Genomic DNA, 56857 nt, shown 5'->3' with positions numbered 1-56857 from the left:
CAGAACGAGTCCCCCGAAAACGGCCAATCCGCCCGCGACGAAAACGGCAAGCGCCGCTATGCCCAACCCGAGCCCAGGAATCTTGACGGGTTTGATTTCTTCTTTTTTGCTCATGGAGAACTCCTTGCGAAAAGTTGCGCCGGAGTCTATCACCCCTGAGCGTCCGCCGCAAGACCTGCACGCGTTTAAAACCCTTCGGCGCGGCTCAGAGCAGAGCCAAAAAACGAAAAGATTAAAATCAGACAAAAACCTGTTATTGCTGGCATTTCTGTATTTTTTTGTTGCTCGGACAGGCAACTTTTGGCATACTCGCGCCTGTTTTATGCAATTGTTTACGGCATCTGCCGTCCTGTATTTAGAAAGATTGGGGGGGAATCCGCCATGCCTATGCTTTCCGGGCATTCCCGGGGCTTTACCCTGTGGGAATCGCTCATTGTTCTGCTAATCCTCTCAGTGATCGCCGCTCTCTCCTTCCCCAATCTGCGCCACTGGCAGATCCGCATGCAGGAAAACGCCGAGGCGCGCGCCCTGCTGGCCGCCTTTCAACAGGCGCGCTCCGAGGCAGCGCGCAGCAACGGGCGCGCCTTCCTCGAATTTACCCCGGCCGAGGAGCCCCCGGCTCAAACGCGCGGCGGCTACCGTATTCTGGCCACGGACAGCGCCGGGCAGTTGCGCGAAATCCAGGCATTTACGCCCCTTCGAGCCTTGCACCTCGAAGGGGTCGGCTTTGCCCAGGGATCGGCGCGCGCCGGGTTTGACTTCCGTGGGATGCCGACTCACGGCAGCGGCACCCTGTCCTTGCGCAGCCCCCATAATGGCTCGGTTCACAGATTGACCATGACTCTCTATGGCGCCGTGCGTCTGAATCCATGAACAGCCCAAAACGAAGGAGCAGATTCCGGTTTCGTCCGCGCGGCTTTACCCTCATCGAAGTGATGTTGGCCCTGGCCCTGACGGGGTTGGCGGCAAGCGCGATCTTCGCGCTGTATCGCAGTCACCAGGACGCTTACTCGGCCAACGTGCGACTCATGGAGGACCAGAGCAGGTTGCGCGCAGCCATGGCCGTTCTCACCAGCCATCTGCGCAGCGCCGGTTTTGACCCTACCGAACGGGCCGGTGCCGGCATTGTCAGTGCCCGCACCGATTACCTCTACATCACCCGCGACCTGGGCGGCGTAGGCTCTGGACCCCATGCCGGCACGCCGGACGGACAACTGACGGCTCCAGGTGAGCATATCGCCTTCTGCCTATACGGCGGCGACACCCTGGGCATGCACAGCGGCAGAAGTGGCGGCGGCAGTTGCTCGGGCAGTGGGCAGAGGGCCGTCGACCGGCCCGGAATGGGTTATCACCAGCCCCTCGCCGACAACCTTGCCGGGATCAGCTTTCGCTACTTTGTCAGCGATGAGGACGGCAATCTGGAGGAACGCGCGCCTGATCCCATCAGCGGCGAGGTTGCATCTCCCGGAGAAATCCGGCGCATCGACGTCAGCCTGACAACGGTCTTCATCTTGCGCGGCCAGGAGCGCCGCCGTTTGCTGAGCGAAACCGTATATTTGCGCAATATGGGACCATGATACCCATCAAATCTCGACAAGGATTTACCTTACTCGAAGTACTCATCGCCCTGAGTCTGTTTGCCGTTGGGCTGCTGGCCGTCGCCACTTTGCAAGGCACGGGGCTTCGTGCCGCCGGCGCGGCGGAGCTGCGCACCCAGGGACGGGCCGCGGCCAAAAGCCTTGCCGAACACCTGCTGGCGTTGCCCTACGACCATGACGATTTACAGGACGTCAACGGCAACGGCCGCGCCGGACTCGATGACCGCGACGACGAAGATGCACCGGCCGATCACGTTTGGGAACCACCCGGCATCGCAAGAATCCGGGTGTTCTGGAATATCGCCGAAGACGATCCGGTTCCCGGTCTCAAGACGGTGCGGATCCTGGCCCTCTGGCAGGCACAGGGCGGCAAGCAGAGCACCACCCTGGAATTCATTCGCGCAGCGGGGTTCTGATAGAACGGGCTTCCCGCAGAGGTGCGATGAACGCAAAGCAGAGAATTACCTCGGTTATTGCAGGAGGAGAACATGCACCTGAAAACCAACCTTCGCAAGCAGAACGGCGCGGCCCTGCTGATCACTCTCATGGTCTTGGCCCTACTCACCCTGCTGGGCATGGCGGTCACCTCGGCAGCCCTGGTCGAGACCTGCATCACGCGCAATGAAACGGTTCGCGACCTGGCCTTTTATCAAGCCGAGAGCGGCTGGCAGTACGGGCTGTTCTGGCTGGAAAGCCAGCCCGGGGCGATCAGGGAAGACCTGGGCAGCCTGAGCGCGCCGAGCGGCTGGGCAGAGGCTTTTTCCAGCGCCGCGGCCGGTGCGCCCCAAAACCTGGACGCCGCCGACGGGCAGAGCAGCTTCGCCGTGTCCATCCACTATCTCGGTACCAGTCAGCCGCCCCTGTACAGCACCGACTTCCGGCGCATCGACTACAGCATCCACGCGCGCGGTTACGGACCCTTGCAGGCGCAGTCGCTCATCGAAGTCAGCGCCGGTCGCATCATCCACGGCGATGGGTACTGAGATGGCGCGCCCACTGCCGACCTTGGCGCTCCTGCTTCAGTTCCTGATGTGCGCCCCATTCCCGGCGTCCGGAGTGGAATTGTTCGGGGTCCCGCAATTTCCGCCCTCGGCCAAACGCGCCTTGCAGCAAGACTGCGAGCACCAGGTTACTGCCGTTGACGAACTATCCACGGACTTTCCGCCATCCTGGATCGCGGGCGCCGGCCCGACTGCTATCAGCAACGCACCTGACGGACCCGACTTGCTGCTGCGCACGCGCTTTGCTCCCGCGCAGGCACGCGGCGATCTCGAAGCCTTCCGTCTGCCCGTTCCCGACCCCCTGCCCCCCGACCACAGCCCTCTGTGGTCGGCCGCAGCCCTGCTGGACGCCAGGGTGCCCGCGACGCGCCACATTCTTACCCCCGGCGACGACACCGCCCACCGCCTGCTGCCCCTGCGCGCGGCAGGGCAAACCCTGAGTTATTTTGAGCAACTCTGGGGCCTGGACGCGACCGCAACGGCGAACACCATCAATGCAATTCGCGCGCTGCCCCTGGGCACCATCATCCATTCCGCCCCCCTGGTCGTGGGCGCGCCTCAAGCCCATCATCGCGCAGAGGATTATGCGGCCTTTCGCCACCGGCACCAGAGACGTCCGACCCTGATCTATGCCGGAGCCAACAACGGCATGCTGCATGCCTTCTACGCCTTCGGCGGCCCGAACACCCCTGCCGGCAGCGAGGCCTGGGCCTATCTTCCCGCCAGTGTTCAGCAGCGCCTGGGAAATACCCCGGAGAGCGGCCACCGCTATCTGGTCGATCTGGCGCCCATGGCCGCCGATGCCCGGGACAGCGCCTGGGGCTTCGGGGAAAACGCCTGGAAAACCGTGCTCATCGGCGGCAGCGGCCTGGGCGGTCCCGGCTATTTTGCTCTGGATATTACCAAACCCACGCCCCAGGGTGTCGCTCTGCTGTGGGAAGCCCACCCTTTCTCCGGCGCTCGGGCTTCGACGCGCCCGGTCATCGGCCCGATTCTCCCGACCAAACGCTGGGCCGCCCTGTTCACCAGCGGCGTGCGTGAAGATGACCAGCGCGGCGGCCTGCGCGCCCTGGCCCTGAGCGACGCCACGGCCCTGCCCCTGGGTCCCGGCGGCGCGCGCACCCTGCATGCCGGCGTCAAAGGCGAAGCGAACCCCTACTACACCCTGTCCGATCCGGTGGCCATCGACAGCAGCGGCGACGGCTATCTCGACCTGATCTATGCCGGTGACAGCGAAGGCCTTCTCTGGAAGTTTTTCTACGACGCGCAAATTCGTGCCTGGCGCGCCACGGCCCGTTTCGACACCGGCGGCCGGGCCATCAGCGGGCGTCCGACCCTGGCCTTTGATGGCCGCGGCGATCTGCGCGTCTATTTCGGCACCGGCCGCTATCTCATCGACGCGGAGCATGACGACAGCCACCGCAACGCTTTCTACGGGCTCATCGAGCGTCGCCGCAAGGATCATCCCGCGCACCCCTTCGGCCAGACGCCGTTTGCTCCTCAGACCCCGGCCGAGTTGACCGATGTCACCGGCCTGGCCCATGAGAACGCCGTGCACTGGCTGAAGGCAGAGGAAAAAGAAAAACTCAGGGAACAGGGCTGGTACTTTTTGCTGGATCCTCCGGCGGGAAATCCGGCCGAGCGCATCACGGCCACGCCGCTGGTGGTGGCGGGGGTGGTCTTTTTCACTTCCTTCACGCCCACCGCGGGCCCCTGTGGGTTCGGCGCCGAAGAGGCGCGACTCTACGCCGTCTCTCACGACAGCGGCATACAGGCGCGCCATGGCAGACGGACCGTACTGAGGCATGGCAAGAGCGGAGACTTGCCCGCGGGGCGACGCTACGAACGACTCGGCTCCGGCACGCCAGGCGGGCTGCTATGGCGTTTCGGCAGTCATGGACAGCCCGGCACCCTGCTGTCATCCAGCGGAGATACGTCCCTGCGCGCACTCAGCCCGACCCTCCCCGCCAGACCCACCTCGCTGCGCGCCTGGCGGGAGCTGCTGCCCTGAAAAGCCCGACCGGCAACGATTTCCGCCGAACCTGGCTCGGATATTGCTCTGCTGTTGCGGAGACTCACTTCTCCGGAGCGCAAAATGTTTCGTCCGCTTTTCAACCAAAAGGGGATAACCGTCCGCAATCTGCTTGTGCTTCTGTCCCTGATCGGCGCACTGGTCGGGAGCGCCCTGCTGTTTTCCTCGCCGGATTCCGCACCCCGTCCTGACACGCCGCAGCGGGAAGAGAGCTTCTCAACCCAGCGCCAGGCCTTGCAGCAGCTAGCCGGCGACTTGCGCACGCTGTCCACAAGTCTTGCCCATGCCCCCGCGACAAGCGGACTCATCAGTGCCGACGCGACCCATCTAACCTTTCGGGTCAATCCCCCCGGCGAAATGGCGGAAACCCTTGACCCCAGGCTGACCTACATCTTCTCCGCCGGCAACCTGGTGCGCAACGACGGCTCTTTTGCCCGGATTCTGGCCGCGGACATCGATTTTCTGGAATTCTCCTATATTCTCGCGGACGGACGCCGCTCTGCCGCTCCCCACGCCCGGGAATTCAAAGACATACGTGCTGTCGAAGTGACCCTCATCGCTCCCACGCACCAAGCGACCCCGGCTCCAGCCAGGCGCGTCTTTCGCCTGCCGTCGGGGGCAACCTTCACGGCACCGGCGAAGGGCCCGCCGCGCCGCATGCTTTCCACCACCGTTAATCTGCGCGTCGCACACCCCTGACTTCTCCAGCTTATCGGCTATAATTTTCCTGTGGCTGAAGTCGAAAAGAAATCCGTAACGATTCAGTTGCAATCCCCAGGCGCGCCGCAGCCCGTGGCGGTTGAGTGCTGAACAGGTACAAAAATCGGTTGCTATTCAGAATAGGGGCTCGCGGCATCCATGGCGCCGGACAAGCCCCAGGGAAGGGTTCATGCGGCCTTCGGCAGGGATGTCGCGAGCCCCTCCCCGGCCAGGGTGAACAGTTACAAAAATCCAGGGGAAAGGGTGTTACTCATGCAAGACAAAGTCAGCTTCAACATCAATGCGGAACTTTATGAGAACAACCTGGGCGAGTTGGCGGTCAAACTACCCGATGAGCGGGTCTACATCGACGTCGACGGCAGCGGGTCGACGGATTTCGCCGGGGATGCCGCGGCGGCCCTGTCCGGTCGGCGGCCCGAGAGCTGGCGCGAACTTCCCGGCCACGAGCTGCTTTACGGCAAGAACTGGCGCTGCATCAGCCGCTTCGGCTTCATCAACGGCGAGGAGAGCCAACCGGCCGTGGAATTTGAGGGCAGCCCCAGCGATTTCGGCGAACGCGCCCGCGCTTATCTTGGCCCGGCACTGAGTTGAAGTCTTTGGGTGTCGCCAAACCCGACCACGCAGCGATCTGAAAAATTCAATGGAAATGTCTTGCCCGGCGCCCACCAAGTGAGATAAAATGCCTTTAATTTTTCAACGGTTCAGCTACAACGCTAATCCCTCCGCAGGATCTGGCGGTTGAGTGCCGCGGCAAGCGTCTGAGCCGCAGGCGAGTTTTCACCGCAAGCGATGCCGCCGCGGCCTGGGATGCAGGCTGAATCAGTTGTAATCAGAATTTTCCTATCTCACCTACTGTCGGGAGCTGTTCATGGACGAGTTTTTTGACACCTGTGCCGAAATTGAAAGCACCATGAGCCTTATCTACCGCCGCATGGCCAATGCGGTTAAAGCGAATGAACGGCTCAAGGAAATGCTCTTGAAAATGGCCAAGGACGAAGCTGATCATGTCAACCAGATCCGTTTCGCAAGGTTACTGCCTTTCGAGGAAAATTTCTCAGGGGTCAGGATCCCCAAAGCCAAGCTCGACCTGATGCTGCTCAAAGCCCAGAGCCTGCTGCAGGACATCGAAACCTCGCCTCCGTCGGAAAAAGAGGCGCTGCTGCGCGCCATCGAATTGGAGGAGGACTTCATGCAGGTACATGTCGGATCGGCCCTGGAATTCAGCGACCCCAAGCTCAAAGAGCGTTTCCAGCGACTGGCCCGCGAGGATGAGAAGCACGTGGGCACCTTGCGTGATTATTTTCAGGAAGCTTATCAGCGTTCGGCCTGAGCGAACCTCGGAGTGAAATTCCATAAAAAATGCAGACGGCCCATACAGCCTGTCTGCATTTTTTATGGGGCTTAATGATTCTACGTCGCGATCGGCACTGCCGCACGCGGCCAACTGCGTCTATAATGAAAAATCATCGTGCATTGTCCCTTGCCTGCCATGGCGCAACTAGGGTAAAAGAACGTCAATCCTGGTTGGCCCCTTTGAACGAAGAGGCAATGCCGTAACCTTCCCTTCGGACTGGATCCCTATGAAAGCCATCGCGGCGGAGTTGGCCTACTTTTTTCGCGGCCAGGCGCGCAAGAACATCAAACTTCTCACTCTCTACTGCTCGTTCCTGGCGGGTCTGGTGATAATGTACGCCTGGCTGTTCCGGGTTCTCATGTGGGAATTGGAGGGACGTGAATATTCTTTCATCACGGGCATATACTGGACGATAACCGCCATGTCCACCTTGGGCTACGGCGACATCACCTTCAGCAGCGATCCGGGATTTCTGTTTTCCGCCATCGTGACGCTATCGGGGGTGGTTTTCATGCTGATTCTGCTGCCATTCGGCATGATCAGTCTGTTTCTCGCTCCCTGGATCGAACAGCGCCTGCGCTACCGCGCCACCTTGGAATTGCCGGAAGACACCGCGGGCCATGTTCTCATTTTCGGGTTTGATTCTGTCACACGCGCCCTGTCGCGCAACCTGCAAAACCGACACATCCCCTTCGTGATCGTTTCCCCCAGCCATGACCAGGCCGTGCGCCTTGAGGAAGAGGGCTTCCGGGTCGTCTTCGGCACGCCCACCGACGCGAAGTCCCTGCGCGGCGCGCGGGTGGAAAATGCCAGACACATCATCGCGAATCTCAGCGACCCCGAAAACACCAACCTGTGCCTAACCGCCCACGCGATGTGCACCACACCCATCGCCACGTTGGTAAGCGAGCCGGACAACAGGGATCTTTTGCGCCTGGCCGGTGCCGATCAGGCCATTCCCCTCAAACGCATCCTCGGTCATTACTTGGCCAGCCGCGCAACGACCCGCGGCGCTCAGGCCCATATCATCGATTCCTTCGGCGCCCTGCAAATCGCCGAAATCCCCGTGCAGGCCACACCCTTTTCCGGGCAGTCCCTGTCCGATGCAAAAATCCGCCAGAGTACCGGTTTGGCGGTAATCGGCCTCTGGGAGCGGGGGCATTTCACCACACCGCACGCCGACACGCATCTGTCCCCCAAGGCCCTCATGGTACTGGCCGGCACGCGCGAGCAGTTGCAGGCCCTGGAGCAGATCACCGGCGAAGAGGAAGCCGAGGACAGGATCCTGATTCTCGGGCATGGCCGCATCGGTTGCGCAGCGGCCGGTTTTCTCGAACAGCGCGCAGTGCCCTTTATCCTCATCGACCGCGAGGCCAATGTCGACTGCCTGGACCATGTGGCGGTGATCGGCGACGCCACCAGTTCCAAAGTGCTGAACGATTCGGGCATCGAGTCCGCCAAGGGCCTTATTGTCACCACCAATGACGACAGCACCAACATCTTTCTCACCCTGGCCAGCCGCCACATCAACCCCGACATTCGCATCGTCGCACGCGCCAATCAAGAGGAGAACGTCGATCAACTCTACGCCGCGGGCGCGGACTTCGTGGTCTCCAACGCCTCGGTGGGCGCCAACATTCTGAGCAATATCCTGGAAGGCAAGGAATCGATTTTTCTCACCGAGGGCATCAACGTTTTTCGCCGAAGCCTGCCGCCCACGCTGGTCGGCAAGAGCATCAACGACTCACGCATCCGCCCCCTCAGCGGTTGCTCCATCGTCGCTCTGGAACGCGCCGACGGTCAACCGCCCCTGGTGGTACCGCCGCCGGAGACGATCCTTGAGCAGGGCATGGGGCTGATTCTCATCGGCAACCCCGAACAGGAAAAGACCTTCAGCCGCACCTTCCGCGACCGACGGCACTAAGGCGACATAGTTTGGGGGGAACAGAGGGGGTTCCTTCGGCTCTTCCCGAGCCCTAATTCTTCAGCAGATCCTGCTTAAGCTTGTCGTACTCTTCCTGGGTAATCAGTTCCCTTTCCAGCATCAGCACCAGCCGCGCCAGTTCGCGCCGGCGCATGGCTTCGGGGTCTTCCAGACGTGGCGCCTCTTCGACGAGCCTGCTTTCGATGGCGCGGGGCTGGTCGCCTTCGCTGAATTGTCCCGGTCGACCGAAACGCACCGAAGCCAACCCGCCGAGAAAGCTGATCTCCAGGGGCCGATCACGCAGAGAGGGATCGTTGAGCGCACCACCGATATTGAGAGCACCTTTTTTTATGCGGCGGTAAAACAAATAGGCTGACAGACCGATGAGCGCCACCCCGCCGAGAAAAATCCACAGCATGTACTCCACCACGCCGCGCAGAAACACCACCAGCAGGGCCACCACCAGCATCAGCAGAGCATGCAGAACCAATATGAGATAGCCGGCGAAAATCCCCTTGAGAATTCCGCCGTCCTCTTTTTTTTCACGCGCCATAAAACCTCCACGAGCAGAAATCCGAACACCAGGCAGCTATTGTAGCAGCAGCCCCCCCCTTTCCCGCCAGCATTTTCGCCGCCGTCGGCTTGTCGCCCCACGCAAGTGCGCTAAAATATTAAAAAAGAACGGCAACTGTTACGCTGCGGCGCTGTCGGACGCCGCAGCGTAACAGTGACAAAGAGTAAAGGAGCGAACCATGTCGCGATCCGTGGTTATCCTGGGCGCAGCGGGACGGGATTTTCACAATTTCAACGTCGTCTTTCGCAACGACCCGAACTACCGGGTGCTGGCCTTCACGGCCGCCCAGATTCCCGACATCGCCGGGCGCCGCTACCCGTCGGCCCTGGCCGGACCTCTGTACCCCGACGGCATTGCCATTCTTGAAGAGCGCGCCCTCGACGCCCTGCTGCAAAAACAGCCCGTCGACGAAGTGGTGTTCGCCTACAGTGACGTGCCCCACATGGAGGTCATGCACCTGGCGTCCCTGGTTCTGGCGCGCGGCGCCGATTTTGTGCTGCTCGGTCCGCGCCGCACTCAGCTTGTGGCAACGCGGCCGGTCATTTCGGTGGGCGCGGTCCGCACCGGCTGCGGCAAATCATCGGTTACGCGCAAGCTCTGTGAGTTGGCCGGAGAACTCAACCTGCACCCTGTGGTGGTGCGCCACCCCATGCCCTACGGTGATCTTGCCCGCCAGGCCGTACAGCGCTTCGCCTCTTACGAGGACCTGGATCGCCATCAATGCACCATCGAAGAACGCGAGGAATACGAGCCGCTGCTCGATGAAAAACAGATCGTCTATGCGGGCGTCGACTATCAGGAAATTCTGCGGCAGGCGCAGGCCGAGGCCGATATACTCATCTGGGACGGCGGCAACAACGATCTGCCTTTCTTTCATCCGGATGTACACATCGTGCTTCTCGACCCTCACCGCCCAGGCCATGAACGCCTGTATTTTCCCGGAGAAAGCAATCTGCTGAGCGCCGACATCGCGATCATCGCCAAAAGCGATTCCGCAATGCCCGAGGACATTGCCGCTGTGCGGCGCAGCATCGCTCAGCTGCGCCCCCACGCCGAGGTGATTCTCGGCCGCTCAGAGCTGCTCATGGAACAACCCGAGGCTATTCGCGGCAAACGGGTACTGGTGGTAGAGGACGGCCCCAGCCTCACCCACGGGGGCATGGCCTTCGGCGCCGCGACCCTGGCCGCCCGACGCGAAGGCGCGGCACAGATTCTCGACCCGCGTCCCTATGCGCAGGGCGCGTCGGCACAGGTTTATCAGGATTATCCTCATCTCGAAAACGTACTGCCGGCCATGGGCTACGGAGCCGAACAAATGGCCGATCTGCAGGCCAGCATCAATGCCGTGCCCTGTGATCTGGTGCTGTTTGCCACGCCCAGTGACCTGTCGCGCCTTCTCACTATCAAGCATCCCAGCCTGCGCGTGCGTTATGGCTATGCCGACGGGGGCAGTCCCACCCTGGCGCAAGTGCTGCGGCCGCGACTGCAGGCGCTGTGCGAGGAACGCGGGAGAAGCCTATGAACGCCAGAGCCGATTTACCCCTGCTGCTCGTCGCTCTGGGCGGCAACGCCTTGGTACGCGCCAATGAAGAAGGCACAATTACCCAGCAGTTCGCCAATCTGGAGCGGCCGGCGCGCCAACTGGCAAGGCTGACAACCAGCCATCGCCTTGTCATCACCCACGGCAACGGCCCGCAGGTGGGCAATCTGCTCCTGCAGCAGGAAAGCTGCCGCGAAGTACCGCAACTGCCCCTGGAAATCCTCGTCGCCCAGACCCAGGGCCAGATCGGCTACATGATCGAATCGTCCCTTGATGCTGCTTTCGCCGCGGAGGGCGTGAATGATCCGCCACCGATGTTGAGTCTCATCAGTTATGTGGTCGTTGACGCCGAAGATCCGGCTTTTCAGCATCCCACCAAACCCATCGGCCCTTTTTATAAAAAGCGCCCCCAGGCCGAATTCCCGCTGGTGGAAACGCCCCAGGGCTGGCGGCGGGTGGTGGCCTCGCCCGAGCCCCGGAGCGTCGTCGAGAAACGCGAAATCCGCCTGCTCACGAAGCAGGGCTTTGTCGTCATCTGCTGCGGGGGCGGCGGGATACCGGTGGTGCGCGAAGGACGGGGGTTTCACGGAGTGGAGGCGGTCATCGACAAGGATTTGGCCAGCGCGCGGCTGGCGCGGGAGGTGGGGGTCGAGTTGTTCATTATTGCCAGCGACGTCCCCGGCGTGGCGCTGAATTTCGGTACGCCGCAACAACGCTTCGTGCGCCACCTGAGCGTGACTGAGGCAGGCAGGCACCAGGAAGACGGACAGTTCGCCCCAGGTTCAATGGCCCCGAAGGTTCAGGCATGCCTGCGCTTTCTCGCAGACGGAGGACGCCGCGCCCTGATCTGCGCCGTCGAGGACATTGAAGCCGCGGTGGCAGGCGAGGCCGGCACCGAATTTTTCCCGGAATGAGTCTTTAACGTCCCTTAGGACCCCGGCCCCTGATCCCGCGCCTTGAGTCCCCGCTCCAGTGTCACGACAAAATCCTGAACATTGGTCAGAATCGCGCGGGTGGTGAGCGAGCCGCGATTGATGAGTTTCTGCGCGGCGAATTCCGACATATCGACGCTGTAAAAAAACACCGGACGCACCGCCCCATCCGCCAGGACCTTATAGCTCGGCGCCATGTTGCCCGTCGCGATGGTGTGCAGCTGCGTCGCCAGGCAGATGACGGTGGTGGCGCGGCGTGCCAGGGCGCGCATGGTATCCTGGGCGGCATAGGCGTCGGCGACGACTTCGGGCAGCGGCCCGTCGTCGCGGATGGAGCCGGCGAAAACATAGGGGATCTCTTTCTCAACCAGGGCGTGAACGATGCCCTCGCCGACCAGGCCCCGCTTCACGGCGGCCTCGATGGAGCCCAACTCGCGCAGGGTGTTGAGGGCATCGAGATGCTTGTAATGGCCTCCCGCCACCGGGCGCTTGCGGTAGATCTCCCGGCCCAGGGCGGTGCCATAGAGGGCCGCTTCGAGATCGTGGGTGGGCAGGGCGTTGCCGGCCAGCAAACCCTGAACGTAGCCGTTGCGCACCAGGCGCACAAAGGCCGCGCGGGCATCGCGATCAAAGGCCAGGGCCGGCCCCAGCACCCAGAGAACAAAACCCGCCTCCCGCTCATGTTCGAGCAGCGTGGAAAGCTCATCGTAATCAAAGGAAAAGGAGGATTCACGGGTGGTCAGGGTACGAAAGGCGAATTTTTCGGGGCGCTGCTCGGCAAAGCGAAAACCGCTGGTATGCACATAGATGCCGTCGCTGCCATCCTCGTGCCGCCCGAGGGCGACCCGGTCACCGCACCGCAAGCGGCGAAATTCAACCACCTCCAGGGCACCCTTTTCTCCCCGGCGCACCACGCAGTCCATGCGCGAATCGGTCAGCAGGCGCCAGTCACCGGGAGCCAGATGCAGGTATTCGGGGAAAATCGAAGTGGCGTGATAATCCGGCGGCGCCACGCCGTCGCGTTGAACCCGCGCGAAGCGCGTCAGGGGCGCGGCGGCCAGTTTTGCCGTGGTGAAATCCGGGGGATGATAGGTCGGCAGGGAAAAGGACATGGGAAAATCTCCGGCGATGCAGGATTCTCCTATAATTTATCATGTCTTTTGCGCGCGCCAAGCACGGTGAAATCAATAAAGGGCACAGCGGCGATGAATGTGTCGGCCTGCACCTCGGGCGATCCCCAGACCTTCTCGGCAAAGCGCCGGTAAAGATGCGCTTCTTCCCTGAAGACCGTGCGAAAATCCGCGCGCAGCTCCAGGATTTCCAGCGCGTCTTCCCCTGGGAAATTATGGCTGCAACTCTGCGCCTGAAAAACCTCTCCGCCTTCATCGATATTGGGCAGCCCATGCAGCCGGCAGGTGGCCGGGCGATATGCGTAAACCAGACAGCGCCCCTGTGCGTCGAGCAGCGGGCAGGGCGTGTCGTCCTCCTCGGGCACCTCCCACTGGTCTTCAGGAAGATGATTGAGAGTGAAGGGATGGTCGAACCCCGGCCAGCGCTGTTGGAGACGAGCGATGATCGCCCAGGCGCGCTCAGCAACCTGTGTCTGCACCTTCGCCGGCAAGCGCCGCAACCCCTCCTGCAGCAGGGCGGCATCGAGCAGACTGATATCGAACAGCGCCCGGCAGCAGGCCGAACAACCAGCCGCGCAGCGGATGCGCTGGGAAAAGCGCTGCAAGCAGCGCTCAAACCAGCGGTCATAGTGTGCCAGGTGGCGGCCGTAGGCCGCCACCTCTTCACGCAGTTCGCTCACGGGCCGTCCGGGTCCAGGCAGGCGCGTAAATTCTCGCCCAAGGCTGTCATGAGTGCGAAATAGGCATCAGGCCCTTGCACCAATTCGGCCCCCAGCGGATCGAGCACGCCCAGGCGTGCGCCGCTGCCCTGCATCACCGTGTCCACCAGACGCGGGGTGAACTGGGGCTCGGCAAACACGCAGCGCGCGCCGCGCTCCCGGATCAGGCGCTGCACCTCGCGCACCCGCTGTGCGCCGGGCGTGCGCTCGGGGTTGAGGCTGATGGAGCCGACCGAGTTGAGTCCATAGCGCTGCTCCAGATACTGGTAGGCATCGTGAAACACGACAAAAGGCATTTCGCGCACCGGCGCCAGCTGCCGCCCGAGTTCGGCATCCAGGACCGCAAGGCGCTCCGTCAATTGCGCGGCATTGGCGGCCAAGCGTTCGCGCTGCTCGGGAAACAGCTTCTGCAACTCGGCCAGGGCAATCGCCACAATGGCTTGGGCATTGCCTGGATCAAGCCACAGGTGAGGATCAGAGCCGCCCTCCTGCTGATGTTTTTTCGCATGGCCATGACTGTCAGAGGCATGTTCGTGTCCATGGCCGTGCCCGTGCCCGTGGTCGTGGTCATGCGCGTCCCATACTCCGCCACTGCGCATCGGCAGAAGTTCGAGCCCCGGGGCCTCAGACAGACGTACAACGCGCGCATCGGCGCTCAAGGAACGCAGGGCCCGCGTCAGAAAAGTCTCCAGGTCGGGGCCGACCCAGAACACCAGATCCGCCGCGGCCAAAGCACGCGCCTGGGAAGGGCGCAACGCATAGCTGTGCGGCGACTCGCCGCCGGACAGCAACAGTTCAGCCTCGCCGATGCCGTCCAGCACCCCCGCCACCAGAGAATGCACCGGCTTGACGCTCACGACCACCTTGGGCTGCGCCCAGGCCGTTGAGGACAACAAAAGGGCGAATACAGAAAAAATCACTTTGAAGAACATAAAAAAACCTCCAACCGGCACGGACAAATTTGGACAACCAAGGACAAAGGACAAAAGCCCTTGCCCCGCAGAATATGTTAGGTTATAACATTTTCAAATCAAAAAACAGGAGAAAACCGCTTTGCGACCTGCCCCGGATCATCTGTTTCCCAGCCAGGACCATGACCATGCAACCTGCGTGGCCACCGCCCTCGATACCGCCGAAACCATCTGCCGCGCCCGCGGGGTGCGCCTGACCGAATTGCGGCGCCGGGTTCTCGAACTGGTCTGGAGCAACCACAAGCCGGTGGGCGCCTACGCTTTGCTGGCGCGCTTGCAGGAGAATGGCTCCGCGGCCCCGCCGACGGTCTACCGCGCCCTGGACTTTCTTCTGGAGCAGGGCCTTATCCACCGCGTTTCCTCCCTCAACGCCTTCGTCGGCTGCGCACGCCCCGGAGAAGATCACAGCGGCCAGTTTCTGATCTGTGAACAGTGCCAGAATCTGGTCGAACTCGATGACGCCGACATCAGCGCCGCCATCGCCCGCGGCAGCAGCGCTTCGGGTTTCGCCCCGCGTCTGCAGACAGTGGAAATCCTCGGCCTCTGTCCCCAGTGCCGGGACTAAACGATGACAAGCGCTGAAAGCCAAACGTTGCTGCGTGTGTCTGCCGTCAGCGTGCGTCTCGGGGATCGTGAAATCCTCAAAGCGGTCGATCTCAACGTTACCGCCGATGAAATCATTACCATCGTCGGCCCCAACGGTGCGGGCAAAACCACCCTGCTGCGCATCGCCCTGAACCTGCTTAAGCCGGACAGCGGCGAGGTCTGGCGCCAGCCCGGCCTGCGTCTGGGCTATGTGCCGCAGCGCCTGCACCTGGACGAAACCTTTCCCCTGAGCGTGCTCCGCTTTCTCAACCTGGCACCCACGGCCGGCCTTAAACCTCTGCGAGAGCTTGCCAACGCCGGACTCGGGCATCTTGCCGAGCGCCCTTTGCAGAAACTCTCCGGCGGCGAGTTACAGCGCGTGCTGCTGGTGCGGGCACAGCTCAACCGGCCGCAATTGCTGGTGCTCGATGAACCGACCCAGGGCATCGATGTGCATGGCCAGCAGGATTTCTATGAGTACCTCGGCACCCTGCGGCGGCGCCTCGGGTGCGCCATCCTCCTCGTCTCCCACGACCTGCATCTGGTTATGGGCGCCACCGACCGGGTGGTATGCCTCAACCGCCATATCTGCTGTAGCGGCACTCCCGAAGCCATCGCGCGCAACAGCGCTTTCATCGAGCTTTTCGGGGCGCGCGCCGACAGCCTCGCCATCTACAGCCATGACCGCAAGCACCGTCATCATCAGGAGAAAGCACAATGATTTTCGACGACTTTCTTCTGCGCGCCCTGTTCGGCGGCCTCGGCGTCGCTGCGGTATCCGGGCCCTTCGGTGTCTTCATGGTGTGGCGGCGCCTGGCCTATTTCGGTGACACCCTGGCGCACAGCGCCCTGCTCGGCATCGCCCTGGGACTTCTGCTGAACCTGGATCCGACCCTGGCGGTGATCGCCGTCTGTCAGTTGCTGGCCCTGCTGCTGTTTGCATTGCAACGCCAGCGCGAGCTGGCGAGCGACACCCTGCTCGGCATCCTCTCCCACGGCTCTCTGGCTCTGGGGCTTGTCGCCCTGGCCTTTATGCAGGATGTGCGGGTGGATCTCATGGCCTATCTGTTCGGCGATATCCTGGCCGTCAACCGCACCGATCTGGCCTGGATTTTCAGCGGCGGACTCCTCGCCATTACGGCGCTGGCCGCTATCTGGAGACCGCTGCTGGCCCTCACCGTGCATGAAGATCTGGCTCGGGTGGATGGGGTCCGGGTGGGTTTCGTGCAGTGGCTCTACACCGCACTGCTGGCTCTGGTGGTGGCGGTGATGATGAAAATCGTCGGCGTCATTCTGGTCACTGCCCTGCTCATCATTCCAGCCGCCACGGCACGTCGCCTGACCCGCACCCCCGAAACCATGGCCGCGGCGGCAAGCCTGGTCGGCTGCCTGGCGGTCGGCGGCGGGCTGGCCGCATCCCTGCAGTGGGACACCCCGGCAGGGCCGTCCATTGTCGTTGCCGCCGCCCTTCTGTTCATCCTGAGCCGTGCCGTGCCACGGCGTTTTTCTCGCGCCTGATTGCCGCGCTCCTTGGGTTTTTTCCAAACATCGGTTAGAGTAAAAACATCCTGTTGCGTTGCTATTCAGCCGCAACGTCCGACAGTGCCGCACCCTGCGGTGCATGCTGAACCCTTACGTTGCCTTTCAGCGGAGATCGCCATGACTCAACCTGACACACAGCGCGCCTGGGTGCAGGACATCCTGCACGATTTCTGGCAGAAATCCCCCGCCAACAGCCTGCACCTTGCAAGCTCTGAAAAAGCCTGGGCCGCGCCCCACTTTGCGGTGGCGCGCGGCGACGATCCCTGGTTTGCGCGCCTCAAGGACATGATCGGCCCCTTTTACTGGACACCCGAAGAAGCCTTTGCGCAAGCCTTTCCCGAGACACCCGCTGCGGCCTCCGAGTTGCGCGTGATCAGCTATGTGCTGCCGCAGACCGCCGCAACCCGCCACGACCAGCAGCGGGAAGATAAACTTCCCGCCGAGCGCTGGGCGCGCTCACGTTTTTTCGGTGAGCAGTTCAACTGCGACCTGCGTCTGCATCTGGCCGCGACCCTTACTGACGCCGGCTTCGCGTCTGTCGCACCCGAGCGCTTGCCAGGCTTTGACTACCGCACTTCAGAAAATTTCGGCATTGCCTCCAACTGGTCTGAACGCCACACCGCCTTCATTGCCGGGATGGGCACCTTCGGACTCTCCGACGGTCTCATTACCCCCTACGGCAAGGCGGTGCGTTTCGGTTCGGTGGTCACGCGCCTCGCACTGCCGGTCAGTGAACGACCCTACGGGGATGATCATCAGGCCTGGTGTTTGTGGCATGCACGCGGCACCTGCGGGGCCTGCGTGCGGCGCTGCCCGGTGAACGCCATCACCACCGTTCACGGCCACGACAAGGAGCGCTGCCGCACCTACATCCGTGAAGTGACGACGCCCTACACCACGGAAAAATTCGGCACCGGCGCCACCCCCTGCGGGCTGTGCCAGGTGAAGATCCCCTGCGAATCGCGGGTGCCCGTGTGAATCCCTTTTCCAGGCTCGGCAGGGCGTAAGTACGGATTTTCAATTTCCTTGTCCTTGCACGACCACTATGGTAGCGTTACATGTAACGCTGCCAAGAGAGGTGCCTACTGTGCAATCCCAAGCCAAATCGCCCAAGGATCGAGTAAAAAGTTACCGCAGCCGCATGCGCGCCGCAGGCCTCAAACCCGTCCAAATATGGGTGCCGGACGCGAATTCATGCGACTTTGCCGAGGAATGCCGCAGACAATCGCGCATTATTCGCAATGATCCCCTGGAAACCCGCGATCTTGAACTTCTGGCCGATCTCGCTGACTGGGGCCATGAATGAAACGAGGCGATCTCGTTCTGGTGGCGGTACCTGGGGCTTTCGGGAAACCCCGCCCCGCCTTGATCGTACAATCCGACTTGTTTGCGGAACATCCGAGCGTTACGATCTGCCTTCTGAGTAGCCATCTGCAACCGACACCGCTCTTTCGCTACACTGTTGAGCCCTTGCCGGAAAACGGACTGACTGTAAAATCCCAAGTCCAAGTCGACAAGCTGATGACTCTCCCCAGATCGAAAGCAGGACAAAAGATCGGCATTTTGACCGACCAGCAGATGCAGGAAATGACACGACTGCTCGCGTTATGGATCGGCATCGCCGGTTAGTCCGTTGAATTTCCCCACAAAAAAAGGGCGGCATCCCTTACCGGAATGCCGCCCTTTTTTTCTCTTCAGCCTTGCTTTTACAAATTGTTCTTGCGGCTGCGGTACTCGATCACCGGCCCCTTGCGCTCGGGACGGGGACGGCGCTCGCCACGCTCCCGAACCTCACTGTTGCGGTTGCCGCCGAAGCGGCCGGGGGCCGCGCCTTCGCGACGATTGCCGGGACGGCCCGCTGCGGGACGTGCGCTTCGCAAGGGACGGCTAGGCTCCAGCCCAGCAATGACCGATTGGTCCAAACGCTGGCCGATGTAGCGTTCAATACGCTGCAGGCGCAGGGCGTCATCACCGGCGGCAAAGGAAATCGCGATGCCGGAGGCGCCGGCGCGCCCGGTGCGACCGATACGATGTACGTAGTCTTCGGCCGACTGGGGCAGATCGAAATTGATTACGTGGCTGATGCCCGACACATCGAGGCCGCGTGCCGCTACATCGGTAGCCACCAGCAGGCGGATTTTACCGCGGCGCAGATCACCGACGGTGCGGTTGCGTGCGCCCTGATTCATGTCGCCGTGCAAGGCGGCGGCGCGATGTCCACCAGCGGTCAGTTCACGGGCCAGGCTGTCGGCATCGCGTTTGGTTGCGGAAAAGATGATGGCCCGTGTCACGGCCTGGTCGCCGGCCAGATGCTGGAGCAACTGCTTTTTGTGGTGAAGATTGTCGGCCACATGCAGATGCTGAACGATATGCTCGTGGGTCACCTTTTTGCCGGCGATGTCGATACGTACCGGGTCGCGCAGCAGACGCCGGGCGAGATCGGCCATGGTGCGGTCGAGGGTCGCGGTAAACAGAAGAGTCTGGCGGTTTGCCGGAGCAGCCGCGGTGATTTTCTCCACATCCTCTTTAAAACCCATGTCGAGCATGCGGTCGGCTTCATCGAGAATCAGAACTTCCAGGCGCGACAGATCGAGACTTCCGCGCTCCAGATGATCGATGAGCCGCCCCGGGGTTCCGACGACAAAATCGATGGGTGCGCCCAGACTCTTGAACTGAGGGCCGTAAGGTACGCCGCCGAGGATCACGGCGCTGCGCAGGTGCAGGTTGCGGCCGTAAGTGCGGGTCGCCTCGGTCACCTGCGCGGCCAGCTCGCGGGTGGGAGTCAGCACGAGTACGCGCGGAGCGCCCTTGGGGCCTTTTACGATAGTGGACAAGCGTTGCAAAGCCGGCAGCATAAACGCGGCAGTTTTGCCGGTGCCGGTCTGAGCCGAAGCGAGAACATCGCGGCCGGCGAGAATTTCGGGTATGGCTTTGGCCTGAATCGGGGTGGGTTCGGTGTAGCCACAGGATTTAATAGCTTGCAGAAGCGGGGCGGCCAGTTGCAGTTGGTCAAACGACATAGAGATTCCTTTCCCTTCAGCCGTTAGGGGCTTAAAGGGCGATACGAGGTGGCGTGCGGGCCGTCGGGACAAACAGATCTCCCGAACAATAGCGGCCGCAACACATCAGGACTGGCACTTGGGCCCCACGCGGTGAATCATCGCAGGGGGCGCTAACATCCTCGCCAACCTTAAGTGTTGCCACGGGCTCGAAGAAAAAGGAACCGGGTGCAGGAGGGTCAGTGAGCGATGGGACAGGGGGCAATGCAAAAGTTCGCACCGTCCTCCCATGGGACAGTCGATCGGCATAATACAGGAATCTGTCGCAAAGACAAGGACTTTTTTCGTATCGAAGGTTTTTGACTTTGGTCAAGGACTGTCGCAGCGGGTTCGGCTAAGGTTTTCTCCAGCCATTTTGCCGTGCCGATCTTTTTTCCTGGAGTTGTCAAGATGCCGAATGTTCTCTCTTTGCCGAAAGCCTTGCGCTTTTTACCGGTTTTTCTTTTCCTGATGCCTGCGGCCGTCACGAGTGTCCACGCAATGACCTCCACCATCACCTGTCATTGCTTTCAAGACCGCTCCTACGACCCGAACAGCCCGGCGGCCGCCGATGCCTATTTTCTCGCCAGCGCCCAGAACACCCTGCTGGCGACGGTCTTCGAACGCTCCAAGCGGGAAGTGGTGATGGCCAAGCAGACCGGCACCAGCAACGAGGATCTGTGGATCGCCTATCGCGCCGCCGCCCTCTCGTCCCTGGAGCCGCGCGCCCTTATGCAGGAAAGGCGACGTGCCGCTCACTGGGGCGAGGTTCTGGAAAAGCACCGTATCGACCTGGCAGTTCCCGGTGTCGAAATCCGCGATGGATGGGACGAAGTGCTGGCGCGCGCCGTTATCGACCAGGTGCTGCTGGAGCAGGGATTCGCCGATGCCGCAACCCTCAAGGGTTTGCGCGACGCCGGCTGTGATCCGCAACAGGCGATCCTGGCCGTATTGCTCGCGCACACCACCGGCCGTCCGGCCACTGCCATCTTCAGCCAGGTGCAGGAACAGAACCAGCCTTGGGGACAACTGCTTGCCGCCGCCGGCCTGGCCGACAATCTCGGCGCCGCCGTGCAACAAAGGGTGCATTCGGCAGGGCAATAAAGACAGGGGGCAAAGCCTTACATGGATAAACACGGATTTCAAATCCAGGCTCCAGCGCTATCCGCCTTGATCCAGCCTTTTCCGCGTTCATCTGCGTCCGAGGGTTAGGCGCGTCTCACTCCAGGGCAAAAGAGCGCACGTCGCTTTCCCTCAGGCTGCCGCGGGCGTTTTCCGCCGTCACTTTCCAATAGTAGGTAGCGCCGCCCGCCAATCCGGTCAGAGTCAGAGTGCGCTGCTCCGGATCCTCGCCCTCGATGATTTCCGGATCGACATCCTCATCAACCACAAAAATCAAGCCATTATCGCTCTCCACAAGGAAATCTCCGCTGTTGCCGTCGCCGCCTCCGCCGCTGCAAGAGAGTAACAGCCCAAGCACCAGCACCGCCGGCAGCAGACGCAGGCGTCGCCGGCAGGCAATCCCGGCCATGGCCAGCCCCACCATGGCCGGAAGCACGCCACCACCGCCTCCCGGCAGGCCAGGCTGCAGGGCATCCGCGGCCGCCACCACTTCCAGTGGGTGAGAAAACTCTGCGTCCAACGCCACCATCACCCGATTGGCCACCGGTTCTCCAAAACTGTCGGGCGGCTGCCGCCAGGCCAAAGTCACTTCGCTGCCCGCAATCACCGCGCTATTGGCCGGCGCCAGAAGTTCGGGCACCGGCGTGAAATCGAGATACTCATAGGCGACCGATGCACTGATCAGCCCATGGCCAAAGCTGTTATCCGGTCCCGCCGGCCCCCGATCAATGGCCGAAGCCCGCAGTGCTTCCTCGATCTCGGCCACTGTTGCGTCGGCAAAGGCTTCCATGAGCAACAGCATAACCCCGGCGACATGGGGCGCGGCGAAAGACGTTCCCGAAGCAGAAACAAATTCGCCGCCGATGTCGGTGGTGACGATACTGACCCCCGGCGCCGTCACATCGGGATAGATGCCGCCGTCGCACGCCGAGGGACCGCGCGCGCTGAAAGGGGCAATGCGATTGAGGCTGTCGGTAGCTCCAACGGCATAGCTTTCGGAATAGTTGGCCGGGCTTTCGCTGGTCGCCTCGTCCGGCCCCGCGTTGCCGGCCGCGAACACCACGGCGATGCCTGCCGCCTTGAGTGCCTGAACGGCGGGACGATAAACGGTGTTGCAGGAATCCTGCGTGGTGAGACCCCAGGAGTTGTTGACCGCCTGGGGCGCATCGTCGGTGGTCGGGTCGCCGTCGGGATCAAGCGCCCACTGCAGGGCCGCAATGATGTGCGAAGTGCGGGTCTGACGTTCGGGATGAAAAATACGCGCAGCGATCCATTGCGCCCCTGGAGCCACACCCAAACCATCGCCAGCCGCCACCACCCCGGCAACCGCCGTGCCGTGGGCGAGACCTTGCCCTTCGACAAAATCGCTCGGCTCCACAGTGCCGTCAAAGGGATCGAACCAGCTATTGGCTCCCCCGCGCCAGCGCGAACCCAGCAGAGGATGGCTCAAATCAACGCCCGTGTCGATGATGGCGACCACTTGCCCGGCACCCGTGAAACCCTGCTCCCAGAGTTGCGGCGCGCCCACCCGGGCAATGTTCCAGCCTGGTGAATTGTGCGCAAAGCTCGGCTCCACGGGCGGCGGCTCGGCAAACTCATCAAGATGCAAGGCTCTGACTTCGACCAGGGTTTGCAGTTCCGCAATTTGCGCGGGAGTGGCGCGAAAAGCCAAGCCGTCGATGAGCCACAGGGATTGGAGATCAGTGATGCCGCGACGCTGCAGAAAGGCAACCAGGGGCGCCTCATTCCCACGGGCCCGTGCGCGCAGGTCGCGCGCCAGGGACGCCCGCGTCTTAACACTGCGCTGCCGGACGAAATCCGGCACCTCCTGCGCCGCGTCAAGGATGAGGATGATATCCACCCTCTGCTCCGCAGAGGTATGTTGCAAAGCGGTACGCAGGCCGGGTGCGATTTCTGCTGCCGAGGAGTGCGAGACGGGAAGGATGGTCAGCAGGAGAGTCGCCAACAGGGCAGGCAGAATCGAGTCAAGAACGCGAAAAATTGACATATGCGATCCTCGCCGTATGGTTTTACCATTATAAAGCAAGAATCACGCCGCGCGACCACACGCATCAGCAGATCCGTGTGGTCGTCAAACCAGCTCTTGTTACAGGGATGGGTCGTTTGCCTTTCAAGCGGTGTCGATGAGCGCCAGCAGTTCTTCGGTCCTGGCGTGCATCAGCCCTGCGTCACCGCGGCTCTCCACGTTGAGACGCAGCACCGGTTCGGTGTTGGACAGGCGCAGATTGAAGCGCCAATCGGCAAATTCCATGCTCAATCCATCGGTGCGGTCGAGGGCCAGGGCCGCGTCTAGGTAGCGGGTTTCCACCGCCGCTACTGCCGCTTGTGGATTGTCGAGCCTGCGATTGATTTCGCCGCTTGCCGGAAAACGCGCCTGACGCTCACCCACCAGGGCCGACAGGGGCTTGCCGCCTTGTCCCATGATTTCCAGCACCAGCAGCCAGGGGATCATGCCGCTGTCGCAATAGGCGAAGTCGCGAAAATAATGATGCGCACTCATCTCGCCGCCGTACACTGCGTCTTCGGCGCGCATGCGCTCCTTGATAAAGGCGTGCCCGGTTTTGCTCTGGATGGGAACCCCGCCCGCCGCTTCCACCATTTCGATGGTGTTCCAGGTCAGGCGCGGATCATGGATGATGGGCGCGCCGGGATGTTTCTGCAGAATGCTTTCGGCGAGCAGCCCGACGATGTAATAACCTTCGATAAAATCGCCCGCCTCGTCAAAGAAAAAGCAGCGATCGAAATCCCCGTCCCAGGCCAGGCCCAGATCGGCGCCGTGGGCGCGCACCGCAGCGGCGGTGGCGTCGCGGTTTTCGGGCAGCAGCGGATTGGGAATGCCGTTGGGGAAGTTTCCGTCCGGCTCATGATGCACGCGGATAAATTCAAAAGGCAGCTGCTGCTCAAGCAGATCAAGCACCGGGCCGGCACAGCCGTTTCCGGCATTGACCACCACCTTGAGAGGTTTGAGCTGCGCGACGTCGACATAAGTCAGCAGATGGCGCACGTAAGCCGCCTTGAAATCTTGTGCAACCACCCGCCCCACAATCGCCGCCGGAGCAAAGTCGGCCGCCGCCGCCAGCGCGGCGATCTCATGCAGGCCGCTGTCGCCGCTGATGGGACGCGCCCCGGCGCGCACCAGCTTCATCCCGTTGTAATCCATGGGGTTGTGGCTGGCAGTCACCATGATGCCGCCATCCATCGCGCCATGAAAGGTGGCAAAGTAAATCTCCTCGGTCCCGCACAACCCGATATCCACCACATCGGCGCCGCCATCCGTCAGCCCGCGCGCCAATGCCGCGCACAACGAAGCACTGGACAAACGCACGTCGCGCCCCACCACAACCTTTTGCGGCTGAAGAAACTGCGCATAAGCCCGCCCGATGCGGTAGACGACGTCCTCGTTGAGCTCGTCAGGCAAACGCCCGCGAATGTCGTAGGCTTTAAAGCAGGGAAGTGACGTCCGTTGTCCGTTGTCCGTTGTCCGTGGTTGATTCATGAGTTATTGCTTCCTATGGATTTGAGATAGGCATTGATCTTCGGCACAAGCTCGTCGATGAGGCCGCGCTAGCGGCCATACCGATCCTCAAAGCGCACGATATCGTCTTCGCCGAGATAGCTGCCGCTTTGCACTTCGATCATTTCCAGGGGAATCTTTCCGGGGTTTTCCAGGCGGTGCTCGACACCCAGGGGAATGAAGGTCGATTCGTTTTCGGCGAGGATGAAAGTCTCTTCGCCGCGCGTGACGCGAGCGGTGCCGCGCACCACCACCCAGTGCTCGGCGCGGTGGTGATGGAGCTGGCGCGAGAGGCTGGCGCCGGGGTTGACGCTGATGCGCTTGACCTGAAAGCGGCCGTCCTGCACCAGCCCTTCGTAGCTGCCCCAGGGGCGGTTGACACGCCGATGCAGCAGTGCTTCTTCGCGGTCCTGGGCCTTGAGTTGCGCGACGATATCCTTGACCTCCTGAACCCGGTCGCGGCGCGCCACCAGCACCGCGTCGGCGGTTTCCACCACGATCATATCTTCCAGCCCCACCGCCGCGATCAGGCGGCGCTCGGCATGCAGGTAGCAGTTGCGGCTGTCGCTCACCAGGACGTCGCCGCGCCGCACGTTGCCGTCGGCATCACGCGCGCCGATCTCCCACAACGCCGACCAGGAGCCCACATCGTTCCATCCCGCCGCCAGAGGAATCACCACTGCCGCGTCGGTCTTCTCCATCACCGCATAGTCGATGGAATTACCCGGACAGGCGGCAAAGGCATCGGCGTTCAGACGTATGAAATCCAGATCCCGCTCCGCCTCATCCAGCGCCGCGCGACACCAGCGCAGAATCTCCGGCGCCAGCCGCTCCAATTCCTCCAGAAAACGCGAGGCCTTGAACAGAAACATCCCGCTGTTCCAGAAATACTCCCCCGAGGCCAGATAAGCCCGCGCCGTCGCCAAGTCGGGCTTTTCGACGAATTGGGCGACGGCAAAGGCTGCGTCCGTTGTCCGTGGCCCGTTGTCCGTGGCTTCAGAAATCCCCAACTGACAACGGACAACGGACGACTGACGGCTACATTCGAGCGGTTGACCCGCTCGAATGTAGCCATACCCCGTCTCCGGCGCCGTTGGCACGATGCCGAAGGTGATCAGACGACCCTCCTGCGCCAGAGGCGCGCCCATCTCCACCGCCGCGCGCAGGGCTTCGGGACGCTCGATCACATGATCGGCGGGCAATACCAGCAGCAGCGGGTCTTCGCCGTCCGCCATGGCCTGCAGCGCCGCCACCGCCACCGCCGGGGCGGTATTGCGCCCCAGGGGCTCGAGGATGATCGCCGCCGGGGTACGCTGCGCCTGGCGCATTTGCTCAGCCACCATGAAACGGTGCGCCTCGTTGCACACCACCAGGGGCGCGCTCAATTGCGCCACACCCTCCAGACGCAGGGCGGTGTCCTGCAGCATGGTGCGTTCGCCCGCCAGGGGCAGCAGCTGCTTGGGATAGAGTTCGCGCGACAGCGGCCACAGTCGCGTGCCGGCGCCGCCGGACAGGATGACGGGGACAATCATGGGAAACCTCGTGGCGATGGGATAATAAAACAACAAAACCGGCCTCTACCTTAAGGCAGATAAAGCCGGTTTTCAACTTTTGCGACACACCACGCCGGGACAATGCGCGCGTCTCTTCTCTATCTAGCCCGCCTTCTCGCCGGCGACCCGACCTCTGCGGTGGCGCCGGTCGGCAAGCCTGATCACCACGCCCTCCTGATTCTGGCGCCGGTCGGGTTCGACGAAAAGCTGCTCATATGCGGGGTTGCCGGGTTCCGGCGGCTGATATTCGGGAACGATGGTACGCAGCAGCGCGCGCACCCGTTCCATATCCATAGCCCGTTCGGCCTGATACAGCTCCTCGATCTGCCGCGCAAGAATCTGCGGTTCGCAAAAGGCCGCGCGCGCCACGCGGATTTTTTCATGGGCGGTCGGCATGATGCCTTCACCCGCCAGCAAGAGTTCCTCGTAGAGTTTTTCGCCGGGGCGCAGCCCGGTGAATACAATTTCTACATCCTCGTAGGGACGCATCCCCGAGAGGCGGATCAGCTGTTCGGCCAGATTCAGAATTTTGACCGGTTCTCCCATATCCAGCAGGAAGATTTCACCGCCCTTGCCCATGCTGCCGGCCTGCAGAACCAACTGCGTGGCTTCGGGAATGGTCATGAAAAAGCGCGTGACTTCCGGATGGGTCACCTTAATCGGGCCCCCGGCCGCAATCTGCGACTTGAAGATGGGCACGACGCTGCCCGCGCTGCCCAACACGTTGCCAAAGCGAACCGTCACATACTGCGTCTTGCTGCGCCTGCTGAGATCCTGCACATAGAGTTCGGCGGCGCGCTTGGTCGCGCCCATGATGTTGGTGGGGTTAACCGCCTTGTCCGTCGAAATCATGACAAAGCTCTCGGCCTTGAAAACATGGGCCGCATCGGCGATGATCTTGGTGCCGCGCACGTTGTTGTTGGCGGCCTCCGCCGGATTGTGCTCCATCATGGGCACATGCTTGTAGGCGGCGGCGTGAAACACCACCTGCGGCTGAAATTCGTCGAAAATCGCCTCAACCCGCGCCCGGTAGCGCACATCGCCGATGATGGCGGCGACGGGGATATCGGGAAAGGCCTCGCCGAGCTCCTTCTCCACATAAAACAGGGGCGACTCGGCATTGTCGAACAGCACCAGCTTGGCCGGCCCAAAACGCGCCACCTGACGGCAAATCTCGCTGCCGATGCTGCCGGCCGCACCCGTCACCAGCACCCGCTTGCCGCCGAGGAAGGCTTTGATGCGATCGACCTCGATGCGCACCATGTCACGGCCGAGCAGATCCTCGACATCCACCGGGCGCACCTGTTGAATGGTCACCCGGCCCTCGATGAGATCACCCACTCCCGGCAGGGTTTTGAAGGCAACGCCCGCACCCTGGCAGCGCTCGACGATTTTACGCAACTGCTTGCCCGTGGCCGAGGGGATGGCGATGATGACCTCGTCGATCTTTTCCCTGGCGCAGAGTTCGGCCAGGCGCTCCTGGCCACCGAGCACTTTGAATCCCTGAAAGCGCCGCCCCTGTTTCTCCGCGTCATCATCGACAAAACCGGCCACGGTCTTGTCGATGTCGGGATTGGAGCGGATTTCGCGCACCAGCATCTGCCCGGCCTGACCGGCACCGACGATCAAAACCCGCTTCTGATTGAGAGATCTGGCGCGCAGCCGGGGGAAATAATTTTCTCGAAAGGCCCGGGTGAGAAACCGGACACCACAGGAAAAAAGAAAGCAAAAGACCCCGTCAAGAATCAGCACCGAACGCGGCACCCCCGCCACCCCGTGGACGAACACCACGTAGAGCACCACCGCCAACGAGGCCGCCAGATTGGCCTTGAACACATCGAAAACATCGGCCAGCGATACATAGCGCCACCAGCCGTGACTCAGTCCGAAACCCCAGAAAATCGCATGCTTGATCAGCAGAACGGGCAGCACCATCTCGAGAAAGATGCGCCACTGCGCCCCGGGAATCTGGAAATCGAAACGCAGCAGAAAGGCGAGGAAAAAAGCAGAGGCAATAATGACGGTCTTAAGACCAAAAATGATCCAGGATCTTTTGCTGAGAACTAAAGAAGACTTCATAAACCTGTATAAACCCCTCAAGGTTTTGCGTCCCATGCCATATCAGACCGCGCAGCACGGGCCAACCCATCCGTAGACGATAAAAACAGCACAAAATTGAGCCATTAGCATAGAACAAAATTTCCCGACTTGTCTATCAGGAAAAACCTGAAAAAGGGGTTCGCAAAACCTGAAAGCACTCCAAGGCCCCTCAAAAACTACAAAGATTGACAATCTTTGTATAGCGCCCTATTCTTTGATTAAAGTCCCTCGATACGGAGAAAGTTATGCACATCTCACTGACACCGGAATTGGTAGCCCGCGTCAAAGCCAAGGTTGAAAGCGGCCTCTACAGCAACGCCAGCGAGGTCATCCGAGAAGCCTTGCGCTTTATGGATGCCCACGAAGAGTGGATCTATGAGATCAAGCTCGCTCGTTTGCGCGAACAGATCCAAATGGGCGTTGACCAACTTAAGCAGGGGCAAGGGATCAGGATTGAATCCAGAAAAGAGCTTGATAAATTGTTTGATGATCTCCGGGGCGAGCCTCGTTCATGAGCCATCATCATCTGGTCATCTCACCCGCTGCACGAGATGACCTCAGAGACATTTATCTATTTAGTCTGCGAAACTGGGGGCAGAACCAGTCATCCAAGTATATCGAGAATCTCAAAGAATGTCTTTGGTCGCTGACTGAACGGCCTCATATCGGCATGGAGCGCCCCGAACTTCTCCCTGAGATCCGAAGTTTTCCGATTGAAAGTCACATCGTATTTTATCAGGTGCAATCCAAGCACATCACGATTGTCCGCGTGTTACACAGCAGACAGGATCCAAATCGGCTCGTCTAAATAGCGACCCAGCGGTTACAGGTATTTCGTTTTCCCTCAAGAGCCCCCCCTGCTGGTTGTGCGAACCACGCCATTCAGACGCGCACCGCCACGCCCAGCGCCTCCAACTCTCCCCTGAGCGCGGCCTTGGCTTGCGCCTCGCCATGGACCAGATGCACCAACTTTGGACGGCGGCGCATGCGTTTGATGAAATTGAGCAGATTGCGCTGATCGGCGTGGGCACTGTAGCCCGAGAGAGTATGCACCTGGGCGCGAATGTCGTAGCGCTTGCCGTCGAGCGTCACATAACCGCCGCGCGGGCCGTACTGCTGGATCGCCCGCCCCGGCGTGCCCGCCGCCTGATAGCCGACGAACAGCACATCGGTGGCGGGCTCCGCGAGAAGCGCCTTAAGATAGTTGACGATGCGCCCGCCCGCGCACATGCCGCTGCCGGCGATCACCACGCAGGGACGGCGGGTGCGGTGCAGATAGTCGACAGTGTGCAGATGATCGGCGTGGCTGTCGATAGTGGTGAGTTGTTCGAAGGCCAGGGGATGGCGCCCGGCGCGCAGGCGTTGCTGCGCTTCGGCGTCCCAGAAGGGCTTGAGGCGTCGATAGGCCTCGGTGAACCGGCTCGCCAGGGGCGAATCGACGATGATCTCCAGATCCGCCCAGGGCACGCCGGGCGCGGCCTCGCGCCGTCCTTGACGATGAATGATACCTTCTATCTCGTAAAGCAGCTCCTGGGTGCGGCCGATGCTGAAGGCCGGCACCAGCACCACGCCGCGATCAACCAACGCATGTTCAAGGAGCGTTTGCAGGCGTGAACGGCGGGAGCGGCGATCCGCATGCACGCGATCGCCGTAAGTGCTCTCCAGCACCACCACATCCGCCCCATAAGGCGACTTCGGCGCCGGTAAAAGCGGCGCAAAAGGCGCGCCGAGATCGCCGGAAAAGAGCACCCGCGACGCATCACCGCAGGCACTTTTCACCCGGCACTCCACGTAGGCCGAGCCCAGAATGTGACCCGCGCGCCGCAGCTTGATGTCGAGGCGGGCAGAGCCGCTCAGGGGCACCTCACGCCATTGGCCGTAAGGCAGAGCCACCAGTCGTTGTTCGAGCAGGGCGACAAATTTCTCGATAAGACGTTGATCGCGGGTGAAGCCGATTTTTATCGCATCTTCCAGCATCAGCGGCAGAAGCAGCGCCGTCGGTTCGCTGCAATAGATGGGACCGGCAAAACCGGCGGCCAGCAGATAGGGAATCCTGCCCACGTGGTCGATATGGGCATGGGTGACCACCAGAGCCTTGATGTGCGTCAGGGTAAAATCGATTTCAAGAGATGAAGCCTCCTGCGAACCGCTGAGCCGTTCGGCATCCTCGCCCTGGAACAGGCCGCAGTCGACGAGCAGGCCGTTTTCATCATCAACCCGCAATTCATGGCAGGACCCGGTCACGCCGTCCTTTCCGCCATGATGGACAATCTCGGGGAACACCTCCACAACCACCTCCTATAAATGCAAAAATCTAAATAAACTGCGAATCCCTTATCGGTAACCCGTGACCCTGAGACAAACGTGGTCCCAACCAGGAAGTCAACTGTTCAACAACGTCCCCAAATTGATTGCCCTTATCGCTTTTATCCGCCTTGATCGGCGTTCGGAATAGAGTCTTCAGCCTTGCCCTGGCCACAAGCGGCCCCGCGCACCAGGGTTCCGCAAGAAAATCAAAACATCGACAACGTCCCCGCCAGGCTCCGGTAAACACCGTCCCACCCCTCTATTCCCCCCGCACCCGATCCCCCGATCCTTTGCCGGTGACCGTTTGCAGGATGTAAGAAAAGTACTTGCCGATGGTCAACTCCTTGATCATTTTCGCGTCGGTTTCCGCCAGCAGTTGCGGGGTCGACATATCGATTGCGTTGATCTGCGCAAGACCGGTGACGCCGGGGCGCACGGAATAGACGCCTCGCTTGTCACGCTCAGCGATCAGCTCGGCCTGATTGAACAAATTGGGGCGCGGACCCACCAGACTCATCTCGCCCTTAAGCACGTTCCACAGCTGCGGCAGCTCATCGAGCTTGGTTTTACGTAAAAAGCTACCGATCCTGGTGATGGAAGAGGTCGATGCCAGATGACTTGCCACAGATGCCGTATCCAGCTTCATCGTACGAAACTTCACCAGAATGAATGACTTTTTGTGCTTTCCGACCCGCTCCTGACGAAAGATGGGGGAACCTGTGTCAAAGTATCCCAGAACAGTGATGATGATAAAAACCGGGGCGCCAAGAATTAAGCCGGTAAGGGAAAGGACAATGTCAAAAATCCGGAGCATGGGGTGTTCCTATGTAAAGGTGTTAGAAAGTGAGATAGCAGGAAAGGAAAATCAGTAAGGTAGCGAGATTGCGAGATTGCGAGATTGCGAGATTGCGAGAGAGGATTTGACCTTACTACCTCGCTACCTCGCTACCTCGCTGCCCTATCAACTCACTAATTTCCTGACTGACTTCATGTATCCGTAAAGTAGACGATCTACATCGGTCATCAAAGATGAGACTAGTTGAGCATCTGTGCCAGACACGAATTTGATCCTTAAGGCTATTTCCAGATGGGTGTCAAGTTCGCTTAATAATGCTCTGGCGATATTCAGAAAGTGCAGCTGATCTTTCGGCCCTGTCCTCGCTGCCCCTTCTGCAATATTTGCAGACACACTTACCGCGGCACGGCGCATTTGACTGACGAGTCCAAATAGCTCAGATTTGGGAAAAGATTCTGTAATACGATACGTATCTACCGACAGATCAACCGCTTTCTGCCAGACATTTAGTTTTTTATGTGGCTTTTCCATTTTCACTTCCTCGCTACTTGCTATCTCGCTCTCTCACTGCCTCTACCTTCTCGCTACTTGCTCTCTCGCTCCCTCGCTGCCTTCCCCAGTCCCTCCCCCACCCTCACCGGCGGTTCCCATCCCAGCACCTCTCTGGCCTTGGAAATATCTACCTGCAGATTGCCGCACAAGCGCTGAGCCATGGCCTGTTTGCCGAGCAATCGCGCACCGAACTTGAGTACCGACATGGGCACCGGAATCAGGCGCGCGGGTTTGCCCATGGCCTGCCCGACGCGACGCAGCAGTTCGGTGGTGGAGAGGTCTTCGCCGTCGGCGACGAGAAAGGTCTGGTTGGCGGCGGCGGGGTGATCGATGCAGGTGATGATGAAATCGACGAGGTTGTCGAGGGCGACCAGGCTGCGTTGGTTGCGGATGGCGCCGAGGGGCAGGGGGATGCCTTTGCCGATCCAGCGCATCATGCCGGAAAAATTGCCTTTGACGCCGGGGCCGTAGACCAGGGGCGGGCGGATGATGACGATTTCCAGACCGGTTTCGGTGGACAAGCGGTGCAGACCCTCTTCAGCTTCGTGCTTGGAGATACCGTAGGGATCTTGAGGGGCGGGGGAATCTTGTTCGGTGAATGGCCGGCCGGGGGCAGTCTGTTCGCCGTTGACCTTGACGGAACTGAGGAAAATGAAGCGCTTGACACCGGCGGCAGCGGCGTGTTGTGCGAAGTTGAGGGTGCCGGCGACATTGACGCGGCGGAATTCGGCCAGGGGATCGCTGGAGCTATCGTTCATGACATGGGCACGGGCCGCCAGATGGATAACGGTATCAACCCCGCTTAGCGCCTGCTCCCAATCAGTTTCAGGACCGATGTCGCCGACGACCACTGCGTTTGCCAAAGATGACGGATGGCGAAGGGCACAGCGCAAATCACGCCCTTCGGACCCGAGTCGCGAACAGAGCCCACGACCGACAAAGCCTGTAGCGCCGGTGATTAAAATTCTAGACACAAACTCCCCCTCAGTACTCAGATACGGCTAATTGAATGCAGATAAAAACGGATGGACGCAGATAAAATTCCATTGACGATTTAACTGAATTCATGACGCCCTTCATTTGTGTTCATCCCATTCATCAGGGTTCGAAAAATTCTTGGTGCCTTAGCTTGGGTGAGAGCGACGCTGTAAAAACAGAGCTGGCACGAACGCCCATGCGGCTGATTGCGCAATTCTCGAACCGCGAAAAAATCTGCCTCACGCCCGATCGCCAGTGCTCACTCAAGACGCCAAGAAGGCGAATACAAAAGCAGGGTTGAGGGTTAATTCTCTCAACTCTCACCCCTTGCTCCTGAGCTTTTCCATGATCCGCGGCAGCGAGATCATCGTCACCCCATCACCCACCGGAAATTCATCATCGCCGCCATACACAACGTATTTGTGAGTCGCGCCCACGTCTTCACATGTACTGCTGAAATGCTTGCCCAGTTTGGGGGCGACTCCGTGTTTTATTTCAACAGCCCAGGTTTCTGCCGAGGAAAAGTTAATAACCAGATCAATTTCAGCTCCTGCGGCAGTGCGGTAATAATAGGTTTCAGCGCGACGGGGCAGCACGGAATGAATATTTTCAACGGCAAAGCCTTCCCAGCTTTTCCCGAGCACCGGGTTCGACAGCAAAGACTCGTAATCATCAATACCAAGGAGCCGGTGCAGTATGCCTGTGTCTCTGATATAGAAGCGCGGGGATTTTATCAGCCGTTTTTTTACGTTGTTATGCCAGGGCTCCAGACGCCTTACCAGGAGCAGATCAACAAGAATATCGATGTAATGGCTGACTGTCTTGCCGTCAATTTCGAGATTGCCGCCAAGCTTGGAGCAGTTGGCCGTCTCTCCCTGGTTGTGCGCCAACATCGTCCACAACCGCCGCAACCTGTTTGCTGGTACCCGAAACCCCATTTGCGGCACATCGCGTTCCAGGTAAGTGCGGATGAGATTCTCCTGCCAATCCATGGCCAGGGCATCATCGTCCGCCAGATAACTATCCGGAAAACCGCCCCTGAACCAGAGATTCAAGAGGGCGTCCCTATTATGTCCCGTTTCCAGCACATTCAGCCCGCTCATTTCAATATAGCTGATGCGCCCGGCCAAACTTTCAGAAGACTGCCGCAGCAAATCCATCGAGGCCGATCCAAGCAAAAGAAATTGGCCGGCCTTCCTTCCCCGTTCTCTGTTCTTGTCGATGATGCCGCGCAAAACTCCAAACAAATCGGGGGCACGCTGGATTTCATCCAGGATGACCAGCTTATCGCCGTGACCACTCAAATAACTGCCGGGGTCGCTCAATTTGAGCAAGTCTTCCGGTGCTTCCAGATCCAGATAGATCGTGTTCTGGTGTTTGGCAATCGTCTTGGCCAGGGTGGTTTTGCCGACCTGACGCGCACCCAGCAATGCCACCGACGGGTATTGCGCCATGCTTTTCTGGAGTCTGTCTGCTAGAAATCGCTTCAACATACCTTGCATTTTAGGAACCTACATCCATTTTTGCAAGGTAAATGCAATTACTGGGCACTGAGGAGCGTCTTTAAGCGGGTGTCGAACGCAGATGAGCGCTGATCAACACAGATAAAAAAGCAAATGCTTTGGGTTTTAAACCCTCAGATTCATACTTTTTTCATCAGCGTTTATCCTGTTCATCAGCGTTCATAAAATTCTTTTGCGGCGTTGCGTGAGAATGGTTTTCAATCATCAACTCTACGATCGCGGAAAAAGCGAAAGTACATCCGCCGCCATGGCACGCATGATGTTGTCTCTGGCATATTTTTCAATAAATGTGGTGCGCCTGACATTCTCCCGTTTCAACGCATCAAAACTGCTGACCGCCGCTTCGACATCGCAGGGCGCAAACACCGCGGCATTGTCGATTTCGGCGCGAACGAACTCGGCTGCATATTCAAAGAGCTTCGACAGGAAGCTTTAAGTGGGTGTCCAATAGTTACCCAAAGGTTGACATGGCGAGTGTCAACCTTTAGACGGTGACAAAGCTTTGATTATAAAGTCCATTCCACGGGAAAGCTCATCCCAGTATGCGGCGCGCAGCCGCTTTTCAACACCCTGTTTCGTAATCCTTAATTCTTTCCCAATCGTTTCATATATTTGATGTTGCAGGCGATATCGAATCGTCTCGCACTGAAGCGCGGTCCAGCGGTTCTCAATCGCCCTTGCCCACCGTCAGTTCGCCGATGCCGATGGCGGAACGAAAGGAAGGGGCGGGGCTGAGGCCGGAGGTTCACAACAGAGTACGCATCAGAACCACAAATGCATAAGCATCCTGTGGCCTTTGCAAAACGAACTGGAATTCGTCTCCTTGCACGACACTGAAGCTAAGAGGCGCATAAACCGCCTCGGGCAAAATCTCTCCAGCGGCCGCGGCAGTCTCTTTCAGCGCCTGATCCAGTCGTTGCCTTTGGTCACGCGGATAAAAACAAAAAATTTGTCTTTAAACCCTTAAATTTCATGCTTTTCCCTCAGCGTTCATCCCATTCATCAGCGTTCAGAAAAATTCTTAGAAGCCCTTCGTCTGTTTCTTGCCTTTGTGATCACTGATTTTTAACCCGTTCGCATTCTCCTGTTACCACATCTACCAGTACAGTCCAGAAGCCGTCCTGCGTGAGTGTTTCAGCCACAACCGATGGCGGTAGAAAGCGGCGCATTTCCGACAAAAATTCTTTTTGATACAAAGGGTCTGACCGTAGCTCGGCCAGTCGCTGCACGAGCCGGCTCAAAAAATCGCTTCGATCCAGGCGACGATCGACAACCTTATGCCATACCAGATCCACCGGCAACGCGACGCCTTGCTGATTTAGCCAGACAATATCCCAAAGATCACGGTTTTTGAGACGGTTCGGACGCATGGCGAACGCGACGATTTTATCGGCGAAAATCTCTGCCCGGCTCTGGGCCTGTATAATCAGACCCGAGGTTCCCATCTCGACCGCATAGTGGTTGCGCAGCATCACGGGGCGCCGATCATGGCTCGGCAGCGCACAAATATCGATATTGATGCGTTGGGCCGGTAAATGTTTGCGGTCAGGACGCGTCATCATCCTTAGCTTCCAGGTAGCAACATTGCCCTCTTCGCGAACCGGCTCACTGACAGAGACCGGCAGACCGTATTTTACCTTCAGCCGCTCAACAAGAACAGCGCCAAGCTCCATCAGAGCGTCTTTAGTGAAATCCGCTCCTCCGGTAAAATCCAGATATTCACTCAAGCGCGGCGAGCCGTAGCAGGTACGCAGGCAGGTTCCGCCGATGAACGTCAGCTTCTGCAAAAATCCGGCACGGCTCATTTCACGAAGAATGTCATGGTGCAGCAGCTCTTTTTCCACCACAACCCGCAAAGAAGAAAATTGCGGCAGGCTGCGTATCGCTTCGTCAACCAGTTGATCAAACAAGCTCATTGGCAAGACTCCAATCCACCAGGTCGGTATTGCGGCGAGTCAGCTTCATGTCGAGCAGAGCCAATGCCACCGAGGCGCGCCAGAGGCGACATTCCCTGTCATAGGTCAACTGGTTGGCAACATCGTCCGGTTTGCGTTTGGTGTGAATATATTCGATATGCCCGAATTCGCCACAATCAACAATGTGGCTGCGCCCAGACGACATCAAAGTAATCCAGTTTAGAGGAATCTGGGAGATGACCCCGGCATCGCTGAGCACCGATTCAAGGCTTAAGTAATTAAAAGCATCAGCGCGTAGTTTGACAGCAGTATGAAACAGAATATGCCCTGCCGGGTAGTTGATACGCTGATATAGATAGATCCCCTTACAGACCCGCTTGAGAATGCCGCTTTTTTGCGCGCGGCTTAGCAACGCCTTGAATGACCCCGGACCGGCATCCGGCAATGCGCCACGCAGATCATCCAGAGCAAAAAGATAATTCTCCGAATCGGCAAGGTTGTCCAGAATCCGGCTGAGTTGTTTTATCGGCTGCATCAAAAAGATCCACACAGGGTGACAGTTTTTGTGACTTTGTGTATACCATTAATGCCTGAAATGTTCAAGTATTGGTTTAGACTTTTCTCTGAGCCCTCTGCGATCTCCGCGTGATAAAGTTTTTCCAGTCAAAGACCTGACCGTCACTTGCGCAACGAACATGGTAATGCCAGTCATACCAACAAAGGAGGTCTGCCATGCCGACGGCGACGAGTAAAATCACATCCAAGTATCAAGCGACCATCCCGGACCCGGTGCGTAAAGTTCTGCACTTAAAAGCTGGAGGTGCCATTGCTTTTGACATTGAGGACAACCAGATTCGCATCAGAAAAGCGCGCCCCATAGACTTCTCCTTTGCCAAGGCACGCGAACAAACTCTCAGCGAATGGGAATCGGCCACAGATGAGGAGGCATATCGTGACCTTTAATGCCTTCGATCACGCAAAAGTGATAGCACATCTTCCGCCATGGTCCGCATGATGTTGTCTCTGGCATATTTCTCAATAAACCCCGTACGCTGGACATTCTCGAGTTTCAGCGTATCAAAGCTCTGCACCGCCGCTTCGACATCGCAGGGGTCAAAAACTGCGGCATTGCCAATCTCGGCCTGGACGAACTCGGCGGCGTAGCCTGCTACCCCAGCCCAGACCGGCTTGCCTAACGCGGCGTATTCAAACAACTTTGACGGCAGCACCTTGCGGAAGGCATCGTAATCGTTCAAATGCAGAAACAAAATGTCGGCGTTGCGATATTCGACCAGCAGTTGCTCGCGCTTCACGGGCGGCACCACTTCGACGTTGCGGCACTCAAACTCGGCCAAGCGCTGCTCAAGTCGCGCCCGGCGACCGCCATCGCCGACCAAGCGGAATTTGACTTTTCCATCCAAGCGATTGGCGAGTTCGGGAATTATGGCATGCAACCCCTGCCCTTCCCCCATATTGCCGGCATAAAGCACCGTGACAGGCTCTTGGAGTGCTGCACCGCGTTGGGGCTCACCTTCATGGATTTCCTTCCCCGCAGCAATAAATACGTCATCGATGCCGTTGGTGAAAAATGACAATTCCTTGCCCGGATAGCGCTGCTGGAAATAGTCAGCAAAACCGGCGGAGACCAGGTTGATTTTATCCGCGCGGTTCATCGTCCAGCGTTCAAGCCCAGAGAAAACCGGTTTGGCGGCCAACGCCGCTTTCTTTGGCAGAACATCCTTGATTGTATCGACAAAAATGTCGCGAATATCCAGATATAGGCGCGCACTCTTTTTTCGCGCCACATAGGCGCTGAGCGCCGCCGTCATCAAACGTGACGAAGTTCCGTAAACCAGCGCGTAATCCTCCGCACGGGTCAACTCCAGAACCTTCTTGGCAAATGCCATAAATGCCTTGGTCTGATCGCCCATCCCGCTTTGATGCGCCGGCAGTTTGACCCGGCGAATTCTCAAACAGTCATGCGCCTCCTCTTCCGGAGCCTCACTGGAAAAACTCTGATAGCGATTGGGCAGGGTGGTAATCAGATCAATTTCCGCCCCTTCAGGCAACTGCTCAAGGAGCGCGTGGACCAAGGCGGTCGTGCGAAAAGACCCGGCGGACAGGTCGGGGGAATAGTAAAAACTCAACAGCAGGATTTTCATCTCATTCTGTCCATTCTATCTGCGTAACCAACTCACCCGTACCGATTTCAGCGACCAGGCATTGATTCGGCACCGCAACACCAAAGGCAGGGTGCCAGGTTGTTTGCTCAACGCGCAGCGTTTCCGCACCTATGACGCGCACTGCAACGCCGTGCACGTCGGCCAGAGATAAGCGCCAACCGTCATCGTTCACGAGTTCCGCCTGCACATCCGGATGCAGATGCAGCCGCGCCTGAGCCCGGCCGAAACGGCCCTCCAGCCGGTCATGCAGAGTCAGACGCCCTTCGACGAAATCCCAACGTCGCCGATGCACGACCTTGCCCGGCAGTCGTCGATAGCCGTCATGGGCACAGTCCACAAACACCCCTTTGGACGTCATTCCGCATGTCAATGCCAATGGATAGGCACGGCGGGCCACACGAAATCCGCCCCAAACCTCCGTTGAGTTTTCGCCGTCGACGGTCAGCGTATTGTGGGCGGTGGTACCGCGCTGGCGTTCCCGTTCAGTTGTTTTCTCATAAGTCGAGGTGCCGCTGTCGACGAAAACCCGCTGCCCGAAAAGGGAGAGCTCAAAATTGAGCGTGTCGGCATGAGCATGGCCGGGCAGATAGTCAGGGCCGACCGGCGCGACATCCACCAGCAGCACCGCCGGACCCTTTTCGCAACGGATGTAGCCGGTTTCCGGAAACCGGAGAATAGGATCAGGGGGATAACTCTGACGCGCGAGATCCAGACGCCCGGCATAAGCATCCAACTCCTGCCAGCGTGGCGCGATTTGAAAAGCGGCATCGTTGAAAAGGGCAATATCACCGTCCGGATGACTCATGGCGATCAGCCAAGCGCGCATGCATACATGAGCCCCCAGCCAGTCAACGGGTATCTCACGCCCATAGGCACGATAAAGATTGATCAGGTCGAGCAGATCATCGAGGATAATCGCGTGATACATGGGGCTGCGCTCAAAATGCCCCCCGTCTTCAAGGATCTGTTCCGGCATCTGTGCATCAAGAATTTTCAGGCCACGGCTCAACCAGGCCTGCGCCTCATCCCCCGCAAAAAAAAGACCGGCGAACACCAACGCCTTGGCATTGGCCCACAAGTGGTTGCCGAGCAGATGATACTCCAGCCGTTTGAGCAGATAACGGGTCTGCACAGCCAAACTATCCAGCGCCTCGGCGGGGAGTTCATTGCCGGCCAGCGCCCATTTGATCCAATTGACGACACGCAGAGAGATGGGATAAGGCTCCCAGCCGTTACCAACCGCCGGAGGATTCTCGGCAATCCAGCGCCGGATCAAAGCAAGATGAGCATCGCGGCGCGCAGCAGCATCTGTTGCGCACAGGTCGTCAAAGTAATGCAGATTATACAGCCAGAGCTTAGGGCGTTGCGGGTGATTCCAGTCGGTGGCGGATTCGAGAGAATATTCGACGTTAAGGAAGCGAAAACGGCCTGGTGAGACCATCGAGACGGGCTTGGCCGTCGGCTCTGCCCAAAGACCTTGGCGTTGGCGAACGACAGGCGCAGGGCGCAGATCAGGCGCTGCACTCCGCAAGCGATACCACAGGCGATAGAAAATTTGACGCAGCCGCAGGTAGCGAACAGTGTGGATAATTCGGAGTAAGTTTTCTAATTGTCGTACTGAAAATCGCATTACACCTACAATGAACTCGTAAAATACCTTTAAACCAGCCTCACGCCCGTTCGCTTCGCTCACTCAAGCCGCAAAGGCGCGAAGAAAATCTTAAGCCTTTTTTCCTTTATGTCCTTCTTTGCGACTTTGCGGCTTTGCGTGAGACGCCCTTGCATTTATTGCCCCCGCAACAATTCCGCCGCTTCGATGCTGACCCGCGCCACCTCAAATATCTCATCCGCCGGAATCGGCGCCGACATGCCCTGCTCGATTGCCGTCAGAAAAACCGCCGCACAGGCACTCTGCCCCTTATCCTGGCGCCAGAGGTTCATCTTCTTGAATCCGGGCCAGCCGTATCCCTTGAGCTTGCGAAAGTTATCCAGTTGCAAGACCCGACCGCCCGCAAACACTTCGATGCGCTCCTTGGGAAAACTTGCCGCCCCATTGGCCAGATAGTGAATGGTACCGAATGAGCCATCGGCAAAACCCAGGGTAATCACCGCCTTGTCCTCAACGACCTGAACACCGGGATGGTTCCCCATGCGCCGCGCCTGAACTGAAATGATTTCACTCCCCGCAAGAAAACGCATCAGATCGATGAAGTGGCAAGCTTCGCCGATAATGCGCCCACCGCCCACGGAAATATCCTGAGTCCAATGATCTGCCGGAATGGCTCCCGCATTCATCGTCATTATGAAAGATTTGGGTTCCTTGACCGTGTCTAATAATTCTTTCATCTTCTGGACCTGCGGAGCGAAGCGGCGGTTGAAACCGAGCATTAGAAGCGGGGACGGGGGACGAGGGACGAGGGACGCGTAAAGCTTTTCCAGATCCGATAACTCTTCGGTGTTAATGGCCAGGGGTTTTTCAACGAATACATGCTTACCTGCCTTGAGAGCTTGGGCGACGAGGCGAGCGTGGGTGTCGTGGCGCGTGACGATGACAACCGTGTTGATTTTGTCATTCGCCAGCATCGCTTCAACATCCGTCGAAGCCTCGGCAAAGCCGGCTTTGTCGCCGTGAATCACACCGCTGATACCGCCGGAGGTCACGATGGTGTGAAACTGCCCCCCCGCAGCCCTAAAGGCCGGGATCAGAACGCGCGAGGCATAGTTTCCGGCGCCGACAAAACCGATGGTCGGCTTTGCCGGGGTGAATTGAACATCGGGGCGCAGCACCACCCGGCGCTCCCTGCGTGCGGCAACATCCGCAGAGTATTGCAGCAAAATGCCCAGCGCCGAACGGTCATCCGATAATACCTGATAAGCCTGCGGAGCCTCTTCAAAGGCAAAGCGGTGGGTAATCAGCGGCTGCATATCCAGTCGCCCGGTGGCCATCATATCGAGGATGGCTTCGAAATTGCGCTGTTCGGTCCAGCGGACAAAACCCAGGGGATAGTCCTGGCCCTTTTCTTCGTAATTCGGGTCGTATCGGCCTGGGCCATAGGAACAGGAGACCTGAAAACTGAGTTCCTTTTCGTAAAAGTCAGCCCGGTTCAGCTCAAGGCCTGTCACTCCGACTAGCACGATTCGCCCGCGCTTTCGGCACATACGCGCTGCCTGAGTCACCGGATCGCTGGATTTAGTCGATGCCGTGATGAGGACTGCGTCCACACCCTGGCCGCGGCTGAATGCCATGCCGGCGGCGACAGGATCTTCCCCCATCCCTGGGTTGCAGATTTCGGCACCGAACTGACGGGCCAGATCCAATTTTCCCTGGTCAAAGTCGATAGCTAGCACCCGGCACCCCTGAGCGCGTAGCAACTGAACGGTGACAAGCCCGATCAGCCCCACTCCGGTCACGACGACAGATTCACCCAGAGTCGGTCCCACCAGGCGGATGCCTTGTAAGCCGATACTTGCCAGAACGGTAAAAGCCGCTGCTTCATCATCCACGTTCTCGGGGACGCGCGCGCACAGATTTTTCGGCACCTTGACCAGGTCGGCATGGGGTCCGTTGGACACCACACGATCTCCCACTTTAAACCCATCAACACCAGCGCCGACCTCTGCGACCACTCCCACATTGCAATAGCCCAGCGGCAAGGGTTGGGCCAGTTTGGAGCGCACCGCATCGACCGTGGTCAGCAAGCCATCGGTCTTGACCTTTTCCAGCACCATCTTGACTTTGTCGGGCTGCTGTCGGGCTTTTTGCAGATAGGACGCCCTACCGAAATCAACCAGCATGCGCTCGGTACCTGCGGACACGAGTGTTGTGGTGGTATTGATGAGAAGAGTGCCGGGACTGACTGTGGGAGAAGGGGCTTCGACGATGGAAGTGCCGCCTTTGGCCATATCTTGTAATATCTGTTTCACTAAAACCCCTCAAAAAAATATCTCACGCCCGTTCGCTGTGCTCACTTAAGCCGCAAAGGCGCGAAGTAAATCTTGAACCCATTTCTTTTATGCCCTTCTTTGCGTCTTTGCGGCTTTGCCTGAGACTGCGATTTAAATGCCGTTTGCAACCCGCGATATGCCATTCTTTATCAGGTTCTCTCCAAAATTCACCAGAAGACCTAGCTTTCTGTCGCTGAGCCGCAAGTAGGTCAATAATTGCTTCTAATGCACTGGCGCGACCTTTTCCACCGATTTCAACTCGACGATGACCTTATCTTCAACGACGAGATCCGCCCGGAACCCTTCATCAAATTGCATGCCTGCATAAATCAGGGGGATGGGTTGCTGCTTGCAGACCGAGAGCCCCCGCTGTGTCAACTCGAAAGCGAGCACTGATTCATATACAGATTCAAGCAAACCAGGTCCGAGAGTCGTATGCACCTTGAAACATGAATCGACGATCTGCGTCGCAATCTCATTCTCTGACATTTGTCTCACGCCCGTTCGCTATGCTCATTTAAGCCGCAAAGGCGCGAAGTAAATCTTGAACCCATTTCTTTTATGTCCTTCTTAGCGCCTTAGCGGCTTTGCGTGAGACAGAATCTACAAAAGATTTTCTAAATGCCCAACAATCCGCTCAGCCGCACGTCCATCCCACGTCTCAGGAATCCCCCCTTTTTTCCATTGCCCCGCCATCAACCTGGCAAGCGCCGGGGCAAGGTTGGCGGGATCGGTGCCGATCAGTTCATTGGTGCCGATTGTGACTGTCTCGGGGCGCTCGGTGTTGTCACGCAGGGTCAGGCAGGGGATGCCCATGACGGTGGTTTCCTCCGTGATGCCGCCGGAATCGGTGATCACGCCCTTGGCGTGTTTGACCAGATAGTTGAATTCCAGATAACCCTGGGGATCGACATAATGAATGTTGGGAATCTGGCCTGCCAGGTTCTGAAGATTTTTTGCAGTGCGCGGGTGAACGGGAAAGATGATCGGCAACCCCGCCGTTCCCTTGGAGATGGCCTGCAGCAGGCGCAGCAGATGATGTTCGCCATCCACGTTGGCCGGGCGATGCAGGGTCACGACAAAGTAGTTACCGGATTCAAGGTCCAGTTCCTGCCAGAACTCCGGTAGGCGGAAGCGGGGCATCTGCTTCATGAGGGTATCGATCATGGTGTTGCCGACAAAAAAGATATTCTCGTCAGCCACGCCACTACGCCGCAGGTTGTCGCCTGCAGTGGCACTGGTGGTGAAAAACCAGTTGGTAATGGAATCGGTCACTACCCGGTTGATCTCCTCGGGCATGGCCCAATCACCGGAACGAATTCCGCCCTCCACATGCGCCACGGGAACACCGAGCTTGCGCGCCGCGATAGAGCAGGCCATGGTTGAGGTGACATCACCCACCACCAGGCACAAATCGCTGCGCTGCTCCAGCAACAGTTTTTCGTAGCGCACCATGATGGCGGCGGTTTGCTCGGCTTGGGTTCCCGAACCGACTTCAAGGTTGACGTCCGGGGCGGGGATGCCGAGTTGTTCGAAAAACCCGCCGGACATGGCGTGGTCGTAGTGTTGACCGGTGTGGATGAGGCGGTAGCGGAGTTGCCCGCCACTGGCTTCGGCCAGCTTTAAGGCGTCGATTATTGGGGAGATCTTCATGAAGTTGGGGCGGGCGCCGGCGATGAGGTCAATTGTTTTTGTCATGGGATTCTGAATACTCGATTGCGATTATTTCTGTTCAGAACTGTTTAGCGCAAATTGAAAGAGGGCTTTTGTCTGCTCTACAGCTTCACTATTTTCGACGTATCCGGTGGCATACGCCAAAGCTTTCTTACGCATGTACAAATGATCTTCCGGCGAAAGCTTGGCAACACTTTCAATGGCATCGGCGAAAGCCGCGTGATCGTAGGGGTCGATATCCCAGCCGACACCTGCTTCTTCAAGGTTTCGCCATGGCGTGGTGTTGCCAATAAGTATGGGTAAACCCGCAGCAAGCGCTTCCAGAATTGCGTGCCCAAAATTTTCTCCGAGCGTAGGCAAAAAGAAAAGATCGTATCGTGACAGGGTCGTGGCCACATCATCGTGGTGGATTTCGCTGCAAAACCGAACATCTATGTTCTTTGGCAATGCGGATGCTACCCTCTGACATTCTTTCAAATAAGCGATATCCTCTGCACGGGAGGTTGGGCCATAAACATCAAAGCGGACACCCGTTTGAACAGATGCAAACGATTGCAAAGCTCCCATCAGATTTTTTTTCTCGGAGACACGCGAGAGAAACACTACTTTCAGCGGCGAGGATTTGGGAAGGAAATCACCAGAGGACAAAGAAGGCAGAGAAATATTCTGGGCTATTTTAATTTGGATTCCTGTACCGAAAACATCCTGGATCAACGCAGCCTCCTCTGCGGTGGTCGCCTGCCAGATTATCTTTTTATGGAATCCCAAGAAACGAAAAAGCCAAATGTACAATTTCTTTTTTGGCGATTTGATTCCTAAAGCTCCGGGTGAGAATTCGCCACGGGGGCAGAGGATGGTTGGTTTACGGAAAAAAAAGATATTTGCCAAAAAAGGTCTTAGCGTGAACCCAGGGTTAAAGAAACTATTTAAATACAAAACCCCAAAGGAGTCTTCTCGCAAAACATCATAAACACCCCTTAAAGTCTGCCTTTTAGGACTTAGGTAAAAAACTTTGGCAAGCCCGACTTGATTCCATGAATCAGGAAAAACGGATGGATATGATTCATCCTCACCAGAGTCGCGATCTTTGGTGACAATCCGGAACTGAAAATCGCTCCCAGCAGTTTCTACAATGCTGGAGATGGTGCGGATGGGGCCACCGGATTTGTAGCCGGGAAGATAATATTCGACAAAAACCAATACCTTCAATTGCCATTTTCCATTTTTTTAATGATTTTTGCCGGATTTCCACCAACAATCGCACGAGGAGGAACTGGCTTAGTAACTACAGCCCCCGCTGCGATGACGCTACCATCCCCAATATGTTTAACGTTGTGCAATATTAAAGCCCTAGCACCAACCCATACATTAGCCCCTATCTCAAGCGGACAACCAACAGGCTTACTTCTTGGGTCGATACCATGGTCGTGACTTTGAATCATTACGTCCTCAGACAAAAGGGCCCCTTTACGGATGACTACACCGCCCGAAAAATCTATATGACAACCCTTGTTTATTTGCACCCCATCCTCAAGCTTTAAATTGTTAGAGATTTCAGCTCCGAGATAAACACCCCTTCCAATATGGACATTTTTCCCAAGTGAGACCTGCGCAGGGTGACGGATTGTTGTGCCTGACTGTACAATAGAGCCTTTGCCGCATTTACCCAAATTGCCACGATGACACCAAGTGCTGATTAGATCTAAAATTCTGAAAAACAACGAACGGGCTATCGAAAACAGCGCTATGGGCAGTCCGCTCAACTGACCATTCCAAACTTTGTTAAACACTGGCAATCTTCTCCCCGAACTGTTTTTTAACCTGCATCGCATGGGTCACATCAAACCGAGAAAGGTACTCAAGTATGGCGCAAGCTGAGCCATCTGATAGAATTTTTCGCAATTGTGAATTTCTGATTAAAACTTCAATTGCATCTGCAAGTGCGTTCGAATCATTTTTTGGCACAAACAGTGCGCTTTTTTCATGTACAAGCAAAGAAGGAATAGAGCCAACCGCAGTTGTAATAATCGGTAGCGAAGAAAGCATTGCCTCGTAAACCACTCTCGGGAAACCCTCATTAAAGCTTGGCAAAACAAAAATGTCAGCACCTTGGTACATTTTTTTCAGCTTGTCTTTATCTTTAATCAGACCATGAAAGTGTACAGATTTTGAAATACCAAGGCGCGTTGAATATTCAACTAACGCATCATATTCCGCCCCCCCCCCAACAACATCCAGGCTAATTACAATGTCTTTTTTATAAAGAATTGATACCGCGTCAAGTAACACATAAACACCCTTGGCTCGCTCTAACCTGCCAACAAATAATAGTTTTATTGCTTTTCCAAATCGATCCACATCGCGAGTGAACAGGTCGTCTGCCGAAAAATCAATCATAGGGGCTACTAAATTGACTCGCGGATTGAATGGCCTTACCCTGGAAACCAACTCCTCACCGTTGGCCAAAATAAAATGCGCATGTGTAACAATCATTCGATCAAAGAAATTACGAGGTGTAAAGTCACACCGGATATAAAGGCCAAAGCGTTTACGCACCAGAACAGAAGTCAATGCACAAAGCCACGGCAAATGACCGTTAAAAAAAAGATAGACACAATCACTTCTCCTAGCCTCAGCCAAAAAGAGGGAAAAAAGCCGTAGATAATCAAAAACCTTGCCAAATCTTCCATGCCTCACAGTCGCTTTGTTGAGCAAAGCCACCCTTGAATCAATTTCGGAAGCGAGCAAATTTCCCTTTTCAAGGTCTCTGATCGAGACAACAGGTTCCAGCCAAGAAGTAGCCTTAAAGAGCCCTGCGGCATCCTTAAGGAAATGTGCAGTGTGCTTGTCCTTATAGAAATGACCGTCTTTAGTTGTTGTGGGCCCGTTACCAACGATAATGACTTTCACAAACATTATCCTTTCGGATTGTATAGCGGCAGATGTCGTATTATCCCTTTATGATTTATATTGGAAACAAAATTTCCATCACAAGAAGATTTAATCTTCAGAAAGGGTAAAAGAAAAAACAGTGCTACAAAAATTCCCATATTTCCGCTGATTATGTTTGTTAAAACTCCAGTGCTGATGAAAAGAGAAAGTGAAATTGAGATCTTTACATAAATTGCATAAATAAAAAATGATCTATCGATATTATCGTGGAAGAAACAATGGAAAACTTTACACATAGCCCCATATAAAAAACAGCCAAAGAAAATACCTGGGATAAATAGAGAAAAAACACAGGCACCAATAAGCCCCGGAACATACCCATAATTAGGGTTGCCGGCTATAATCTCAGAAGTTAATATAGCGGCATGTTCTGGTATTTGAAGTTTTATACCGAGAAGGCCTTGAGGAACCTGTGATATTAATGCAGACAAAATATCATTGTAAAAAAGTCGCAATTCATAGTTACCAAATTCCACAACACCTGCTTGCATGGAATTTACAGCGTGGATTGTGTAACGAGAAAACTCTAGCAAAACGGGATATAGTTCACTAACCACACTATAACGCTGTAATGAAATTTGCTGAGCCGCGGACATATCACCAATTGCTAAATAATGACCAAGAGTGGCGATGTAGGCTTTTCCATATACTATTAGAAGGAGCAATCCAGTGAAAAAAGCAAATGCGAATCTCCATGGAATTTTTTTTTCAAAATTAGCAAAAATAACCATAAGCCCAAAAAGTGAAAAAAACAAAAAACCTCTACTCGCGTGTGCGAAGCCAACAACCAAAAACAAGGACAGTGCTAATAAAAAAATCCAAAACGATTTTCTTTTTAAAAAATGAACTCTACTTAGGTTTTTAATAAAAAATAAGAATGCCGCATATAAGGCAACGACACTTAAGGGCCTGATTAACTTCCAAAGAAAAGCAAATGTACCTGTCTCAACATTCAACCCTGAATGTCTCGACAACACAAGGGACACCACCATATTCTTAACGCCCCCGTAATCAAAAGAAAACAGAATAAACATGCCGAAAATTATCATAAGAAAAGAAAAATAAAGGAACGGCAGTTTTTTTACCTTAAAGCGCATTGAGACAATGTAAAATTTCATAGGTGTAAAATTATAGCCGGCCAAAAATGAGAGATAGCCGAACCATGCAAGCAGGGGCGTATACCACTGGGAAATATAAAATTTTAAACCACGAAGATTATGAATTGATACTAAATCCTCAGCAATAAATAAACTAACGACAGGCGAAATCACATAAAACACACAAAAAACAAAATTAAAAATAGACAAAAAATCTATTATACTGTTTTTATTTCGCCTATATTCGACCAGCGCAATAAAAGCCAGCAACGCAAAGTACGAAAAACCCTGAAATGCTATAAATTCTGGTTTTGTAATCAACTCAAACTCTTATCTGGCTGACTCATCAATCGCTGTGCCCGCGAGCCCCACGTATATTTTTTAATAAAGTCAGAATAGGCGTTTTCCCCGAGCGATTTGCCCAAAAAACTATCGTCTCTTATGCTTGCCAGTGCCTCTATCCATTCCACTTGGCTGCAAAAATGGCATAGCAAGGCATTTTTTTTGTCAACGAGTACTTCTCGTAACACTGGAAAATTTGTACATATAATCGGTTTTCCCGCAGCCATGTATTCAAATATTTTTAATGGGGACATCCACTGCAATGTATTTCCCTTTCCTAGCCCCGCTATACTTATGTCTTCTTGGTAAGGGGCAATTAGAACATCACAGCCGACTCGGAAATTTTGAGCATCCACGTATGGCAAAAAACCATGAAAATATAGATTGTCGATGTAACTAAATTCTGAAATACAGCGGGCAAGGTCATCCTGCCCCCCTCCCACGACATGAAAATCGGCCCATTCTCTGCAGGCCAAAGCGAGGCTTGCTATATGTTCAATACCACGCCCCCTATATAGATGCCCCACGTATCCCACCTGCAACCGCTTCCCTGCATTTGGAAAAACAACAGGCTCGATATCGGGAGGGATTGGGTCAGCACCATCAGGGGCCACTTGGATTTTATTTCTGGTTGCGGGATAGTTTTTTTCATAATAATCTTTGAGCGCATTGGTAATAACTACCAATTTTTGAAGATTGGGATCTTTAATAATCTTTCGAAACATCCAGTCAGAAATTTTACCAGCGTCTTCAAGTGGCGCGTGGGATTCAAAAAACACTGGTTGACCAAACCTTGCCGCAAAATAGCAACCAGGCGCATTCCTGCAATACACAAGATCCGGGCTTAATTCTTTTGCCTTTCGTGCCGCTAAAAACCCATAAATATACCCTCGCCCTTTCAAGGGAAGCCATGGGATTTTTACAATTTCAAAGCATTTTTCCACACCATAATATTCATAACAATCCCCCACACTAGGCTCATATTCTGCCTTCCGGTCAGGCGCCAGCAACACAACCTCGTGGCCGTTCTTCGCAAAGGCCTGACACATTTTCATGACGTGGATGCTGTTGGCAGCGCGAGAGGGGATGGCTGAGCTGGAGATATAAACGATTTTCACTTTTTCGCCTTGCCGATGATTGCAACCAAGTGATAGCCATTTTGACCGTTGGCATATCTGTTTTTCTTCCAAACACAATTCCAGGCAAGCCGCATAAAAGGTTTAAGTTCAAAACTGAATAACCTGTTGTCAAAAGTTCTTTTAAAAAAATCAAACCAGATGGGCTTATTATAAATATACTCGTGCTCAATTATTTCCAGCATCGCCCCGCTTTGCCCTAACTGTTTTTCCAAAAGGTCCAATGTGTAGTGGCGATAATGCTTTTTATTTAACGGAATGACCGTCGTTGGGACAGACAAAACAATCCTGCCATTCTCTTCGAGGCGCTCCGATAATTTGCAAAAAAAACTGGCGATTAAATCATCAGGAATATGTTCTAAAACCTCTATTGCGGCGACAATATCAAATTTTTCGCCCAACTCCCCAACATCCGAAGCAGAAAATTGGCAATTTGGATGAAAAGCCCTCGCAAAGGCAATCGCCCTTTCAGATAGGTCGCAACCAACACGCACAGGAATGCTCGTCGGCAGATTCCCAATAAAATAACCGTCTCCACAACCCACCTCAAGAACGGACCGGGGATTTATTTCCGAAACCTTCTCCCTGATATGCCTTTGGTAACACAAGTAGTCGAACCCCCAATTGAGTTTACGCATCAAACTTGGAGTGCCATTTTTGTCAAAATGGGGGATATAGTGATAAGGAAACTCATATTGAGAATCCTGAATCTCAAATTTATTACGTAATTTCATTATATTCATGTGCCTTGTAAAAAATTTCTAGGGAAACTAGAAGTGAAATAATCTGGGCGTGGTTTTCTCCACTGGAAAGATGCTCTTGCCATATCTTTCTTATATCAATCCAGTCAATTAACTGGCGCATATCAAGATCATGTAAAGACTTATCAGCAAGCCGCTTAAGATCCTCTTTATTACAATAGCCCTGTTCAAAGTCTATATAATTTAAGCCATGAGGTGGCTTAGGAATTAATGCTGGCAGACATTTATTCCCCATCAATGTCAATCTATTTCTCACCCTCTTTTGAAAAAGAGCAAAACTCCCTGCTGTCAACGGCAAACCTCTATTGTTTTTAAGAGGCAGACTAAAAAGCTCAGGGTAACTATATAAAAGAATTTTCTTAAAAATACTTTGGTTTTCGCGATAATTCCTAGGCAAATTAAGAGCAAAGTCAAACCATTTTTCATTCAAATATGGGGCAATATGTGTATAACCTTTTTGTAAAACAAGGGGCCTAATGTAGAACCTTTGCCGAATAAAAAAATCCAACTGGTCATCCAGTGAGAGGTTCCCTCTATAATATTCACCAAGAGGCAATGCTTCGCTTAGCTGGCAACCATATTCACCCTTTGTATAGTTATTCCATTTAGAAAAAACTTCTTTGGCCTGTTCCCACGTCTTACTTTCCACAGAGGGCAAATGTGCGCCGGTTAGCGCCTCCCCCAAAAATCCGCTTAGAAAAACACTCTCGCTTCCAAAGCCCCTAAATACCTGACTAAACAGATAACCTTCCAGCAAGGCGATCGGTCGATTAAAGCACTTGGCGTATTCAATCAATTCTTTTTCGCAAAACCTGATTTCATTTAAATCAATAGCCTTGTTGTGTACCCCTGCTTTTTTTGCAACCAGTTGCCCGATTTCGTAATCCAGCGCCCCGGGAATGCCCAAAGTCACAGTTTGAATTTTTTCTTTCGGCAAATGCCTTAAAAGACCAGCCAATATGCCCCGTGAATCCATCCCGCCACTTATCGGGATAACGACCTTCTTATTTTCAATTTTTTTAGCTATATCGGCAAAAATGCTATCAAGAATGCCTGATCCTTCCTCAATCAAACTCTTTTCGTCAGCCTTATTTTCCTCGGGTTTAGGTGCGATATTGTAACGGGAAAGCAAGCCGGCCACATTGACAGGCTTTGGGCTCGGTAAATATCCGAAATGAAGAAAGGCGTTCACTTCATCCTTTGTTAGGGGGACGCACTTCAACTCAAACCCTCCTTGCCAGCAAATAAGCTTCAATGGCCAACATGGCACAAGACCAACTCAGATAATAAACTAAATAAGCCACCCCGGCACCGATGAGGCCAAGTGAAGGCAAGGCGACATAAAGCACAGAAAAATAAACAATGGTGCTGCCGATATGGACCCAAAAGGTTGTATGCGGTAGACCCATGGCAAGCATGGCGGGTTGCAGCGGAAAGGCGATTGTTGCAACAACGATTGCCATCATGTACCAGAGCAAAACGCCTACGGCATCCAGGTATTCAGCGCCTACCGTGAAAAGGAAAATGTATTCTGAAAAGAAATAAAATCCAAGCCAGACCAAGGCCGCAAACATCCCGGCAATCAGTGATGAGCGAAGGCCGAAAAAAATGAAGTTTTTTATCTCGCCCCTCGTAAAAAGCTTTGCAAGTTCTGGATAAATCGCTTGATAAAGCGGGTCTATAGTTTTCTGAATAACCGAAGCGAACTGTTTGGCAATTTTATAAAGCCCGACTGCCGCCGGCCCAAGAAAACCTGCAATGATCATGACATCAAGCTCACGCGACGTCATGCGTATCGAGCTGTTAATATTGGTCGTCCAAACAAACGCCCATATCCCTTTAAATTTTTGAGATATGGCCTTGGTACTGCTCCCCCAGAGCCCCCGATACCCTTTTGCCGTCAATTCCTGTCCAGCGAAGAAAACCAGAACAAGCTTGCCGACAACATCGACCACCGCCCACACCAGCAGAAATGCCCACAACCCCGCCCCACTGAAAAACGCGATTGTCACGCCGACCAACTTAATGACCGAGGCGATGACATTCTGGTAAGCCACCAGTTTGAATTTGTTGAACAACCTGAGAATAGCCGTCGGGGTGCCGTTGATGTGAAAAAGGATGGTGAAACTGTACAGAGCCGCCATCAGCACAAGCTGGTCATCCCACCCACGCCACTGCCCCACGAACCAGGCAGCGCAGGCGGCTACAACCGCCCCCAGAACCGCCGTTGCGCCATCCAGCAGAAACCCGAATTTTATGAGGGATTTGAAGTCCTCACGGCGCTCTTTCTCCAAAGCATCCGCGCCGTACTTGATAATGGCCTGCCAACTCTGAAAATTAACCAGCCTGTCGACGATCAGCACATAGGTGGTGATCAGCACCAAAAAACCAAACTGCTCGACACCCAACGCGCGGGCAGTCAACGCCAGGGATGCCAGCCCCAGCAGGGAGGCAATCATATTGCCACTGAACAAGACGGCTGCATTTTTGAACAGGCGCCGCAGCAGGTCATCCTGCACCCACTGGCGCGGCGAACCGATGGATCTAAAAGCTTTCGCCAACAAGCTTAGAGCCCCGCATCCTGGCGTAATTCCTCGGCCTTATTGGTTTGTTCCCACGGAAACTCGTTGCGGCCAAAATGCCCATACGCTGCAGTTGCCTGATAGATGGGGCGCAGCAGATCCAGCATGGCAATCAGCCCTTTGGGCCGCAAATCAAAATGGCGACGAATCAACGCCTCAATCTTTTCCTCGTCGATAACGGCGGTGCCAAAGGTGTCAACGGCAACACTGGTCGGTTCCGCGACACCGATCGCATAGGAAACCTGGAGTTCGCATTTGCTGGCCAATCCTGCGGCCACAATATTTTTGGCAATGTAACGGGCGGCATAGGTAGCGGAGCGATCCACCTTGGAAGGGTCCTTTCCGGAAAAGGCACCTCCTCCGTGGCGTGCAAACCCACCATAGGTATCTACGATAACCTTTCGGCCGGTCAGGCCGCAATCCCCGACGGGACCACCGATGACGAAGCGGCCGGTGGGGTTGACATGAATACGCGTTGAATTATCCAGCCACTCTGCGGGGAGAACGGGCTTGATGATCTCATCAATGACCGCTTCTTTAAGATCCTTGGCCGAGATGTCTGGATCATGCTGCGTGGACAGCACCACAGCGTCAACACCGACCGGCTTACCGTCGACGTAGCGTAAGGTGACCTGACTCTTAGCGTCGGGGCGTAGCCAGGGGAGAATCCTTTTTTTGCGGAGCTGGCTCTGACGCTGCACCAGGCGGTGGGCGTAGGTAATGGCAGCGGGCATAAGCACATCGGTTTCATCGCAGGCAAAACCAAACATCAATCCCTGGTCGCCGGCGCCCTGCTCATGGCCCTCGTATTCATCGACACCCTGTGCAATATCCGGGGACTGTTTCCCGAGCATATTGTTCACGGAGCAGGTATTGCCGTCAAAACCCAGATCTGAGTGGTCGTAGCCAATATCGGTCACCACCTTGCGCACCAGTTCTTCCAAATCTACCCATACGCCAGTGGTCACTTCCCCGGCAAGAATCACCGCACCGGTTTTCAGCATGGTTTCGCAGGCGACACGCGCGTTTTTATCCTGCCGCAGAATAGCATCGAGGACGGCATCAGAAATTTGATCAGCCATCTTGTCGGGGTGCCCCTCAGACACCGATTCTGAAGTAAAAGTCGTCAGTCTTGACATGAAATCTCCATTTTTTCTGTGTATTATTTGAACCGAGCAAACGGGGTCAAATCTTTATTGTTGACAAACCCTTTGTTCTTCTACGTCCATCAATTTGAATTTGCCCCTCTCGCGCCTTGGCGGCTTTGCGTGAAACCCAAACCCAAAAACCTGCCTCACGCCCGTTCGCTACGCACTCTCAAAACACAATGAACGCGGGGAAAGACTTTTTGGTGAACGCAGATAAAGGCGGATTTACGCAGATGAGAACCTTTCAAGCATGACACGCATTAAACATGTCCTCAATCGACCAAATAATCAGGGCTTTTCCAGAAAACAACTGATTTTATCGTAAATTGCTTTTACAGCTTGCCGATACCGCGCGATGTCGCTCGGCAAAGGCCGGCCATGAGGCAACAGGCCGAAGTCCGAAGGGTAGCGGGCTTCAAGGCAAACCGTACTCAATTCGCCAAGAACGTCCTCATCACATTCGACCGCAACGCAACCCTGAACCAACTCGTCAAAGAGATGGGGTCAAATCTTTAATATTGACAAGACTTTCATCCCTCTTTGCCCGCGGGTGGGTATATCTCTATTCGCGCCTTGGCGACATTGCGTGAAACCCGAACTCATAAAACCTGCCTCACGCCCGTTCGCTGCGCTCTCTCAAGCCGCGAGGACGCAAAGTGAAAATCAGGCCCCGCCAGTGTCCAGCAACCTTTTGCCATGAACAACGGCAGCAATCGTCACCACGGTCTCCTCAACTCGATAAATAATCCGGTAATTGACGGCAAACACTTCGCGAATAGCAGCGTCTCTCATCTCGGGAACTACCCGCCCAGATAGTGGGTACTGCACCAAAAGCCTAGTCGCAGCGACGATCCTGGCCACAACGGATCGTGCATAAAACGGTGAGTCTTTCTCGATATATTCAGCAATCTCCTCGACATCGGACAACGCCTGCTGAGACCAGACTATTCGGTGAGCCACTTTTTCAAGCGGAGTTCCGCCTCCTCCTGTGAATAGACACTCTGATCTTCAGCCACCCTTAGGCCATGCTTGATCTTTTCCAGAACATACAGATGATACTGGACATCTTCCAGCGAGCAGTCTTCGGGAAGCCTGTCGAGAAGATCCCTGACCTCTTCCTTGGCGGTGTTCATCGGCAACTACCCCTTCACATGTCGGACCCTACCGGGGCCTGACCAAGCCAACCTTTTGTTTCTACGACAAAATACCCAAAAAAGCGACCCTTAGCCTTTTCCAAAATGAAATGAGTCTGAAGGGTCTCCAGGAGAGATGGGGTCAAATCTTTATTGTTGACAAGTCCTTCATCCCTCTTTGTCCCCGGTTGGCATATGTCTCTCTTCGCGCCTTGGCGGCTTTGCGTGAAGCCCGATCTTTTAAAACCTGCCTCACGCCCGCTCGCTAACCCTCACTCAAGCCGCAAAGAGAGCCAAGGAGCCAGGACTATACCCTTTTGGGCCATCTTCCATGTCTCAAGGACGATTAACCTCTTCGTCCCGAACTGCCTCCAGCATATCGTTCAAACGTGGCCGCACTGTTGGGATATCCTCCTTTACGGTGCGCCAGACAACCTCAAGACTCACACCGACATAATCATGAATCAACTTGTCGCGCATTCCCGCTAAGCTTTTCCACGGGATATCAGGGAATCTCCGTCTCAAATGAACCGGTATCTTTTTAGCCGCTTCGCCAATGATTTCCAGGCTCCGAATGACAGCAAAAACGGTTTTATCATCTTTCTTGAATGCCTGAAGGTTCATTGAGTCAGTGAAATCCTCAGCTTTATCCATCGCATCGAGAATATCGCCCAGATAATCTTGAACCAAGCGCGGCTCTTTCATATCGGCAGAACTTCTTTTTCGATTCGCCGGCCGATAGCAGGTTTGAGGGCTTCCTTCTGCACCAGGTCGACAGGTATGCCAACTAACCGTGAGATATCTCGTTCAAGATCAAGAAAGCGCAGCATTCCGGGCACTTCAGAAAACTCAACCAGAACATCGAGATCGCTGCCGCGACGTTGCTCACCACGAACGTATGACCCAAATAGGCCAAGAGATCGAACTGAGTATTCACGGCGCAGACGCGGGATTTCCTGACGGAGACGTTCAGCCACCTGTTGCACATCGAGATTTTCTTTTTTTATCCTTCCCATGATTTCTCCCGAGGCACAGAAACAGAAATGGGGTCAAATCTTTATTGTTGACAAGCTCTTTACCCTTCATCGCCCGCAATTGGAATTTGCCCCTCTTCGCGTCTTGGCGGCTTTGCGTGAAAACCAAACCCAAAAACCTGCCTCACGCCCGTTCGCTGCGCACTCTCAAAACACAATGAACGCGGGGAAAGACTTTTTGGTGAACGCAGATAAAGGCGGATTTACGCAGATGAAAACATTTAAACCAAATCTCAGGATAATACCTCAAAACCCTGAAACTTTATCTGGGTACACCTTGCGAATTTATCGGGTTTATGCCTTTGACCTTATCTGCGTTCAAAAAAATGACCTTGAAGATCTTGAACCTCATCAATAAAAGGGAGACGAATTTTCCGGGGATTCCGGGGTCGGACCAAACCAACTACCTGTTTCTACGACAAAATGCACAAAAAAGCGACTCATTTAATATCTTACAACGTCAACTCCGCCACCAAAAACAGGGCAAATCGGCCCCCTGCCCTTCTTCGCGCCTTGGCGGCTCTGCGTGAAACCCAAACCCAAAAACCTGCCTCACGCCCGTCGCGGTGACGACCTTTAATTCTCGCGCCGTAGGGTCAGAGGCAAAAAACCATACATGGGTTTCAAGTGTTGAATGGTCAAATTCTCGCAATAGCAATAGCAATAGCAAGACTTAAGTTGCCCGATCCACCCAATAATCAGGATCACGATGCTGATGGGCAACGGCGACTTGGGGTCGGTCGTCAATAGCGGACACCAAACCTTTATGCTGCTCGTAGTTCTTTGAAATATTGCTGCTCGTAGGCGGCCGGTGACAGATAGCCCAGC

General features: G+C 56.2%; 57 protein-coding genes and 1 pseudogene (1 of these 58 cut by a window edge). 23 read left to right on the top strand and 35 right to left on the bottom strand.

Features of this window, described 5'->3' with window-relative positions; all coding sequences use genetic code 11:
• Positions 1–114: the start of a hypothetical protein gene (locus GFER_RS16860; protein WP_040101217.1), read on the bottom strand. The gene continues 141 nt to the left of window position 1, outside the view; 114 of the gene's 255 nt are visible here — the first part of the coding sequence; the start codon lies at positions 112–114; its stop codon lies off the left edge, out of view.
• A gap of 267 nt (positions 115–381) precedes the next feature.
• On the opposite strand from GFER_RS16860, the gene GFER_RS16855 reads away from it, so the two are divergent.
• From GFER_RS16855 to GFER_RS16815, 9 genes are all read left to right on the top strand, one after another.
• A complete protein-coding gene (locus GFER_RS16855) occupies positions 382–873 on the top strand; it encodes a GspH/FimT family pseudopilin (protein ID WP_040101216.1) in 492 nt (163 codons plus the stop codon).
• Positions 870–1577: a prepilin-type N-terminal cleavage/methylation domain-containing protein gene (locus tag GFER_RS16850; protein WP_040101215.1), complete on the top strand. Its 708-nt coding sequence runs from the start codon at positions 870–872 to the stop codon at positions 1575–1577. The genes GFER_RS16855 and GFER_RS16850 overlap by 4 nt, the downstream gene beginning before the upstream one ends.
• Positions 1574–2014 carry a type IV pilus modification PilV family protein gene (locus tag GFER_RS16845; protein WP_040101214.1) on the top strand — a complete coding sequence of 147 codons (441 nt, stop codon included), beginning with the start codon at positions 1574–1576 and terminating at the stop codon, positions 2012–2014. Before GFER_RS16850 ends, GFER_RS16845 begins: the two co-directional genes overlap by 4 nt.
• A 72-nt stretch (positions 2015–2086) precedes the next feature.
• Positions 2087–2581, top strand: a complete 495-nt coding sequence (locus tag GFER_RS16840; protein WP_040101212.1) for a PilX N-terminal domain-containing pilus assembly protein — start codon at positions 2087–2089, stop codon at positions 2579–2581.
• A gap of 1 nt (position 2582) precedes the next feature.
• Entirely contained in the window at positions 2583–4610 is a 2028-nt protein-coding gene (locus tag GFER_RS16835) for a pilus assembly protein (protein WP_040101211.1), read from the top strand.
• An 84-nt stretch (positions 4611–4694) separates the two neighbouring features.
• On the top strand, positions 4695–5330 hold the full coding sequence (locus GFER_RS16830) for a hypothetical protein (protein ID WP_040101210.1): 636 nt from the start codon (positions 4695–4697) through the stop codon (positions 5328–5330).
• 273 nt (positions 5331–5603) lie between these two features.
• Complete coding sequence (locus GFER_RS16825; protein ID WP_040101209.1) at positions 5604–5942, top strand: hypothetical protein; 339 nt, start codon at positions 5604–5606, stop codon at positions 5940–5942.
• Between the two features lie 277 nt (positions 5943–6219).
• On the top strand, positions 6220–6681 hold the full coding sequence (locus GFER_RS16820; protein ID WP_040101208.1) for a ferritin family protein: 462 nt from the start codon (positions 6220–6222) through the stop codon (positions 6679–6681).
• A gap of 250 nt (positions 6682–6931) precedes the next feature.
• A complete protein-coding gene (locus tag GFER_RS16815; RefSeq protein ID WP_040101206.1) occupies positions 6932–8629 on the top strand; it encodes a potassium channel family protein in 1698 nt (565 codons plus the stop codon).
• A gap of 52 nt (positions 8630–8681) precedes the next feature.
• On the opposite strand, the gene GFER_RS16810 is transcribed toward GFER_RS16815, so the two are convergent.
• Complete coding sequence (locus GFER_RS16810) at positions 8682–9182, bottom strand: hypothetical protein (RefSeq protein WP_040101205.1); 501 nt, start codon at positions 9180–9182, stop codon at positions 8682–8684.
• A gap of 199 nt (positions 9183–9381) precedes the next feature.
• Between GFER_RS16810 and GFER_RS16805 the strand changes: the two genes are divergently transcribed.
• Both GFER_RS16805 and GFER_RS16800 read left to right on the top strand, forming a co-directional pair.
• Positions 9382–10725 (top strand): cyclic 2,3-diphosphoglycerate synthase, encoded by a 1344-nt coding sequence (locus GFER_RS16805; RefSeq protein ID WP_040101203.1) that lies wholly within the window; start codon positions 9382–9384, stop codon positions 10723–10725.
• A complete protein-coding gene (locus GFER_RS16800; protein WP_040101202.1) occupies positions 10722–11657 on the top strand; it encodes a carbamate kinase in 936 nt (311 codons plus the stop codon). The genes GFER_RS16805 and GFER_RS16800 overlap by 4 nt, the downstream gene beginning before the upstream one ends.
• 14 nt (positions 11658–11671) lie before the next feature.
• On the opposite strand, the gene GFER_RS16795 is transcribed toward GFER_RS16800, so the two are convergent.
• From GFER_RS16795 to znuA, 3 genes are read right to left on the bottom strand one after another with little or no spacing between them, the layout of a single operon-like run.
• Positions 11672–12787: a putative NPN-dependent ornithine cyclodeaminase gene (locus GFER_RS16795; protein ID WP_040101200.1), complete on the bottom strand. Its 1116-nt coding sequence runs from the start codon at positions 12785–12787 to the stop codon at positions 11672–11674.
• Between the two features lie 29 nt (positions 12788–12816).
• Entirely contained in the window at positions 12817–13485 is a 669-nt protein-coding gene (locus GFER_RS16790) for a YkgJ family cysteine cluster protein (RefSeq protein WP_161807429.1), read from the bottom strand.
• The gene (znuA, locus tag GFER_RS16785; RefSeq protein WP_040101199.1) at positions 13482–14456 is read right to left on the bottom strand and encodes a zinc ABC transporter substrate-binding protein ZnuA; all 975 of its coding nucleotides are present in this window, start codon (positions 14454–14456) and stop codon (positions 13482–13484) included. Before znuA ends, GFER_RS16790 begins: the two co-directional genes overlap by 4 nt.
• 121 nt (positions 14457–14577) lie before the next feature.
• Between znuA and GFER_RS16780 the strand changes: the two genes are divergently transcribed.
• The 6 genes from GFER_RS16780 (at position 14578) to GFER_RS16760 (ending at position 18251) form a co-directional block, all read left to right on the top strand.
• Entirely contained in the window at positions 14578–15060 is a 483-nt protein-coding gene (locus tag GFER_RS16780) for a Fur family transcriptional regulator (protein ID WP_040101197.1), read from the top strand.
• Positions 15061–15063: 3 nt separating this feature from the next.
• Positions 15064–15801: an ATP-binding cassette domain-containing protein gene (locus tag GFER_RS16775; protein ID WP_052446541.1), complete on the top strand. Its 738-nt coding sequence runs from the start codon at positions 15064–15066 to the stop codon at positions 15799–15801.
• Positions 15798–16598 carry a zinc ABC transporter permease subunit ZnuB gene (znuB, locus tag GFER_RS16770; protein WP_040101196.1) on the top strand — a complete coding sequence of 267 codons (801 nt, stop codon included), beginning with the start codon at positions 15798–15800 and terminating at the stop codon, positions 16596–16598. Before GFER_RS16775 ends, znuB begins: the two co-directional genes overlap by 4 nt.
• A 141-nt stretch (positions 16599–16739) precedes the next feature.
• Positions 16740–17600, top strand: a complete 861-nt coding sequence (locus tag GFER_RS16765; protein ID WP_040101195.1) for a 4Fe-4S ferredoxin — start codon at positions 16740–16742, stop codon at positions 17598–17600.
• A gap of 109 nt (positions 17601–17709) precedes the next feature.
• Positions 17710–17928 carry an antitoxin MazE family protein gene (locus tag GFER_RS18425; protein WP_200889362.1) on the top strand — a complete coding sequence of 73 codons (219 nt, stop codon included), beginning with the start codon at positions 17710–17712 and terminating at the stop codon, positions 17926–17928.
• Positions 17925–18251, top strand: coding sequence for a type II toxin-antitoxin system PemK/MazF family toxin (locus GFER_RS16760; protein ID WP_040101194.1), 327 nt, complete (start codon positions 17925–17927; stop codon positions 18249–18251). Before GFER_RS18425 ends, GFER_RS16760 begins: the two co-directional genes overlap by 4 nt.
• A gap of 77 nt (positions 18252–18328) precedes the next feature.
• Here GFER_RS16760 and GFER_RS16755 read toward each other — a convergent pair whose 3' ends face one another.
• Complete coding sequence (locus GFER_RS16755; RefSeq protein WP_040101192.1) at positions 18329–19642, bottom strand: DEAD/DEAH box helicase; 1314 nt, start codon at positions 19640–19642, stop codon at positions 18329–18331.
• A gap of 429 nt (positions 19643–20071) precedes the next feature.
• Between GFER_RS16755 and GFER_RS16750 the strand changes: the two genes are divergently transcribed.
• Positions 20072–20764: a hypothetical protein gene (locus GFER_RS16750; protein WP_052446540.1), complete on the top strand. Its 693-nt coding sequence runs from the start codon at positions 20072–20074 to the stop codon at positions 20762–20764.
• A gap of 115 nt (positions 20765–20879) precedes the next feature.
• Here the strand turns inward: GFER_RS16750 and GFER_RS16745 are convergent, their stop codons facing one another.
• The 4 genes from GFER_RS16745 to GFER_RS16730 form a co-directional block, all read right to left on the bottom strand.
• The gene (locus GFER_RS16745; RefSeq protein ID WP_040101191.1) at positions 20880–22790 is read right to left on the bottom strand and encodes a S8 family peptidase; all 1911 of its coding nucleotides are present in this window, start codon (positions 22788–22790) and stop codon (positions 20880–20882) included.
• A gap of 123 nt (positions 22791–22913) precedes the next feature.
• A complete protein-coding gene (locus GFER_RS16740) occupies positions 22914–24299 on the bottom strand; it encodes a phosphohexomutase domain-containing protein (protein WP_052446539.1) in 1386 nt (461 codons plus the stop codon).
• 68 nt (positions 24300–24367) lie between these two features.
• Positions 24368–25849 carry a mannose-1-phosphate guanylyltransferase/mannose-6-phosphate isomerase gene (locus tag GFER_RS16735; protein WP_040101190.1) on the bottom strand — a complete coding sequence of 494 codons (1482 nt, stop codon included), beginning with the start codon at positions 25847–25849 and terminating at the stop codon, positions 24368–24370.
• Between the two features lie 123 nt (positions 25850–25972).
• Entirely contained in the window at positions 25973–27949 is a 1977-nt protein-coding gene (locus GFER_RS16730) for a polysaccharide biosynthesis protein (RefSeq protein ID WP_052446538.1), read from the bottom strand.
• 266 nt (positions 27950–28215) lie between these two features.
• Between GFER_RS16730 and GFER_RS16725 the strand changes: the two genes are divergently transcribed.
• Positions 28216–28485, top strand: a complete 270-nt coding sequence (locus tag GFER_RS16725) for a type II toxin-antitoxin system ParD family antitoxin (RefSeq protein WP_040101188.1) — start codon at positions 28216–28218, stop codon at positions 28483–28485.
• On the top strand, positions 28482–28778 hold the full coding sequence (locus GFER_RS19835; protein ID WP_074669618.1) for a type II toxin-antitoxin system RelE/ParE family toxin: 297 nt from the start codon (positions 28482–28484) through the stop codon (positions 28776–28778). Before GFER_RS16725 ends, GFER_RS19835 begins: the two co-directional genes overlap by 4 nt.
• A 74-nt stretch (positions 28779–28852) precedes the next feature.
• On the opposite strand, the gene GFER_RS16720 is transcribed toward GFER_RS19835, so the two are convergent.
• The 5 genes from GFER_RS16720 to GFER_RS16700 form a co-directional block, all read right to left on the bottom strand.
• Entirely contained in the window at positions 28853–30253 is a 1401-nt protein-coding gene (locus tag GFER_RS16720; protein ID WP_040101234.1) for an MBL fold metallo-hydrolase RNA specificity domain-containing protein, read from the bottom strand.
• 283 nt (positions 30254–30536) lie between these two features.
• Entirely contained in the window at positions 30537–31091 is a 555-nt protein-coding gene (locus tag GFER_RS16715; RefSeq protein WP_040101187.1) for a sugar transferase, read from the bottom strand.
• A gap of 147 nt (positions 31092–31238) precedes the next feature.
• The gene (locus tag GFER_RS16710) at positions 31239–31604 is read right to left on the bottom strand and encodes a four helix bundle protein (RefSeq protein ID WP_040101186.1); all 366 of its coding nucleotides are present in this window, start codon (positions 31602–31604) and stop codon (positions 31239–31241) included.
• A gap of 53 nt (positions 31605–31657) precedes the next feature.
• Positions 31658–32599, bottom strand: coding sequence for a UDP-glucose 4-epimerase family protein (locus GFER_RS16705; protein ID WP_074669617.1), 942 nt, complete (start codon positions 32597–32599; stop codon positions 31658–31660).
• 324 nt (positions 32600–32923) lie between these two features.
• Complete coding sequence (locus GFER_RS16700; RefSeq protein ID WP_235264120.1) at positions 32924–34057, bottom strand: ATP-binding protein; 1134 nt, start codon at positions 34055–34057, stop codon at positions 32924–32926.
• 259 nt (positions 34058–34316) lie between these two features.
• Here GFER_RS16700 and GFER_RS18815 point away from each other — a divergent pair, with 259 nt between their 5' ends.
• Positions 34317–34562 carry a hypothetical protein gene (locus tag GFER_RS18815; RefSeq protein WP_139172205.1) on the top strand — a complete coding sequence of 82 codons (246 nt, stop codon included), beginning with the start codon at positions 34317–34319 and terminating at the stop codon, positions 34560–34562.
• Between the two features lie 619 nt (positions 34563–35181).
• On the opposite strand, the gene GFER_RS16695 is transcribed toward GFER_RS18815, so the two are convergent.
• Both GFER_RS16695 and abiEi read right to left on the bottom strand, forming a co-directional pair.
• Positions 35182–36042, bottom strand: coding sequence for a nucleotidyl transferase AbiEii/AbiGii toxin family protein (locus GFER_RS16695; RefSeq protein WP_040101184.1), 861 nt, complete (start codon positions 36040–36042; stop codon positions 35182–35184).
• Positions 36029–36577 (bottom strand): type IV toxin-antitoxin system AbiEi family antitoxin, encoded by a 549-nt coding sequence (gene abiEi, locus GFER_RS16690; RefSeq protein ID WP_040101182.1) that lies wholly within the window; start codon positions 36575–36577, stop codon positions 36029–36031. Before abiEi ends, GFER_RS16695 begins: the two co-directional genes overlap by 14 nt.
• Positions 36578–36774: 197 nt before the next feature.
• On the opposite strand from abiEi, the gene GFER_RS16685 reads away from it, so the two are divergent.
• On the top strand, positions 36775–37005 hold the full coding sequence (locus GFER_RS16685; protein ID WP_040101181.1) for an AbrB/MazE/SpoVT family DNA-binding domain-containing protein: 231 nt from the start codon (positions 36775–36777) through the stop codon (positions 37003–37005).
• Here the strand turns inward: GFER_RS16685 and GFER_RS16680 are convergent.
• From GFER_RS16680 to GFER_RS16600, 18 genes and pseudogenes are all read right to left on the bottom strand, one after another.
• A complete protein-coding gene (locus GFER_RS16680) occupies positions 37002–38204 on the bottom strand; it encodes a glycosyltransferase family 4 protein (protein WP_040101180.1) in 1203 nt (400 codons plus the stop codon). The two genes, GFER_RS16685 and GFER_RS16680, sit on opposite strands and share 4 nt — an antisense overlap.
• 1 nt (position 38205) lies before the next feature.
• Positions 38206–39666, bottom strand: coding sequence for a heparinase II/III family protein (locus GFER_RS16675; protein WP_200889360.1), 1461 nt, complete (start codon positions 39664–39666; stop codon positions 38206–38208).
• Between the two features lie 344 nt (positions 39667–40010).
• Positions 40011–42149, bottom strand: coding sequence for a bi-domain-containing oxidoreductase (locus GFER_RS16670; protein WP_040101179.1), 2139 nt, complete (start codon positions 42147–42149; stop codon positions 40011–40013).
• 132 nt (positions 42150–42281) lie between these two features.
• Positions 42282–42659, bottom strand: a pseudogene (locus GFER_RS16665) (GxxExxY protein).
• Between the two features lie 114 nt (positions 42660–42773).
• Positions 42774–43868: a non-hydrolyzing UDP-N-acetylglucosamine 2-epimerase gene (wecB, locus tag GFER_RS16660; RefSeq protein ID WP_040101178.1), complete on the bottom strand. Its 1095-nt coding sequence runs from the start codon at positions 43866–43868 to the stop codon at positions 42774–42776.
• Positions 43869–43892: 24 nt separating this feature from the next.
• Positions 43893–45053: a glycosyltransferase gene (locus GFER_RS16655; protein WP_052446535.1), complete on the bottom strand. Its 1161-nt coding sequence runs from the start codon at positions 45051–45053 to the stop codon at positions 43893–43895.
• Entirely contained in the window at positions 45050–45634 is a 585-nt protein-coding gene (locus tag GFER_RS19615) for an acyltransferase (RefSeq protein ID WP_161807428.1), read from the bottom strand. Before GFER_RS19615 ends, GFER_RS16655 begins: the two co-directional genes overlap by 4 nt.
• On the bottom strand, positions 45627–46754 hold the full coding sequence (locus tag GFER_RS18000) for a glycosyltransferase (protein ID WP_161807427.1): 1128 nt from the start codon (positions 46752–46754) through the stop codon (positions 45627–45629). Before GFER_RS18000 ends, GFER_RS19615 begins: the two co-directional genes overlap by 8 nt.
• A gap of 5 nt (positions 46755–46759) precedes the next feature.
• The gene (locus GFER_RS16645; RefSeq protein WP_040101177.1) at positions 46760–48214 is read right to left on the bottom strand and encodes an O-antigen polymerase; all 1455 of its coding nucleotides are present in this window, start codon (positions 48212–48214) and stop codon (positions 46760–46762) included.
• Positions 48211–49353 carry a glycosyltransferase family 4 protein gene (locus GFER_RS16640; protein WP_040101176.1) on the bottom strand — a complete coding sequence of 381 codons (1143 nt, stop codon included), beginning with the start codon at positions 49351–49353 and terminating at the stop codon, positions 48211–48213. The genes GFER_RS16645 and GFER_RS16640 overlap by 4 nt, the downstream gene beginning before the upstream one ends.
• The gene (locus GFER_RS16635; protein WP_040101175.1) at positions 49350–50105 is read right to left on the bottom strand and encodes a class I SAM-dependent methyltransferase; all 756 of its coding nucleotides are present in this window, start codon (positions 50103–50105) and stop codon (positions 49350–49352) included. The genes GFER_RS16640 and GFER_RS16635 overlap by 4 nt, the downstream gene beginning before the upstream one ends.
• A complete protein-coding gene (locus GFER_RS16630; protein WP_139172204.1) occupies positions 50092–51324 on the bottom strand; it encodes an adenine nucleotide alpha hydrolase family protein in 1233 nt (410 codons plus the stop codon). The genes GFER_RS16635 and GFER_RS16630 overlap by 14 nt, the downstream gene beginning before the upstream one ends.
• 31 nt (positions 51325–51355) lie before the next feature.
• Positions 51356–52696 carry a lipopolysaccharide biosynthesis protein gene (locus GFER_RS16625; protein ID WP_040101173.1) on the bottom strand — a complete coding sequence of 447 codons (1341 nt, stop codon included), beginning with the start codon at positions 52694–52696 and terminating at the stop codon, positions 51356–51358.
• Between the two features lie 2 nt (positions 52697–52698).
• Complete coding sequence (metK, locus tag GFER_RS16620) at positions 52699–53853, bottom strand: methionine adenosyltransferase (protein ID WP_040101172.1); 1155 nt, start codon at positions 53851–53853, stop codon at positions 52699–52701.
• A 672-nt stretch (positions 53854–54525) separates the two neighbouring features.
• Positions 54526–54822 (bottom strand): type II toxin-antitoxin system RelE/ParE family toxin, encoded by a 297-nt coding sequence (locus tag GFER_RS16615; protein ID WP_040101171.1) that lies wholly within the window; start codon positions 54820–54822, stop codon positions 54526–54528.
• Positions 54807–54995: a hypothetical protein gene (locus GFER_RS16610; RefSeq protein ID WP_040101170.1), complete on the bottom strand. Its 189-nt coding sequence runs from the start codon at positions 54993–54995 to the stop codon at positions 54807–54809. Before GFER_RS16610 ends, GFER_RS16615 begins: the two co-directional genes overlap by 16 nt.
• Before the next feature lie 336 nt (positions 54996–55331).
• Positions 55332–55700, bottom strand: coding sequence for a HepT-like ribonuclease domain-containing protein (locus GFER_RS16605; protein WP_040101169.1), 369 nt, complete (start codon positions 55698–55700; stop codon positions 55332–55334).
• Entirely contained in the window at positions 55697–56011 is a 315-nt protein-coding gene (locus GFER_RS16600) for a nucleotidyltransferase family protein (RefSeq protein ID WP_040101168.1), read from the bottom strand. Before GFER_RS16600 ends, GFER_RS16605 begins: the two co-directional genes overlap by 4 nt.
• Here GFER_RS16600 and GFER_RS16595 point away from each other — a divergent pair.
• Complete coding sequence (locus GFER_RS16595; protein ID WP_040101167.1) at positions 56010–56387, top strand: hypothetical protein; 378 nt, start codon at positions 56010–56012, stop codon at positions 56385–56387. The genes GFER_RS16600 and GFER_RS16595 overlap by 2 nt on opposite strands.
• Positions 56388–56857: the final 470 nt, after the last annotated feature.

The sequence above is a fragment of the Geoalkalibacter ferrihydriticus DSM 17813 genome, assembly GCF_000820505.1.
Taxonomy (GTDB): Bacteria; Desulfobacterota; Desulfuromonadia; order Desulfuromonadales; family Geoalkalibacteraceae; genus Geoalkalibacter; species Geoalkalibacter ferrihydriticus.
This window is presented reverse-complemented; position numbering and strand designations above follow the sequence as displayed.

What these genes read in the sequence shown, in the direction of transcription:
- GFER_RS16715 (WP_040101187.1), bottom strand. Translation starts at nt 31,091, where the DNA reads ATGCTCCGGATTTTTGACATTGTCCTTTCCCTTACCGGCTTAATTCTT.
- GFER_RS16775 (WP_052446541.1), top strand. Translation starts at nt 15,064, where the DNA reads ATGACAAGCGCTGAAAGCCAAACGTTGCTGCGTGTGTCTGCCGTCAGC.
- GFER_RS16680 (WP_040101180.1), bottom strand. Translation starts at nt 38,204, where the DNA reads ATGAAAATCCTGCTGTTGAGTTTTTACTATTCCCCCGACCTGTCCGCC.
- wecB (WP_040101178.1), bottom strand. Translation starts at nt 43,868, where the DNA reads ATGACAAAAACAATTGACCTCATCGCCGGCGCCCGCCCCAACTTCATG.
- GFER_RS18815 (WP_139172205.1), top strand. Translation starts at nt 34,317, where the DNA reads ATGGTTTTCAATCATCAACTCTACGATCGCGGAAAAAGCGAAAGTACA.
- GFER_RS16700 (WP_235264120.1), bottom strand. Translation starts at nt 34,057, where the DNA reads ATGGCGCAATACCCGTCGGTGGCATTGCTGGGTGCGCGTCAGGTCGGC.
- GFER_RS16750 (WP_052446540.1), top strand. Translation starts at nt 20,072, where the DNA reads ATGCCGAATGTTCTCTCTTTGCCGAAAGCCTTGCGCTTTTTACCGGTT.
- GFER_RS16825 (WP_040101209.1), top strand. Translation starts at nt 5,604, where the DNA reads ATGCAAGACAAAGTCAGCTTCAACATCAATGCGGAACTTTATGAGAAC.
- GFER_RS16840 (WP_040101212.1), top strand. Translation starts at nt 2,087, where the DNA reads ATGCACCTGAAAACCAACCTTCGCAAGCAGAACGGCGCGGCCCTGCTG.
- GFER_RS16610 (WP_040101170.1), bottom strand. Translation starts at nt 54,995, where the DNA reads ATGAACACCGCCAAGGAAGAGGTCAGGGATCTTCTCGACAGGCTTCCC.
- GFER_RS19835 (WP_074669618.1), top strand. Translation starts at nt 28,482, where the DNA reads ATGAGCCATCATCATCTGGTCATCTCACCCGCTGCACGAGATGACCTC.
- GFER_RS16635 (WP_040101175.1), bottom strand. Translation starts at nt 50,105, where the DNA reads ATGAAATTACGTAATAAATTTGAGATTCAGGATTCTCAATATGAGTTT.
- GFER_RS16675 (WP_200889360.1), bottom strand. Translation starts at nt 39,666, where the DNA reads ATGGTCTCACCAGGCCGTTTTCGCTTCCTTAACGTCGAATATTCTCTC.
- metK (WP_040101172.1), bottom strand. Translation starts at nt 53,853, where the DNA reads ATGTCAAGACTGACGACTTTTACTTCAGAATCGGTGTCTGAGGGGCAC.
- GFER_RS16695 (WP_040101184.1), bottom strand. Translation starts at nt 36,042, where the DNA reads ATGAGCTTGTTTGATCAACTGGTTGACGAAGCGATACGCAGCCTGCCG.
- GFER_RS16820 (WP_040101208.1), top strand. Translation starts at nt 6,220, where the DNA reads ATGGACGAGTTTTTTGACACCTGTGCCGAAATTGAAAGCACCATGAGC.
- GFER_RS16850 (WP_040101215.1), top strand. Translation starts at nt 870, where the DNA reads ATGAACAGCCCAAAACGAAGGAGCAGATTCCGGTTTCGTCCGCGCGGC.
- GFER_RS16755 (WP_040101192.1), bottom strand. Translation starts at nt 19,642, where the DNA reads ATGTCGTTTGACCAACTGCAACTGGCCGCCCCGCTTCTGCAAGCTATT.
- GFER_RS16685 (WP_040101181.1), top strand. Translation starts at nt 36,775, where the DNA reads ATGCCGACGGCGACGAGTAAAATCACATCCAAGTATCAAGCGACCATC.
- znuA (WP_040101199.1), bottom strand. Translation starts at nt 14,456, where the DNA reads ATGTTCTTCAAAGTGATTTTTTCTGTATTCGCCCTTTTGTTGTCCTCA.
- GFER_RS16855 (WP_040101216.1), top strand. Translation starts at nt 382, where the DNA reads ATGCCTATGCTTTCCGGGCATTCCCGGGGCTTTACCCTGTGGGAATCG.
- GFER_RS16760 (WP_040101194.1), top strand. Translation starts at nt 17,925, where the DNA reads ATGAAACGAGGCGATCTCGTTCTGGTGGCGGTACCTGGGGCTTTCGGG.
- GFER_RS16830 (WP_040101210.1), top strand. Translation starts at nt 4,695, where the DNA reads ATGTTTCGTCCGCTTTTCAACCAAAAGGGGATAACCGTCCGCAATCTG.
- abiEi (WP_040101182.1), bottom strand. Translation starts at nt 36,577, where the DNA reads ATGCAGCCGATAAAACAACTCAGCCGGATTCTGGACAACCTTGCCGAT.
- GFER_RS16710 (WP_040101186.1), bottom strand. Translation starts at nt 31,604, where the DNA reads ATGGAAAAGCCACATAAAAAACTAAATGTCTGGCAGAAAGCGGTTGAT.
- znuB (WP_040101196.1), top strand. Translation starts at nt 15,798, where the DNA reads ATGATTTTCGACGACTTTCTTCTGCGCGCCCTGTTCGGCGGCCTCGGC.
- GFER_RS16800 (WP_040101202.1), top strand. Translation starts at nt 10,722, where the DNA reads ATGAACGCCAGAGCCGATTTACCCCTGCTGCTCGTCGCTCTGGGCGGC.
- GFER_RS16600 (WP_040101168.1), bottom strand. Translation starts at nt 56,011, where the DNA reads ATGGGAAGGATAAAAAAAGAAAATCTCGATGTGCAACAGGTGGCTGAA.
- GFER_RS16735 (WP_040101190.1), bottom strand. Translation starts at nt 25,849, where the DNA reads ATGATTGTCCCCGTCATCCTGTCCGGCGGCGCCGGCACGCGACTGTGG.
- GFER_RS16835 (WP_040101211.1), top strand. Translation starts at nt 2,583, where the DNA reads ATGGCGCGCCCACTGCCGACCTTGGCGCTCCTGCTTCAGTTCCTGATG.
- GFER_RS16805 (WP_040101203.1), top strand. Translation starts at nt 9,382, where the DNA reads ATGTCGCGATCCGTGGTTATCCTGGGCGCAGCGGGACGGGATTTTCAC.
- GFER_RS16740 (WP_052446539.1), bottom strand. Translation starts at nt 24,299, where the DNA reads ATGAATCAACCACGGACAACGGACAACGGACAACGGACGTCACTTCCC.
- GFER_RS16810 (WP_040101205.1), bottom strand. Translation starts at nt 9,182, where the DNA reads ATGGCGCGTGAAAAAAAAGAGGACGGCGGAATTCTCAAGGGGATTTTC.
- GFER_RS16745 (WP_040101191.1), bottom strand. Translation starts at nt 22,790, where the DNA reads ATGTCAATTTTTCGCGTTCTTGACTCGATTCTGCCTGCCCTGTTGGCG.
- GFER_RS16730 (WP_052446538.1), bottom strand. Translation starts at nt 27,949, where the DNA reads ATGAAGTCTTCTTTAGTTCTCAGCAAAAGATCCTGGATCATTTTTGGT.
- GFER_RS16845 (WP_040101214.1), top strand. Translation starts at nt 1,574, where the DNA reads ATGATACCCATCAAATCTCGACAAGGATTTACCTTACTCGAAGTACTC.
- GFER_RS16595 (WP_040101167.1), top strand. Translation starts at nt 56,010, where the DNA reads ATGATTTCTCCCGAGGCACAGAAACAGAAATGGGGTCAAATCTTTATT.
- GFER_RS16795 (WP_040101200.1), bottom strand. Translation starts at nt 12,787, where the DNA reads ATGTCCTTTTCCCTGCCGACCTATCATCCCCCGGATTTCACCACGGCA.
- GFER_RS16605 (WP_040101169.1), bottom strand. Translation starts at nt 55,700, where the DNA reads ATGAAAGAGCCGCGCTTGGTTCAAGATTATCTGGGCGATATTCTCGAT.
- GFER_RS16765 (WP_040101195.1), top strand. Translation starts at nt 16,740, where the DNA reads ATGACTCAACCTGACACACAGCGCGCCTGGGTGCAGGACATCCTGCAC.
- GFER_RS16815 (WP_040101206.1), top strand. Translation starts at nt 6,932, where the DNA reads ATGAAAGCCATCGCGGCGGAGTTGGCCTACTTTTTTCGCGGCCAGGCG.
- GFER_RS16725 (WP_040101188.1), top strand. Translation starts at nt 28,216, where the DNA reads ATGCACATCTCACTGACACCGGAATTGGTAGCCCGCGTCAAAGCCAAG.